The organism is Stenotrophomonas sp. AC248, from assembly GCF_979258185.1.
Window position 1 is genome coordinate 2,608,108 of sequence record NZ_OZ409840.1, and the last position, 55,652, is coordinate 2,663,759.

The 55,652-nt window shown below is 64.9% G+C and carries 52 protein-coding genes, 1 tRNA gene and 1 pseudogene (2 of these 54 only partly in view); 26 read left to right on the top strand and 28 right to left on the bottom strand.

Annotated features, from left to right (window positions below; translation table 11 throughout):
• A protein-coding gene (locus ACZ0AE_RS11900) for a hypothetical protein (RefSeq protein WP_463601217.1) crosses the window boundary here: on the top strand, positions 1-481 show its 3' portion. It extends 347 nt beyond the left edge of the window; 481 of the gene's 828 nt are visible here — the last part of the coding sequence; the start codon falls outside the window, past its left edge; its stop codon occupies positions 479-481.
• Between the two features lie 53 nt (positions 482-534).
• On the opposite strand, the gene ACZ0AE_RS11905 is transcribed toward ACZ0AE_RS11900, so the two are convergent.
• The 5 genes from ACZ0AE_RS11905 to ACZ0AE_RS11925 form a co-directional block, all read right to left on the bottom strand.
• The gene (locus ACZ0AE_RS11905; protein ID WP_258317329.1) at positions 535-864 is read right to left on the bottom strand and encodes a helix-turn-helix domain-containing protein; all 330 of its coding nucleotides are present in this window, start codon (positions 862-864) and stop codon (positions 535-537) included.
• A 140-nt stretch (positions 865-1,004) separates the two neighbouring features.
• A complete protein-coding gene (locus ACZ0AE_RS11910) occupies positions 1,005-1,244 on the bottom strand; it encodes a hypothetical protein (RefSeq protein WP_428712567.1) in 240 nt (79 codons plus the stop codon).
• An 87-nt stretch (positions 1,245-1,331) separates the two neighbouring features.
• Complete coding sequence (locus tag ACZ0AE_RS11915; protein ID WP_463601218.1) at positions 1,332-1,631, bottom strand: SymE family type I addiction module toxin; 300 nt, start codon at positions 1,629-1,631, stop codon at positions 1,332-1,334.
• A 375-nt stretch (positions 1,632-2,006) separates the two neighbouring features.
• Entirely contained in the window at positions 2,007-2,366 is a 360-nt protein-coding gene (locus ACZ0AE_RS11920; RefSeq protein ID WP_038687770.1) for a helix-turn-helix domain-containing protein, read from the bottom strand.
• A gap of 1 nt (position 2,367) precedes the next feature.
• Positions 2,368-2,670, bottom strand: coding sequence for a type II toxin-antitoxin system HigB family toxin (locus ACZ0AE_RS11925; RefSeq protein WP_463601219.1), 303 nt, complete (start codon positions 2,668-2,670; stop codon positions 2,368-2,370).
• A 288-nt stretch (positions 2,671-2,958) separates the two neighbouring features.
• Between ACZ0AE_RS11925 and ACZ0AE_RS11930 the strand changes: the two genes are divergently transcribed.
• Genes ACZ0AE_RS11930 through ACZ0AE_RS11945 form a run of 4 tightly spaced genes read left to right on the top strand, consistent with a single transcriptional unit; the run spans position 2,959 to position 6,682 of the window.
• Entirely contained in the window at positions 2,959-5,004 is a 2,046-nt protein-coding gene (locus ACZ0AE_RS11930) for a TonB-dependent siderophore receptor (RefSeq protein ID WP_463601220.1), read from the top strand.
• Positions 5,005-5,012: 8 nt separating this feature from the next.
• Positions 5,013-6,143: a PepSY-associated TM helix domain-containing protein gene (locus tag ACZ0AE_RS11935; RefSeq protein WP_463601221.1), complete on the top strand. Its 1,131-nt coding sequence runs from the start codon at positions 5,013-5,015 to the stop codon at positions 6,141-6,143.
• Entirely contained in the window at positions 6,140-6,265 is a 126-nt protein-coding gene (locus ACZ0AE_RS11940; protein WP_256774474.1) for a hypothetical protein, read from the top strand. The genes ACZ0AE_RS11935 and ACZ0AE_RS11940 overlap by 4 nt, the downstream gene beginning before the upstream one ends.
• A gap of 54 nt (positions 6,266-6,319) precedes the next feature.
• Complete coding sequence (locus ACZ0AE_RS11945) at positions 6,320-6,682, top strand: hypothetical protein (RefSeq protein WP_463601222.1); 363 nt, start codon at positions 6,320-6,322, stop codon at positions 6,680-6,682.
• A 5-nt stretch (positions 6,683-6,687) separates the two neighbouring features.
• Here ACZ0AE_RS11945 and ACZ0AE_RS11950 read toward each other — a convergent pair whose 3' ends face one another.
• Positions 6,688-7,371: a thermonuclease family protein gene (locus ACZ0AE_RS11950; RefSeq protein ID WP_463602092.1), complete on the bottom strand. Its 684-nt coding sequence runs from the start codon at positions 7,369-7,371 to the stop codon at positions 6,688-6,690.
• Between the two features lie 156 nt (positions 7,372-7,527).
• Positions 7,528-8,772 carry an MFS transporter gene (locus ACZ0AE_RS11955; RefSeq protein WP_463601223.1) on the bottom strand — a complete coding sequence of 415 codons (1,245 nt, stop codon included), beginning with the start codon at positions 8,770-8,772 and terminating at the stop codon, positions 7,528-7,530.
• Positions 8,773-8,876: 104 nt separating this feature from the next.
• Here ACZ0AE_RS11955 and ACZ0AE_RS11960 point away from each other — a divergent pair, with 104 nt between their 5' ends.
• On the top strand, positions 8,877-9,842 hold the full coding sequence (locus ACZ0AE_RS11960) for an AraC family transcriptional regulator (RefSeq protein ID WP_463601224.1): 966 nt from the start codon (positions 8,877-8,879) through the stop codon (positions 9,840-9,842).
• Between the two features lie 21 nt (positions 9,843-9,863).
• Here ACZ0AE_RS11960 and ACZ0AE_RS11965 read toward each other — a convergent pair whose 3' ends face one another.
• Positions 9,864-10,076 (bottom strand): hypothetical protein, encoded by a 213-nt coding sequence (locus tag ACZ0AE_RS11965; protein WP_463601225.1) that lies wholly within the window; start codon positions 10,074-10,076, stop codon positions 9,864-9,866.
• Positions 10,077-10,268: 192 nt separating this feature from the next.
• On the opposite strand from ACZ0AE_RS11965, the gene ACZ0AE_RS11970 reads away from it, so the two are divergent.
• The 3 genes from ACZ0AE_RS11970 (at position 10,269) to ACZ0AE_RS11980 (ending at position 11,339) form a co-directional block, all read left to right on the top strand.
• Entirely contained in the window at positions 10,269-10,700 is a 432-nt protein-coding gene (locus tag ACZ0AE_RS11970; RefSeq protein ID WP_463601226.1) for a hypothetical protein, read from the top strand.
• 78 nt (positions 10,701-10,778) lie between these two features.
• Positions 10,779-10,973 carry a hypothetical protein gene (locus tag ACZ0AE_RS11975; protein WP_463601227.1) on the top strand — a complete coding sequence of 65 codons (195 nt, stop codon included), beginning with the start codon at positions 10,779-10,781 and terminating at the stop codon, positions 10,971-10,973.
• A gap of 18 nt (positions 10,974-10,991) precedes the next feature.
• Positions 10,992-11,339: a hypothetical protein gene (locus tag ACZ0AE_RS11980; protein ID WP_463601228.1), complete on the top strand. Its 348-nt coding sequence runs from the start codon at positions 10,992-10,994 to the stop codon at positions 11,337-11,339.
• A gap of 2,001 nt (positions 11,340-13,340) precedes the next feature.
• Here the strand turns inward: ACZ0AE_RS11980 and mobQ are convergent.
• Both mobQ and ACZ0AE_RS11990 read right to left on the bottom strand, forming a co-directional pair.
• Positions 13,341-14,627 (bottom strand): MobQ family relaxase, encoded by a 1,287-nt coding sequence (mobQ, locus tag ACZ0AE_RS11985; protein WP_463601229.1) that lies wholly within the window; start codon positions 14,625-14,627, stop codon positions 13,341-13,343.
• 848 nt (positions 14,628-15,475) lie between these two features.
• Positions 15,476-19,879 carry an RHS repeat domain-containing protein gene (locus tag ACZ0AE_RS11990; protein ID WP_463601230.1) on the bottom strand — a complete coding sequence of 1,468 codons (4,404 nt, stop codon included), beginning with the start codon at positions 19,877-19,879 and terminating at the stop codon, positions 15,476-15,478.
• A 508-nt stretch (positions 19,880-20,387) separates the two neighbouring features.
• On the opposite strand from ACZ0AE_RS11990, the gene ACZ0AE_RS11995 reads away from it, so the two are divergent.
• A complete protein-coding gene (locus ACZ0AE_RS11995) occupies positions 20,388-21,437 on the top strand; it encodes a hypothetical protein (RefSeq protein WP_463601231.1) in 1,050 nt (349 codons plus the stop codon).
• Positions 21,438-21,656: 219 nt separating this feature from the next.
• Positions 21,657-23,417 carry a wall associated protein gene (locus ACZ0AE_RS12000; protein WP_463601232.1) on the top strand — a complete coding sequence of 587 codons (1,761 nt, stop codon included), beginning with the start codon at positions 21,657-21,659 and terminating at the stop codon, positions 23,415-23,417.
• Positions 23,418-24,243: 826 nt separating this feature from the next.
• Here the strand turns inward: ACZ0AE_RS12000 and ACZ0AE_RS12005 are convergent.
• The 3 genes and pseudogenes from ACZ0AE_RS12005 to ACZ0AE_RS12015 all read right to left on the bottom strand — a co-directional run.
• Positions 24,244-24,634 (bottom strand): annotated as a pseudogene (locus ACZ0AE_RS12005) (DUF6538 domain-containing protein); the annotation flags it as partial.
• A gap of 84 nt (positions 24,635-24,718) precedes the next feature.
• A tRNA-Ser gene (locus ACZ0AE_RS12010) sits at positions 24,719-24,808 on the bottom strand.
• A gap of 155 nt (positions 24,809-24,963) precedes the next feature.
• On the bottom strand, positions 24,964-25,956 hold the full coding sequence (locus ACZ0AE_RS12015) for a LysR family transcriptional regulator (protein ID WP_038692047.1): 993 nt from the start codon (positions 25,954-25,956) through the stop codon (positions 24,964-24,966).
• 125 nt (positions 25,957-26,081) lie between these two features.
• Here ACZ0AE_RS12015 and ACZ0AE_RS12020 point away from each other — a divergent pair, with 125 nt between their 5' ends.
• Positions 26,082-26,663: an FMN-dependent NADH-azoreductase gene (locus ACZ0AE_RS12020; RefSeq protein ID WP_038687745.1), complete on the top strand. Its 582-nt coding sequence runs from the start codon at positions 26,082-26,084 to the stop codon at positions 26,661-26,663.
• Between the two features lie 196 nt (positions 26,664-26,859).
• On the top strand, positions 26,860-27,210 hold the full coding sequence (locus tag ACZ0AE_RS12025; protein WP_038687743.1) for an SH3 domain-containing protein: 351 nt from the start codon (positions 26,860-26,862) through the stop codon (positions 27,208-27,210).
• A gap of 116 nt (positions 27,211-27,326) precedes the next feature.
• Here ACZ0AE_RS12025 and serS read toward each other — a convergent pair whose 3' ends face one another.
• Positions 27,327-28,607, bottom strand: a complete 1,281-nt coding sequence (gene serS / locus ACZ0AE_RS12030; RefSeq protein ID WP_038687741.1) for a serine--tRNA ligase — start codon at positions 28,605-28,607, stop codon at positions 27,327-27,329.
• 133 nt (positions 28,608-28,740) lie between these two features.
• Here serS and ACZ0AE_RS12035 point away from each other — a divergent pair, with 133 nt between their 5' ends.
• Both ACZ0AE_RS12035 and ACZ0AE_RS12040 read left to right on the top strand, forming a co-directional pair.
• Positions 28,741-29,370: an energy transducer TonB gene (locus ACZ0AE_RS12035; protein WP_463601233.1), complete on the top strand. Its 630-nt coding sequence runs from the start codon at positions 28,741-28,743 to the stop codon at positions 29,368-29,370.
• Between the two features lie 157 nt (positions 29,371-29,527).
• Positions 29,528-30,106 carry an energy transducer TonB gene (locus ACZ0AE_RS12040; protein ID WP_463601234.1) on the top strand — a complete coding sequence of 193 codons (579 nt, stop codon included), beginning with the start codon at positions 29,528-29,530 and terminating at the stop codon, positions 30,104-30,106.
• A gap of 234 nt (positions 30,107-30,340) precedes the next feature.
• Here ACZ0AE_RS12040 and aroA read toward each other — a convergent pair whose 3' ends face one another.
• The 4 genes from aroA to ACZ0AE_RS12060 all read right to left on the bottom strand — a co-directional run bounded on the left by aroA (position 30,341) and on the right by ACZ0AE_RS12060 (position 35,173).
• Complete coding sequence (aroA, locus tag ACZ0AE_RS12045; protein WP_463601235.1) at positions 30,341-31,654, bottom strand: 3-phosphoshikimate 1-carboxyvinyltransferase; 1,314 nt, start codon at positions 31,652-31,654, stop codon at positions 30,341-30,343.
• Between the two features lie 113 nt (positions 31,655-31,767).
• Positions 31,768-32,961: a prephenate dehydratase gene (gene pheA / locus ACZ0AE_RS12050; protein WP_463601236.1), complete on the bottom strand. Its 1,194-nt coding sequence runs from the start codon at positions 32,959-32,961 to the stop codon at positions 31,768-31,770.
• Between the two features lie 51 nt (positions 32,962-33,012).
• The gene (gene serC, locus ACZ0AE_RS12055; protein ID WP_463601237.1) at positions 33,013-34,098 is read right to left on the bottom strand and encodes a 3-phosphoserine/phosphohydroxythreonine transaminase; all 1,086 of its coding nucleotides are present in this window, start codon (positions 34,096-34,098) and stop codon (positions 33,013-33,015) included.
• Between the two features lie 274 nt (positions 34,099-34,372).
• On the bottom strand, positions 34,373-35,173 hold the full coding sequence (locus tag ACZ0AE_RS12060; protein ID WP_038687729.1) for an FHA domain-containing protein: 801 nt from the start codon (positions 35,171-35,173) through the stop codon (positions 34,373-34,375).
• Between the two features lie 119 nt (positions 35,174-35,292).
• On the opposite strand from ACZ0AE_RS12060, the gene ACZ0AE_RS12065 reads away from it, so the two are divergent.
• The 3 genes from ACZ0AE_RS12065 to ACZ0AE_RS12075 all read left to right on the top strand — a co-directional run bounded on the left by ACZ0AE_RS12065 (position 35,293) and on the right by ACZ0AE_RS12075 (position 37,452).
• Positions 35,293-35,568 (top strand): polyhydroxyalkanoic acid system family protein, encoded by a 276-nt coding sequence (locus ACZ0AE_RS12065; RefSeq protein WP_038687727.1) that lies wholly within the window; start codon positions 35,293-35,295, stop codon positions 35,566-35,568.
• Positions 35,569-35,655: 87 nt separating this feature from the next.
• Positions 35,656-36,156 carry a phasin family protein gene (locus ACZ0AE_RS12070; protein WP_038687726.1) on the top strand — a complete coding sequence of 167 codons (501 nt, stop codon included), beginning with the start codon at positions 35,656-35,658 and terminating at the stop codon, positions 36,154-36,156.
• Positions 36,157-36,426: 270 nt separating this feature from the next.
• Positions 36,427-37,452 (top strand): restriction endonuclease, encoded by a 1,026-nt coding sequence (locus ACZ0AE_RS12075; RefSeq protein ID WP_463601238.1) that lies wholly within the window; start codon positions 36,427-36,429, stop codon positions 37,450-37,452.
• Between the two features lie 183 nt (positions 37,453-37,635).
• On the opposite strand, the gene hutC is transcribed toward ACZ0AE_RS12075, so the two are convergent.
• Together hutC and ACZ0AE_RS12085 are read right to left on the bottom strand one after the other, a co-directional pair.
• Positions 37,636-38,364 carry a histidine utilization repressor gene (gene hutC / locus ACZ0AE_RS12080; protein ID WP_038687723.1) on the bottom strand — a complete coding sequence of 243 codons (729 nt, stop codon included), beginning with the start codon at positions 38,362-38,364 and terminating at the stop codon, positions 37,636-37,638.
• A gap of 30 nt (positions 38,365-38,394) precedes the next feature.
• Entirely contained in the window at positions 38,395-39,774 is a 1,380-nt protein-coding gene (locus ACZ0AE_RS12085; protein WP_463601239.1) for a formimidoylglutamate deiminase, read from the bottom strand.
• Positions 39,775-39,837: 63 nt separating this feature from the next.
• Between ACZ0AE_RS12085 and hutI the strand changes: the two genes are divergently transcribed.
• The 4 genes from hutI to hutU are packed head-to-tail and all read left to right on the top strand — an operon-like array spanning position 39,838 to position 45,117.
• Positions 39,838-41,037, top strand: a complete 1,200-nt coding sequence (gene hutI / locus ACZ0AE_RS12090; protein WP_463601240.1) for an imidazolonepropionase — start codon at positions 39,838-39,840, stop codon at positions 41,035-41,037.
• 23 nt (positions 41,038-41,060) lie between these two features.
• On the top strand, positions 41,061-42,602 hold the full coding sequence (hutH, locus tag ACZ0AE_RS12095; protein ID WP_038687717.1) for a histidine ammonia-lyase: 1,542 nt from the start codon (positions 41,061-41,063) through the stop codon (positions 42,600-42,602).
• Positions 42,599-43,453, top strand: a complete 855-nt coding sequence (gene hutG, locus ACZ0AE_RS12100) for an N-formylglutamate deformylase (protein WP_463601241.1) — start codon at positions 42,599-42,601, stop codon at positions 43,451-43,453. Before hutH ends, hutG begins: the two co-directional genes overlap by 4 nt.
• Positions 43,450-45,117 (top strand): urocanate hydratase, encoded by a 1,668-nt coding sequence (gene hutU, locus ACZ0AE_RS12105; RefSeq protein WP_463601242.1) that lies wholly within the window; start codon positions 43,450-43,452, stop codon positions 45,115-45,117. The genes hutG and hutU overlap by 4 nt, the downstream gene beginning before the upstream one ends.
• A 115-nt stretch (positions 45,118-45,232) precedes the next feature.
• Here the strand turns inward: hutU and ACZ0AE_RS12110 are convergent, their stop codons facing one another.
• Positions 45,233-45,790: a hypothetical protein gene (locus ACZ0AE_RS12110; RefSeq protein WP_463601243.1), complete on the bottom strand. Its 558-nt coding sequence runs from the start codon at positions 45,788-45,790 to the stop codon at positions 45,233-45,235.
• 57 nt (positions 45,791-45,847) lie between these two features.
• Between ACZ0AE_RS12110 and ACZ0AE_RS12115 the strand changes: the two genes are divergently transcribed.
• Entirely contained in the window at positions 45,848-46,648 is an 801-nt protein-coding gene (locus tag ACZ0AE_RS12115) for a restriction endonuclease (RefSeq protein WP_463601244.1), read from the top strand.
• A 181-nt stretch (positions 46,649-46,829) separates the two neighbouring features.
• Complete coding sequence (locus ACZ0AE_RS12120; RefSeq protein WP_463601245.1) at positions 46,830-48,938, top strand: TonB-dependent receptor family protein; 2,109 nt, start codon at positions 46,830-46,832, stop codon at positions 48,936-48,938.
• A gap of 49 nt (positions 48,939-48,987) precedes the next feature.
• Here the strand turns inward: ACZ0AE_RS12120 and ACZ0AE_RS12125 are convergent, their stop codons facing one another.
• From ACZ0AE_RS12125 to ACZ0AE_RS12135, 3 genes are read right to left on the bottom strand one after another with little or no spacing between them, the layout of a single operon-like run.
• Positions 48,988-49,359 carry a hypothetical protein gene (locus ACZ0AE_RS12125; protein WP_447594513.1) on the bottom strand — a complete coding sequence of 124 codons (372 nt, stop codon included), beginning with the start codon at positions 49,357-49,359 and terminating at the stop codon, positions 48,988-48,990.
• Positions 49,356-50,156 carry a hypothetical protein gene (locus ACZ0AE_RS12130; RefSeq protein ID WP_463601246.1) on the bottom strand — a complete coding sequence of 267 codons (801 nt, stop codon included), beginning with the start codon at positions 50,154-50,156 and terminating at the stop codon, positions 49,356-49,358. Before ACZ0AE_RS12130 ends, ACZ0AE_RS12125 begins: the two co-directional genes overlap by 4 nt.
• Positions 50,153-50,533 (bottom strand): VOC family protein, encoded by a 381-nt coding sequence (locus tag ACZ0AE_RS12135; RefSeq protein WP_463601247.1) that lies wholly within the window; start codon positions 50,531-50,533, stop codon positions 50,153-50,155. Before ACZ0AE_RS12135 ends, ACZ0AE_RS12130 begins: the two co-directional genes overlap by 4 nt.
• Positions 50,534-50,672: 139 nt before the next feature.
• Between ACZ0AE_RS12135 and ACZ0AE_RS12140 the strand changes: the two genes are divergently transcribed.
• Complete coding sequence (locus tag ACZ0AE_RS12140; protein ID WP_463601248.1) at positions 50,673-51,209, top strand: hypothetical protein; 537 nt, start codon at positions 50,673-50,675, stop codon at positions 51,207-51,209.
• Here the strand turns inward: ACZ0AE_RS12140 and ACZ0AE_RS12145 are convergent.
• Complete coding sequence (locus tag ACZ0AE_RS12145) at positions 51,185-51,946, bottom strand: cyclic nucleotide-binding domain-containing protein (RefSeq protein ID WP_463601249.1); 762 nt, start codon at positions 51,944-51,946, stop codon at positions 51,185-51,187. The two genes, ACZ0AE_RS12140 and ACZ0AE_RS12145, sit on opposite strands and share 25 nt — an antisense overlap.
• 401 nt (positions 51,947-52,347) lie before the next feature.
• Here ACZ0AE_RS12145 and ACZ0AE_RS12150 point away from each other — a divergent pair, with 401 nt between their 5' ends.
• On the top strand, positions 52,348-52,638 hold the full coding sequence (locus ACZ0AE_RS12150) for a hypothetical protein (protein ID WP_463601250.1): 291 nt from the start codon (positions 52,348-52,350) through the stop codon (positions 52,636-52,638).
• 63 nt (positions 52,639-52,701) lie between these two features.
• Here the strand turns inward: ACZ0AE_RS12150 and ACZ0AE_RS12155 are convergent, their stop codons facing one another.
• The 3 genes in view from ACZ0AE_RS12155 to ACZ0AE_RS12165 are tightly spaced (at most 1 nt apart) and all read right to left on the bottom strand, a layout consistent with a single transcriptional unit that may run on beyond the window.
• Entirely contained in the window at positions 52,702-53,319 is a 618-nt protein-coding gene (locus ACZ0AE_RS12155) for an SCO family protein (RefSeq protein WP_463601251.1), read from the bottom strand.
• Between the two features lies 1 nt (position 53,320).
• On the bottom strand, positions 53,321-54,466 hold the full coding sequence (locus ACZ0AE_RS12160; RefSeq protein ID WP_448133969.1) for a hypothetical protein: 1,146 nt from the start codon (positions 54,464-54,466) through the stop codon (positions 53,321-53,323).
• Positions 54,466-55,652: the 3' portion of a multicopper oxidase family protein gene (locus ACZ0AE_RS12165; protein ID WP_463601252.1), read on the bottom strand. The gene runs 403 nt beyond the window's last position; only the last 1,187 of its 1,590 coding nucleotides appear in the window; its start codon lies beyond the right edge, outside the window; its stop codon occupies positions 54,466-54,468. Before ACZ0AE_RS12165 ends, ACZ0AE_RS12160 begins: the two co-directional genes overlap by 1 nt.

Genomic DNA, 55,652 nt, shown 5'->3' on the forward strand with positions numbered 1-55,652 from the left:
TTGCTTCGTGACCAATCTGGGATTGGAACCGGTGTATCTGCTTGACGTGGTCATCGACCTGATTGAGCCGGATGGCAAGGTCGTTCGCGCGGTCATACCCGAACGCACCGAGCGCTGGAGCCAGGATGTTCCTGGCGACGACGACGATGTCCGCCGTGCGACCAACGTCGGCTCGCTCACCAGTGGCGGCGAACGAGACCTGGGCCGGTTCCGCACCCTTATCGAGCGCGCCAGCAAGGAGAATCCGGAGATCGCCTCTGATGCAGACTTCACCAGTCTGGAGGTGACCGTGGTGACGGTCACTGCGAGCCAGGCAGAGCTGTGCGGGGCGTCGCGCTGCTACCGGATCGACCACCGTACCGATGGCCGCCCTCGACTGAGGGCAACGACCATCAAGGCCAGGCAACTGCAGGGATATTTCGCGCGACGCAGCCTGACGCGCCTGCTGACCGCCCAGCTCCGATCAACGGGTATGGGTTGATCAATGCAGTTGTGGGCGCGGGGGCAGCGATGCCAGATCTGGGCAGGCGCGCGCTATCTGGTCGCCTTGCGCCGCACTTCCAGAAGCAACGCGTCCTGCGCCTTTCCGGACAGCTTGCCGAACTCATCAATGAGCTCGGCAAGCTGGTCCGTTTCCGCAAACAGATAGGCAACGGAAACGCCCAAGGCACGCGCAATCTTCTGCGCTGTCTCGATATCGCAACTGTGCACGGCCCGCTCGTACCGGTTGATGCGAACGCCCGCAACATCTTCTGGCAATCCCACAAGCACCCCCAACGCGCGTTGAGTCAGGCCCTGCTCAAGCCGACACGCGCGAAGGCGGCGGGCAAACACAGAGCGGATGGACGTAGGTGTGCGGGTCATGCAAACAAGCATGACCCAGCGCTACGCTGAACGTAAATTACGTTCAGCGTACGCGGAACAGCAAGGCCAGATGCGTCACATAAGCCAGCGCATTGCCTCGTAATTCCCCTGCCCCCGACACCTTTGCGACGGTGCCGCGTTCACCCCGTGCCAAACGGACAGCAGTGCCACCCCTGCTGCCGGTGCGCCATCTCGTCCAGATCCTGGTCTGCGCCCGCAGCGTCCAGCGCCTCCCCTGCCCCCGAATGACGCGCCACATACTCCCGCATCAACGCTTGCAGCACCTGTGTCGCCGGGCGACGCTCGCGTGCGGCCGCCTGCTGGAAGCTGGCGCGTAAGCCGGCGTCCATCGTTACCTGCATGAAGACACTCTCGTTCATGAGTTCCTCCTACTGCTGGATAGTGAAATAGGATGCAATCCGCACGGCAGTGCCGTGCTGTGCCCGCCTGCTGGCGGCACGTCCCGATCAGCCGGCGGTGCGCTGCAGCTTCCTGGGGATCTTCTTGGGCACCACCACGGGGCGCTCCACCACCGTGAGGGTGATGCAGCCGGGGCTGGTGTCAATCTTCAGGCGTGCGCCCACGTCGAAGCCGAGCTTGTCGAGCCAGCGGCCGCGAAGGCGCACGTAGGGAATGACCTCATCGCTGCCGTACTCCTCGCGAGTTGGGTAGTGCTGCGCGCCCACTTTGCAGGTGGGGGCTGGTCGGGCGTAAGGCCTGCGCTTGGGCGGGACGAATTCGGGCGGGCTCACCCAGGACCTGTGCATGTTGGGCCTCCTGTAAGGATCGCCCTCGCCGGGATGGCGAGGGTGTCGGGAGGCTAGAAACCGCACACAGACGGCGGGCGTATTCCCACGAGGGTGTTGTATTAGCCACCCTCCCGACGTAGGAGTGCACATGCTTGATCTGTGTGGGGAGTTTCTAGTCTCCGGTACACACCATGCGCGTTGATGCAGAGGATAGGAAATTGCTTGTTTCTTTTGAACCGTGAAATTTGGTTCATTGCCTCTACGCCGACTGGAGAATGAGCATGCACACGCTCCGGCGCAAAGACAGTCCAAAAGGCACCGTTGGTCCAACGAGCCTCCACGCCAATGCGCGATGAACCTGAAGAAAACCCCGCCGAAGCGGGGTTTAGCGTATCAGGCACCAATCAAACTCTCTGCGGGAATCCCAAGGTTCTTGTGCAGGTTGCGAATCATCTCTATGGACAAGCCGCGCTTTCCGTTAAGGACTTCATACACGCGGTTTGGCTTGCCAATCGATGCTGCAAGATCTTTCGGCTCAAGCCCGGCTTGCTCCATCCTGAACTTGATGGCCTGGATCGGATCCGGCGCATCTATGGGGAACTGCTTGGCTTCATACGCCTGGATGAGCGTGGCCATCACGTCCAGGTACTCGCCTTCCGGGCTATCAGGCGCGGGGTCAGCCTCCACAAGCTTGGAGATCGACTTCAGTGCAGCCTTGTAATCAGCAGGGGTGCGAATGGGGGAGATGTTCATCTCAGTCAACCTCTATGGTTGCGGCATCTATCTGATCGTATTCGGCGTGCGTGCCGATAAACTTCACGTAGACAATGCCTACTCGGTAAGCGACCGCCACGATCAGACGGTGGTCGTTGCCCTTGATGTTGAACACCACTCGGTTATTGGCAACGAAGCTTGCATTCCGGTAGGCGTTCTTGATGTCCTGCGGCGACTTCCACGTGGCCGCCTTCGCCTCGTCATGCCACGCCTTCAAGGGCTGCTCGGCCGGCGGGTTCGCCTCCCAATAGTCCCTGAGCTTGGCAACGGCGATGACCCTCATGCCGCAATCATAGTCCCATTTTGGGACTTGTCAAGACGATCGACCACTGCGCAAGGCGGGTTATGGCGCCAGCTCAGCCGAGAGGCGGCAGGACGGTTGGTGCGAAGCAGGCCGGATCTCAGACCCATCCGCCAACACCCAACCACCCTACATGTTAACCTTTCTCATTCGCACCTACCCCCCCTCCCCGCCCCCGATGACCCGCCCGTCGCTTCGCCGCTCTGCCCTGGGCCTGTCCCTGACCCTGGGCTGCCTTTCGGCCCACGCCGCTCCCCCTCCTCCCCCGATGTGCAGCAGCTCGACGCAGTGCAGGTGCTCGGGCGCGCCCAGACCCTCTACCGGGTGGACGACGCCACGGTGGGCACGCGGACGGACACGCCGCTGGCGCTGGTGCCGCAGTCCATCCAGGTGGTGCCGCGTGAGTTGATTGAAGACCAGGCGGCCCGCCAGATCACCGACCTGTACCGCAGCATCAGCGGCATCAGTTTCTTCAGCTATGCCGGCGTGACCCTGCGCGGCTTCCGCCAGGAGAACGTGCTGTATGACGGCCTGCGCGGCGACCCCTATGCCGGCTTTTCGGTGCCGCAGCTGTTCAACATCGAGCGCGTGGAAGTGCTGAAGGGACCGGCCGGCGCCCTGTATGGCGGCGGTGATGCCGGGGGCGTCATCAACTACGTGACGCGCAAGCCCAAAGCCACACCCGAGCGCCGCATCGAACTGCAGGCCGGCAACAACGATTTCCGGGCGGCGTCGATCGAGGCCACCGGGCCGCTGAACACCGCGGGCAGCGTGCGCTACCGCGCCGGGCTGTATGGCGACACCGAACAGGGCGTGCGCTGGAACGCGGACAGCGAAAGCGTGATCGGTGATGCGTCGCTGGCCTTCGACGTGGGCGACACCGGCGAGTTGACCCTGCAGTTCACCGACATCACCCAGAACCTGGGCGGCAACCGCCTGCGTGGCGTGCCGGTGGACGACAACGGCAGTTTTCTCACCGACCGTCGCTGGAACCACAACGAAGCCACCGACTTTCTCGACATGCGGGCCAAGGTTGCGCTGGCGCAATACCACTTCTCGCCCAGCACCAACCTGGACGTGGATGTGGGTGCACGCTGGTTCGAGAACAACGAGCATCAGATCTACCACGAGCCGATGGGGCTGATCGACCGCAACCGCGACGGCGTGCCGGAATGGATGACCCGCCAGCTGCGCAACCAGATCCGCGACAACGATGCATTCACCGCCAACGGCAACGCCGTGTGGCGCGTCAGCACCGGCAGCATCGCGCACAAGGTGCTGTTCGGCGCCGATGTGTACCAGCAGGATGCCGACTTCACCGCGCAGACGGCCAACAGCGCGGATCTGGCGCGGGGTGCCGGCCCGGTGCCGGGCATCGACCTGTTCAACCCGGTGTATGGCGCAAGTTCGTGGCGCGACTACAACCTGGCCGCCCTGCCCTGGCGTAGCACGAGCACGCGCAGCAAGCGCTATGGCGGCTACCTGCAGGACGAACTGACGTTGACCTCGCGCTGGCATGTGCTGGCCGGACTGCGCTGGGATGGCTTCAAGGACGATGACCGCATTGCCGGCACCAGCGTGGACGGCAACGACATCAGCTGGCGGCTGGGCAGCACGTATACCGTGCGGGAAGGCGTCAATGTCTACGCCAACATCGCCAGCGGCTTCATGCCCCAGAGCGCGGCCAACCAGAGCGCCGAGGCGGGCGGCCCGTTCGATGCCGAGCGCAGCAAACAATGGGAAGTCGGGTTGAAATCCCTGCTGGCCGAGCGCGTCACCCTGAACCTGGCCGCGTACCGGATCGACCGCAGCAATATCGTGCAGGCCACCGGCGAGATCGTGGACGGCGTCAACCAGCTCGCCGCCCTGGGCCTGGTGCGCAGTACGGGCATGGAGCTGGATCTGCTGGCCGATGTCACCGAACGCTGGGTGCTCAACCTGACCTACGCCTACAACGATGCGCGGGTGAAGGATGCCGGCAGCAACGGCATCACCAATGCCTCCGGCGACCGCTTCGCCAATGCGCCGCAGAACAAGCTCGGCCTGTGGACGCGCTACGACCTGCCGGCGATCAACTCCGCCATCGGCTTCGGCGCCGACTACGTGGATGAGCGCGTCAGCCTGGATGGCCAACGGGTCAAGCCGTACACCGTGTTCGACATGAGCTGGAAGACGCAGTGGCAGCAGTGGCAGTTCCAGGCCAACGTCAAAAACCTGTTCGACAAGGTCTATGCGGCCAGTGGCTTCACCGAGCGCACCGGCCACTTCCCGGGTGAGCCACGCCGCGTATACGTGCAAGCGGCGTACGCCTTCTGAGCCCGCCCATGCGCCAGCCTACGCCAGCGCCCCCCAACCGCCCTGCACGCAGCGCGAGTGGGCGCCGGCTGTGGTTCGACCTGCACAGTTGGCTGGGTCTGAAGCTCTGCCTGTTCATGGGCTTCGTCTGCCTCACCGGCACGCTGGCGGTGTTCTCGCAGGAGATCGACTGGCTGCTGCACGCCCCCATGCGCGTGGCCGATGGGGGTGAGCACGCCGGCTGGGGGCCGGTCATCCATGCCGCGCAGACGGCACATCCGGACTGGGAGCTGGAGGGCATCTCCGCCGGCCACACGCGCCTGTTCGCGGCGCGCGCGCAGATGCGCCTGCCCGATGGCAAGCGACGTTTTGTCTGGATCAACCCCTACACCGCACAGGTGACCGGCGACACGGGCTGGTTCAATACGCAGCGTCTGCTGCGCAACACCCACCGCCACCTGATGCTGCCGGTGGCCTGGGGCGTGCCCCTGGTGGCGGCGCTGTCCATCCCGTTGCTGCTGTCGCTGTTGAGCAGTCTGTACATCTACAAGAAGTGGTGGCGCGGTTTCTTCAAACGGCCCGACCCCTCACGACCGCGCCGCTTGTGGGGCGATGTCCATCGCTTGGCCGGGGTGTGGTCACTGTGGTTTCTGCTGCTGATCGGGGTGACCGGGGCGTGGTACCTGATCGAATCCCTCGGCGGCGATGCACCGGCCGCGCCGACCATGCGACTGGCCAAAGGCGATGACCGCGCTGCCGCCGTAGATCCGGCGGCTGTGGACGCCGCGGTGCAGACCGTTCGCCAGCACTGGCCCCGCCTCGACATCCTCGGCGCCATCCCCGCACGCGATGGCGGGAGCATCCTCTTCCTGGGGGAGGCCGACGCCTGGCTGGTGCGGGAGCGGGCCAACAACATCGCCGTGGATCTGCGCACCGGGCAGGTGATCGGCATGCACGACGGCCGTGCGCTGGGGGTCCATCAGCGCATCGCCGAAATGGCCGATCCCCTGCACTTCGGCAGCTTCGGCGGTTGGCCCATCCGACTGCTCTGGTTGCTGGCCGGCACGCTGCTGACCGGGCTGTGCTTCACCGGCGTGTATCTCTACGGACTTCGCACAGTGGATTCGCTGCGATCAGCGGCTAAAAGGCGGCAGACATGAGTCATGAAAAGCTACCCGGACCTTGGCGCGCGGCGTGGCACGGCATGGGTCGCTGGCGCTGGCTGTGGCTGGCCCTGCTGCTGGTGTGGGCGTCGCTGGTGCCGCTTGAGGCCATGAAGTAGCAGTACTCAGCCGTTGAACAATGGCATCCTGCATGTTCGTGCGGGAGAACAACGATGCAGGCGACGGGAAATCTTCTTGCAGCAAGTGCTGTCACGCTGAAGGTCGGCGTGGTGTTCTGGGTACTGGTGGCCTGGCGGACACCGGGGGGCGAGCCTTGGGATGCGCCTGTGTTCTGGACCGTCGTCTATCCCATCGCACTGGGCATCGCCGCCATTCTAGGCGCCTGTTTTCCCCGGCGGGCGTGGCTGTGGGGACTGTTGCTCATGGTGCTGCAGGTGCCGGTGGTGGCCGTGGTGTCGGGCTTTGGCCCGTTGCTGCTGGCCGGGCTGGTATATGCCCTGGTGCTGGCGTTGCCTGCGATGGCTGTCGCGGGAGCGGCGGGCGCGCTGCGTCGCCGCCTGAATGGGAAGGCTTGAAAAGCTCAGCGCTTCGCCGGCTGCCACCCTGCTCGCAGTGCATCCCCCGGGCTGCAGAACATGCGCTCGCCGCGGCTCAGGTCGATGCTCGTGCGCTCGTAGTCCCGCTGGCCGGGCACGTGGTAGATCTTCTTGCCCTGGCCGGAGATGTTGCCCTTGATGCGGCATCCGCCCGGCGCCGGCTGCGCGGCCACCGGGGCGTGTCGTACCGCCTGGTCACGCTTGCTGCGACGGAAGTCAGCCGGCATCTGAAACGGCCCCTGCCAGAGGTTCCGTTGGTGCTGGCGCGCGTCGGCTTCGTCTGCGATGAATGCCGTGGCGTACTGGCGGTACGCGACCGCCCAACCGGCGCGCACCATCCACCGATTGACCGACGTTCCTTGAACAAAGCACTCCGCCACCACCCTGCCGTAGCGGTCCGTGTCCTTGCGTTGGCAACGAACGGTCTGGTCCAGCAGATAGCCGTCCAGCGCGGCCGCGGACCGCCGGCCACAGGGCCAAGCGCGCCCATTGTTGGTGGTGCATTGCTGCGCGCTTTCCGGCGCATCTATGCCCCATAGGCGGATGCGCTGCTTGGCCACGGTGAGGGTGTCCCCATCCGTGACCGTCGCGCGGCCGACCAGCTCTGCTGCCACACCCGGAACCGAAGCAGAAACCAAAAGCAAAACCACCAGACCTTTCAACACCATCAACAACGACGTCCTCTATGCGCATGCTCGGGAGCGAGCGCCAGTTCAAAACATGGTCGAGCACTTTAGCGGAAGTCGAAAAAAGACGCCGACCACATCGAGAGTCCCTCCAGGGCGTGCTTGGCGATCGCCCGGCCACTCAAGGGCGGCGGTGGGCTAAATATGAAACGCCGGGCCTGCCGACAACGTCGCCGAGCTCACCCTGACCCGAAGCGCAATGAGCACGCTGGCCAGCAGCATCACCACCGCAGCAACGGTGAGGACGGCAACGATGCCCCCCAGCCCGAACACCAGGCCACCCAAGGCGGCCCCCGCGGCGATGGAGGACTGCACAGCAGCGACCACCATCCCACCGGCACTCTCGGCCTGATCGGGCACCGCACGTGCGACCCAACTCGACCAGGCAACGGGCACGCCGCCGAAGGCCAGGCCCCAGAGCGCGACCAGGATCGCCAGCCCGCCAACGCCCACCGGCAACAGGAGCATGCCGAGCGCGGCTACGCCCACCAGGGCCGGCATGATCACCAACGTGACTTTCAAACTGCGCTCCATGAGCCAGCCGGCCAGTAGTGTGCCAACGAAGTTCGCCACACCGAATCCGAGCAGAATCAGTGCCAGGCCATCGGCGCTCATCTGCCCCAGGCTTTCCAGCGTCGGGCGGATATAGGTGAAGAGCGCGTACTGACCGGTGTGCGCCAGAACGCAGCCCAGCATGCCCACCGCAACGCCTGGCCGGCGCAGGAGCCCCACCACCGACTCCGGGAGCGCCGCCTTGCGCGGGGCCATTCGGGGCAGCGTGAACCACTGGAACGCAAACGTGAGTCCACCTACCGCCGTCGCCGCCCAAAAGGCGCTGCGCCAGCCCAGCAGCCCGCCGAGGTAGCTCCCCAACGGAACGGACACCACCGTGCCGACCGCAATGCCGCTGAAGATGATGGACAGCGCGCGAGGCACGCGCTGTGGCGGCACCAACCGCATGGCCACGGCCGCTGCCATGCTCCAGAAACCGCCCAGCGCGACGCCCAGAAGGACGCGCATCACCAGCAGGACGCCCATGCTGGACGACAACGCCACGAAGGCGTTGGAGAGGATCATCAGACCCGTGAAACTCAACAGCACCAGGCGCCTGTCTATCGACCGGGTCAGCCGAGGCACCAGCAGGCCAGCGAACAGTGCCACAACCGCAGTGACCGTCACGGCTTGACCGGCCAGCGCCTCCGACACCCCCAGGTCCGCCGCCATCGGCGTCAACAGGCTGGCAGGCAGGTACTCGGCCGTGAGTAGCCCGAAGACACCCATGGCCAGCGAAAACACGGCCACCCATGCCGACGAAGACGGCTCCCCGCTCTCCCGGGTCACAGAATCAGGCGCGCCTACGGCATCCACTACGTTATTGCTCATCAAAGATCCCAGTGCATTCGTGCAGCCGAGAGTCTAGGGAGCCATGCCAGGATGATCTATGATTGTCCAACCTGTCTTTTTGATCGAAACCCCGGGTCGTCTCAATGAGCCACACTCCACCCCAGCCCACCGACCTGATCAGCGAGCTGCTGACCGGCATGCGGCTGCATGGCGTTCAATACCGACGCATTCAGACCGGGCCGACCTTTGGGCTTGGATTTCCGCCGAAGCCAGGGCATGCCTACTTCCATTACCTGGCCGTGGGCACCGCGATTCTTCGTGGCGCAGACGGCAGCCAACACCTTCTCTCCGCTGGGGACGTCGCGCTTCTTCCCCGCGGAGAAGGCCATGCGTTGGTGTCGGGCGAGGACCATCCCGTCCAGTGCCTGGAAACGATAGACGCCGCCCCACTGGGTGACACGGTGAGCGGGATAGACACATGCCCGAGCACGCATGCCGTGCCAAGCGCCGTGCTCTTCCACGGATGCATGGTGGTCGATCTGGGTGGCATGCAAGGGTTGAGCAAGGTGATGCCAGCGGTGATGTTGGCCGATGGCAACGGCACTCAGTTTCCTGGGCTGTTGCCGATGGTCGACGCGATGAAGCGCGAGGTGTGCTCCGGACGTATTGGCTTTGCAGGCATCCTCGCCCGGCTCGCGGATGCCGTTGCCGCCATGATCGTCCGTGACTGGGTGGAGCGCGGTTGCGACGGCGCATCCGGCTTGGTCATGGCCCTGCGCGACCCCCGTCTATCACTGTCGTTGCTTGCCCTGCACAGGGATCCTGGGCGTGACTGGACCGTCGAAGCGCTGGCTGCAGAATCCAACATCTCACGTTCTGTCTTTGCAGACCGGTTCCAGACCGTCATAGGAACCGCGCCCCTGCGGTACGTGACGGAGCTGCGCATGCAGTTGGCGAGTCAATGGCTGTCCCACCAAAGCCTGTCCATCGAGGTCGTGGCAGAGCGCCTGGGCTACGCGTCACAGGCAGCGTTCAGTCGCGCCTACAAGCGCGTGATGGGGCACTCTCCTGGGGCGACTCGGCGCGGGCGCGCCTTGGCTTCGCCATAGGGGCCGTTTGGGGGCAGTCGCTCAAGCCGCCTGAGCGTCGTCAACGGGCTGCAGCCGGTTGGCGATCCCATCGAAGCGCGCCGCCTCTGTTCGAAGGCGATCGGCGGCAGCGCGTCGACTCGCCCTCGCCCGCCAGTCGCCACCGCGCTGCAGGTCCAGTGCGTCGGCCTGCTGCCACAGCGAAGCCGCCCGTGCGCGCGCCCAGCGCGCCTTTCCGATGTCTGCTTTCGTCATGGGGTCCATGGTGAATACGGGGCGTCGCATGGCGCGATACGGAGGCAACGCCGGCTGACTATCGTCCTGTCGCCCGAGCAGAAACGGTTTGCCGATGCCCCGCAGCTTGCGGTCCAGTCGGTGAGGCCGCCTGACGTGATCGTCCAGCCATTTGGTATCTTGGGCGCCAGCTCTGCACAGATCCCGACCCCCATGCCCCGCAAGACCTCGAACAATCCCTCCGCGTCGCTGCTGGACCTCCCTGCCGGCGCGATCCCGTCGGGAACAGCAACGGACAAGGCACTTCTCAGTGCCGCGACCAAGGAAGCCTACAAGCGCGTCAATCTGCTCCTGAGCGCCTACTTCGAGGATTTCAGCCCAGCGCAGCAGCGCAGGATCCGCGAAGCGATCGGCGCGAGCGCCAATCCGAAGCCACCTAAACAGGCCAAGGTTCCCAAGGTTCCCAAGGCACCCAAGGCTCCAAAGGAAGACCTGCCGCCCCGGTTCTGGCTGCCCTTCAGTGGTGAGACGTGGTCGGGACGAGGACGCCCGCCAGCAGCCTTCCTCGCCTGGGAAGGCACCGTCGCCCATACCGAGTGGAAGAAGCGGCACCCCGGCGAGCGATTCCCGACCTACCCGGGCTGATTGCGGCTGCAAGGGCGCAGGCGTTCTGCAGCGCCAGCGTCTTCCTTCTCCGTCCAACCCTTTAAGCAGGAGCTGGAAATGACGCCTCTCGACAAAGCGATCCGTAGAGAACTACAGGTCGGCGACGACACGTACACACTGACGATCGACCCGAGCGGGCTCAAGCTCGTGCTGAAAGGGCGGAGGAAAGGGTTGGAGCTGCAGTGGACGGAGTTGGTCAACGGTGACGCCGCGTTGGCTGCAGCGCTTCAGGCATCACTTGGGGCCAAGTGAATCCAGGCTGGCGATCAGATGGCGCGATTCTCGATCTATAGCGGAATGATGTTGGTTGGCTACTCGTCGCTGGAGAGTGGCGATCCTCCCATGGGCGTTGCTTTCGGCCAGTTCGAGCCAACCCCTGGGTATCTCGCCATTCAAAACGAGTGCCGCACAAATCACGTCGACCAGTCCGGCTTGACCCTTTCAGTGAAAACCGAAGCAGGCTTGGTTGTTCCATCCATGGCAATCGCCATTCTGGACTTCACTGAAGACCTTCTGCCTGATTGCATCGAGATCAGCATCCTCGGCATTCCCACCGCTTTTTATGAAGCGTTGTTTCCTGACCATGTGATCAAGTACGCGCACCAATTCGTCAGGTGAGGCGCTCAGGAACTCAGCACAGGCTGCCTCAGACCAGGCTGGGCCGTATCTGAGCGTGAGGTGTAGGGTGGGAATTTTCGGATGGTGAGCGCTACGCGCTGGAGTCTGCGCAGAGTGGAGACCCGGATGTTTCTTCGACCATGGCCAGTCTTGGATGCCCAGAGCTGTGTTCGGCAGGCGCATTTCCTGGGCATCTTTCACCTCCTTCCTTGGGTGCAAAAAATCTACGCCCTGAAGAGTAGCTCAAAAAAAATCTGCCACCTTTCTCCTCTATCCCGACTAAATCAGTCCAGCATTGGGAGAACATACTTGGCTATGACCTTTCCATTCCGGATAACCACGTAGAAATAGGCGTGACCAGACGTACAGTAGAGCGAACGAAGTTCGTCGCCATGCTGCATGCCAGCGATCATGCTTGTCCACTTTGGATCTTCTTCGAGATTTGGATAAAGCTGCCAGCGACGCCCTATATCCAAGGCGTCACTTGGAAGCAGCGGAACAGATGCTCGACAGCTGGGCATGCCTAGCTGTCGAGTGAATGACCTCGGCTCCTTCTTTAGTGGGCTCGAGGAGCTGCACCCTGAGACGCACACAGCAAACGCAATGAGGAGAATAAGCCATCCTACGCGCAACGGAATGCTCCACGGGCATGCGCCATTTGATTGCATCGGAAGCATCATTGAAAGGTTCCTGATGCTGCATGTTATACGCGCCATTGGTCCAACCTCCATTTGGCACCCCAACTCTGGAGTATGTCGCGTGAAGAATTTCGTGACCAAAGATACGGCCCGCACTTCCTGATCCGCCGTCCGACAAAGCCCGACCAGTGACGAAGGGTTCGTTTGATCAGCCGGCAGTCGAGCACGGCCTGAAGGTCAGTAGGGACGCGCTGGAAAAACGACCAGCGACTGGCCGATGTGCGTCTCAGACGATGGGGGATGCGCATGCGAGTGTTCCCTCGACATTCCTCCTGCCTTCCAAACCATCCAACTCAGTTAATTTACTTTAAAAGCAATGATTTAGAAGAGTTTGGCAGAGAGAGTGGGATCGGATCACCACGGATCTAGCCAGTTCTTTCCGTTGCAGAAAGCCCGTTTGGCAGGTTTCCTTTGGATGTTTCCTCGATCATAGCCAGTCCTGGGTACGGTTGGTACTGCTTCCCCGGGTGACCAGACCTCCCCCGATGGAGGAGCGGTCGGCTAGCAAACTAGCCAACTGAGGCCCCTGATGGCAGCGGGTGCGGAGATACATCTAAGGGCGAGATCTAAGGTCGAATTGGAAGTTCAGATATGTGAAATTTCTCTCATTTCTAATTTGGCGACTATGGGTATGGGTGCTTGGATGGGGCCGTCCACTAACGAAAAGGAAGGCTCTATGCACCACGACACACAGCTCCACATCGCCAGCCAATTGCTCAGCGCCCTCATGATTTACATCCCGAGTCGGGACATCGACGATCGCGACGTAGATGTTCGGCATGCTTTGGATGTCGCCGCCGAACTGATGAGGCAGTGGGGACCGACTACGCCCCCGGGGAGCTGCATTCCCCCACCCGCAGCCGGCAGATCGCAGAGAATGCCCGTTGACCGCTCACTCCCACCACCGGAAATGCCAGAATCAATGGAGCAATGGCGGAGCAGCAGGATCAACACACCCGTGCCCGGTCCGAAGCCAAAGCTGGGCAGACGACCTGGTCTGCACTGAGCAAGAAGTGGCCCCGCAACTGCGGGGCCACTCGCTTTATGGACTCGGCGGCGCCGACGGCCGCGATGCCAGACCAAGCCGAGGCACCTGCGGGACCCTGCGCACCGACGGCGACACGAATGCGGGCAACTCACCGCAAGACTGAGCCAACTCCGACGCTTGTTGAAGGATGTCTCTTTCGGCGGCGTCCAGCGCAGGCTGAGGCGCCCTCTCTTGGGCCTTAGCCAACTCGATTGACCGCATCTCGAGCACAGCCAGACGCCTCCCTCGGCGTTTGGCCCATTCCTTGGGCGACCACTAGCTACCTTCTCGTGGGTGGTCCGCGTTGAAGCCCTTCCATTGCTGCTGCGCCATGTGGTGAAGCCGCTCTGCTCGCCGGACCGCGCTCTCCCTTCGCCCCCTCCTCAGCAACGCCTGCTTGAGCGTGCGGATCTTGACCGCAACAGATGCGACCAACGGGCGTGCCTGGACGTTGTCACCAAAGCGGACCAAGTGACGGCGCACATCCGCAAGCCACTCCCGAACAACGCCCAAAGCCAAGTCTGCCCGGGTCTGGGTAATCTCCCAGAGGTCTCTCAGTGCAACATCAATCCACTGAAGGCAGTTCCACTGCCTCGCGGGGCGCTCTGGCCCCAACACCCCGTTCTCAATGGGAGGCAGCAGGATGCCCATCACTCCCTCAATTTTTAGATCGCCGACCACGAGAAAAGGCGCGGCAGACTTCTGCTTCGCCCGCCCAGCGAGTGCAGCCCGGTGCTCGTGCGTGGGAGGAAGTCCAATGGCCCGACCCTCTGCCACAGCGTCTTGGATCAGCGATTCGAACTCTTGGTCGTTTTCCTGCTGAATCGACAGGTTGGTCTCTTCGACGTGGGTGGCCTGACCTTTCCTGGCAAGCGCCGTCGCGACCTTTCCTTGGTGACGCGTAGGCTCCCTAGAGAGCAGCGTTGCCCGAAGTGGATCCCCCACCAACAATGCCATCTGAGACTGTTCTTCCAAGCTGCGGTGGTCCACGCGGGAACGGATGTCAGCCGCCTCCAGATGCGAGTTGATCGTGGACGCCACGGCCTCGCGAACCCACTCCACCTCGATACGCCCCGTCGGCCCACCATCCAGCTCTTTGGTCTTGTCACCATACCCTTCTCCAGTGATCCGCCGTGTGCTTGCCAGGATGTGGACGTGGTGGTTCACACCATCAGTGGTTGGCGGCGAATGGATGCTTGCTTGGACGACGAACCCATAGCGGACTACTAGCGCGTCAGCAATAGCCCAAGCAAGTTCACTGCGCTGTTCGGCATCGAGCTCGTGTGGCAGCGACACTTCGAACTCGCGTGCAATCGTGGCGTCTCTGCGACGCTCGGCTGCTTCGACCGCGGGCCAGAGTTCGCCTGGAATCAAGGCCCATGGTGGCGCCTCTGGAGGGCCCTGGCACGTGCTTGCGACGACACCACTGCGGCGCTGATAGTCGTGCACTTGTTCTGTCCGAAAGTCCTGAAGGCGCAGACCGCCGCGATAGGCGGCCGCCGCGACGGCGGACTGGCCTCGCGCACGGCTGAAGGTTTTGACGCTGGTGTGGTAAATAGCCATTGAGATCTCCGTGATTGGTCGGAGTCTTCATGCTTTTGTTTTTTCTCTTCGCAAGCGGGAAACCGCTTGGGGTTCAAGGGGCGAAGCCCTTTGCGCACGTGTAACAGAGTTACACCTAAGTGCGCTCTTGCATTGTTCCTTTAAGCATGTTTTTTGAGCGCTCATTGAGCGTTGCACGTTCGTACATTTTCAGATGCGAGCGATCTTGACGGCACCAACTTCTTTGGTTGACTGGTTTCAACCTCATGAAGGAATCCACCATGACCGCAACCAATCACTACCATGAGCGAAAGAAGCCACTCCATGGAAGGGTGGAGCGTTTGCTATTCACTATTATCGCTCCGAAACCGCATCGCTAATTTTCCCAATGATCTTTCTCCCCCGCTTCACCCAATGCCGGCCCCTCTGCACGTTCAACGCTGCATCACCCCGTGCTCGCCACTTGGTAAGGCACGCTGACGCCGCCACCCATCAAAGCGGAAGTACGATGCACACTTAACCGCGTGGGCAACAAGTGCGCAGCAGCGTCTGCGCTGACGAAGCACGATCGTCAGGTTGAGCATGGAGTAAAACCTAGATGATTTCACCCTCAACCAAGACGCGAGTCAGTTCAGCCTCGTGATTACTCGTGAGAGTCTTGATAAGCACTGTTCTTCCACTCTCGGCTGATCCAATTAGCACTTCAAAAGTGCCGTTCGGCCAGTAGCTGACTGTGCCAACAAAATCGCGGCCGTCTAGATCGAGCGTAGCGCGGCCTAGGTCATCTTCCGAGTATCTAAGCGTGTACCCCTTCCCCTCTAGCATCTCTGCGTTATTGGCCATCCAAATTTTGAGAGGTGAACTATTCACTATCGCGGCTCCCGAGTGTTTCCATCGAACTTAGGCATTTCGTAATCCTTCGGATCTCTCCCTCGCACACGGGCATCAAAGCTATTGGGGCCAGGAATTCGGCCGGTTCCCTCTGAATGTGGAAGAACCCTATGAGAAGGGACATCAAATTCCACATACATGTCGCCGGCTGGTGCTGCGCGATACGTATCAGCACTGGGCGGATCCGAAACACGCGTCTGACCACCTAGCCCCTCTTGCACACGTCCTGTTCTTCTCATCGCAGCGAGTTCGGCTGGGCTCATCCAGCGGCCCACAGTTTTCGTTTGAGCGGGCAGCCTTATTCCTGCCCCGGCCATCCTAGCAGGGGCTGCTATCCCCTCAGAGACGAGCAGAGCGCTACCAAATTTGTATCCGCCCTGACCAACTTGACTGCTAGGAGCACCAAACAACGGCGTCGTGTCCGTCGAGCGATACTGCGACATGTCGACTGTGCCGTAGACAGTCGGACCGGCATTTCTGCCAATACTGAAGACCCCATCGCCTGCAGCTCGAAGAACGCCTCCCCAGAACTGACAGAACGAGGTGTCACATCTTCCGTCCGGGTCAGAGTATGTATAGGGATTGTTAGCGGCGTACCTGTAGCGATTGAACATCCCAACATTGTTCTGGAAGGGGGTAACCGGATCTACAGATAGGAACCGACCAATCTGTGGGTCATAGTAGCGCTGCTGCATGTACACCAACCCAGACGAGGCATCTGAGACGTGCCCAGTGTAGCCAATGCCGTCTACCGCCTTGCCAATCGCCTGACCGTAGGGCTCGTACTGGGTGCGATCAGCAACCTGCCCAATGGCGTCGGTAGTCGCCACAGGACTCCCCAGCGAGTCCACGTGCTGGTAGCTGATGACACCGCCCTCCTGCTTAGCAAGCAGTCGAGAAGCGAGGTAGATGTACTCAATAGGACCGCTCAGTCGACGCCGCTCGAAGAGCAACCTCCCGCCTTGGCTATAGAATGAGCGCAACCTGTCGCCGCTTGAATCCGAGGTAACGACCCGTCGGCCTGCGCCATCGTATTGATAGCCTTCGAGATCCGGGATGGCGCGCAGACGGTTGCCCATGTCAAATTGGTGGACTCGACCGTTCTTGTTGAGCAGGTTCCCCTGTGAGTCGTAGCTCAACCCCATGACAGTCGCGCCATCTTGAGCGAGGATGTTTGTCAGGCGGTTGCGCGAGTCATACCAGTAGCGATGATCTTTTACCCCACCGAGTGAAGACGACAGAAGGTTATCTCGCGCGTCGTATGTGTAGCGGTGCCAATGATCACCTCCAAAGCTGGCCGATCCGGCAGCCAGGAGACGGTTACTTGAGTCGTATTGCATGACGCGGTCGTACGGGGCTCCCTGCTGGAGATCCGCGATGCTAGTAACATTTGCGTTGGCATCGTAACCGTAACGATAAGCCATGATGCCGGTGTCGACCTGCTCGGACGGTAGCTGGCGAGCGTTAAGCACGGTGCTATGAGTAATTCCATTGCCGTAGGTGAAGGACTGAACACTGCCGTTAGGGTGGTAGCGCACTCCAGAGGCCAATGACGTACCTGCGGCCGAAACGCTCAATGGCCGCCCCTGTGCACTGTTGCTGTAGGTTACCGTCAAGCCACTGGGGTAGATCACCGTTGCCAGCGCACCCATCGTGTCGTAGCCATAGCCTACGGACCAGGTAGGCCGTCCAGAGCTATTCGCGCCTTCACCAATCAGCAAATTTCGCTTGTTGTACTGGAACGTATTGACAGTGGTTTCGCTGCCATCCGCATTCCAAGTGGTTACTTCTCGCAACTGGCCACTGTTGCGGTACAGAAGGTCCTGGTCTCCATTGCGGTCCGGGAAGCGGACGCTGACCACGCGGTTGCGGGCATCGTAGCTCCGATCAACACGACGACCGGATGCAGCGGCTTCGGCCCTGCTACAAGTGCCAGTATCGTAAAGGTCAAGGCCGGATGCGGTCCAAGCCACGTTACCAGCGATGTCATATTCGACTACGGTCGCCCCGGTCTCCGGTTCGATAGTCTTGCACAACCTTTGGAACTGGTCATAGACATAGCTACGGGTCACTCCTGAAGGCGACTGTGCCTGAACTACAGTCACTGTGGCCGTACCGGACGTTGCAGCCGCGCCTCGTCGATCTGTGGCGACAGCATAGAACTGATAAATGCCTGGTGCCAAGCCGGTAATAGTGAACTCGTACGGGGCAGAGGTAAGCGTGGCGACCTGTTGGCTATCGCGATAGAAAGCCACCTGAGCCACCGAATCATCAGGATCACTCGCGCTTGCCACTAGGCGCACTTGGCCCGGGCTCTCCAGTTCAACATTGCCAGGAGATGTCAGCGAGACGGATGGCCCTGCATTGACCGGAACTGAAAAGGCGCCTGAATTGGATAGGAGGTTGTTGCCCCCACCCACCGGCGAGATGCCGTGAAGATAGATCTTCTTGCCGCCGTGATCGCGAACCATGGCGTCGGTGACTGGGATGCTGAAGCGGTATGCTGTTCCCTGCGTTTTGCACTGAGTATTGACTCCAGCTTCGCTGGCAAGATTGGCATTGAACGAACCGTAGGAGGCACCAGTCCCCGCGGCGCCGCCTAGGTACAGATGGACAGCAATAGAGCTTGAAACATAAGTGGAGCATGCCCATCCAAAGATCGCACCGTTGGACAAGCCGATATCACCGACTACCCGCGAGCCGTAGATCGTCTTGGCCGGGGCATATGTCGTCGCTCCATTAGTGTCCGTGGCGTAGACCTGCACAGCATGCACGCCCTCGGTGATGGGCCCATAGTTCCGCTGGTATGGCTCCCCACTGCTACCAAGCACATTGCCATCCGCCAGATAGGTCACCGAAGCTACGCCGTAGTCTGGATCTGATGCGTCGGCGCTCAGCAGAGTAGATGTTCCCTCACCAAATACCGAACCAGCCGCTGGAGCAGTAAAGGTAATTGATGGCGGCAAGTTGGCTGGAATGCGGAAGTTACCCGAACCAGCAATTGTCTTGTTCGGCTGACCAACTGGCGAGATCCCGTGAACGTATATTGCCTTGCCGGCATTTTGCTGGCGAAGGGGTTTGCTCATTTGGAGTGAGAAACGGTGATTTCCGCCTGCAGCGCATTGGGCATTTATGCCAGGCTCGCTCGCTTCATTTGCGGCTCCGGATAGACCGAATGTCCCGGTGCCGGCCGCGCCCCCGAGGTAGACATGTACATCAATGGATGCGTCGATACGGGTCGAACAGGCCCAGCCTCGGATCAGGCCACCGCCACTCACTTCGTCAATGTGCCCGATCACTTCCGAGGGCGGCCCGGTCACGACCACTTGAACGTCGGGCGTAGGATCGCCGAACCATTCAATGCCCTCCTCCAGCATGCGCCATTGGAGGCTGTACGTACCGGGGAGCGATGGGGCTACCACGTTGAACTCGAATAACGTTCCAACTCCGCCCGGCACTTGGTCCTTAACCGGAACCCGCGCCACTCCCCAGGTGCTGTTGTTGGCGGGGTTCCAGGAGCCAAGCGAATAGCCGGTTGCCGCCGACCACGTCGTGTTTCCACCGTTTCGGAATCGGAACTTCACCGCGTAGGACTGACCGGCCACCATGGTCGTGGGCACGCTCTGCTCATACGACATGGCGCTGTTGAACTTGCCGCCCACAATAACGGCTCCAACGCCACTGGTAGTTCCGAATCGTGTGCCGTTGCGGTTCATCTGCCACTGGAGCAGATACTCACCTATGGGCATCGGCGCAATGGCGGTAAAGGCAAACTCCGCAACACCTCCCGGTGGAACATCATAGGGCACAGCAATCTCACCAACGCCAAAGTGCCCACTGGAGTAGCCCTGCGCCTGTCCGAGACGGTAGCCATCTCCTGCTCGCCATGTCGTATTTCCAGCATTCCGGAACGTGACACTGCCCGAATAGGCCAATCCACGATCCATGTTGCGCGGATAGTTCGACGACACGAACTCCGCACCATCAAAGGGCACGGGGGGGGCATTAACCGTGATGCGAATGACTTGGGAGGTCAGGAATCGCGTGTACTCATCGCCATTGATGTACTTCACCGCGGTAGCTTTCAGCACGTAGTCGTAGGTACCGGCAGAAATGCCATTCTCTGCATGGGTTCCCACGGGCAACGTCGTCACCGTAACGTTGTTGCGCAACAGCCGCATATCCGTTAGGAACTCTGCCTTCGGACCGGTGCCAACGACGCCGCTATTGATTTGGAACTGATACGTTCCTGGCGCGTCGTAAGTGGTCTGTGCAGGCCCCTTTAGGTCTATCCAGCCCTGAGCCTTGGCGTCAGGCAACAAGTAGCTCGATATCAACACGAAGAACAACAAGAGCCGGGTAGTGAGTGTTCTGACAGTCACATTCGTCTTCCTTGAACGTCGAATCAGTTGAAAAGCTATAGATGGATTGTCGCTACCGAGACAGTTGGAGCAATTCCGCTCCAGGACCATGCTGTTGCTAGTAATTTTGCTCGTGCCGAATAACAGAGATGCCGCACCTCAAAGCCAGCGGATCTACGACCCATTCCCAGCCGCGCCGCCCAACGGGCGCCATCCGGCCTAACCCCGCCCTACTGACTCTGGACAAGTCTGTGCCCCTCCCCCTTTCCCCGGGCTAGGCTTCCATCGCTGTCGCTCTCGGTGTTGCCCAATGAGCCCCCTTGGACGGCTGTATATCACACGGCATCCGTCCCGTGCACCCACCACAGGGGTCCGTGGGTGGGCCTTCCGCACAACCTTTGCCTGTTGTAGGCTTCGGCAAAGTCCGAGGGGAACTCTTGTCAGATATCGCCGATACATATCCGGGCGGCGACCAGAGGCCGGGGGCATTTGAAGCACACGGGGACGAGGAGCGCGGCCAGGCGCGCGGATGCTATTTCACGAGGAAGTGGATATGCGTAAACGATCTATCCGGTGGGTACTCATCGCACTGGCGTCGGCCAGCGCTATCGCACCCGCAATGGCCCAGCAGTATTCTCGAAGCACGCGGATCACATACTACGATCACGCAGGTCAATGGGTGCTAGGTCAGATCTCTGACCGCACTGTCAATGGGGTCAGCGTGGAATCTACAACCTTCGACACTGTCACTGCCCTGCCGTTGACTCAATCATCATACGGAAAGCTGCAGAGCACGCTCGCCTACAACCCCGACGGCACACTATCCGCCAGTCGCGATGCCGCCGGCAACGCTACCCACTACGGCAACTGGAAGCGCGGCGTACCTCAAACAATCACGAATACTGACGGCACCACGCAATCAGCAGTGGTCAACGACCGGGGCTGGATTACGCAGGTAACAGACGAGAACGGTAGCGTTATGCAGTACGGCTACGACAGCATGGGCCGCATTAGCAGCATCACTCCGCCAACTGGCGACACCGTGAACTGGACTCCGACAACGCAAGTGTTCGAATCGGTCGGAAATGTGGAGCATGGAATCGCAGCGGGTCACTGGCGACAGACAATCACTACGGGCAACGCGGTAAAGGTGACCTACTTCGATGCTCTCTGGCGACCGTTGATCGTGTGGGAGTACGACGCAGCTCGGCTTTCGGAGACTCAGAGCTTCCTGCGCTTTGCCTATGACAGCGCGGGAAGAGCGGTTTTCGCTTCCTATCCGTCCGCATCCTCTAGTCCCACATCGGGAATTTGGACTGAATTTGACGCGCTGGGCCGCACGATCGCGAGCAGCCAAGATAGTGAGCAAGGATTGCTGATCACGACGACCACCTACGGTGCGGATGCGACAGGGCCGTACACCGTTGTGACTGAGCCGAGTGGTGCTCAGACCCGTAGTTGGTACCAGGTATTCTCGACGCCGTCCTACGATGTGCCCATCAGGGTTCAGCGACCCAACGGGGCAGTGACGACGATCGCACGCGATATTTTTGGAAAGCCGCAGTCAATCATTCGTTAGGTCGGCTGCGTCAATGCCTGGCCTATCGCACAGCCATTGCTTCCATCAATCTTGCTGTTTGAGGTCCGAAGCTGGAGCACTTAGCGAACGCACTTTTCAATCTTCTCGCCCGCCTTGCTACGTGCGCAGCTAGGAGGCAGGTCTGCTGGGCGATCAGCACCAGAGTCGCCACTGCGTTTCCAGTTTTTCAACTAGCGCACAAAGCTAAAGGAGTAGCCCGTGGGACGTGTGAAAGATGCAATAGCAACTGGGAAGTTCATGCTGCTTCTGGGTTGCTGCTTTGACGCCAGCGCTGCCTCGTCCGTCACTGTGGCCGAGGACTACCCGGCTAGGCTTCGTGCAAGTTCCACGGTGCAGGGCTTATCGGCGGATGACGTGTTCGGCGATAAGGTGGGCTTGTATACCGGCGCGTTGGAGTTCCTTCAAACAGATCTTGTCTTGCCCGGTGTCGGGGACCTCGATATCGCGGTGAGTCGCAAAATGACAGCAGGCGCCCAGGGCGGGACAAGATTGTTCTCCGACTGGGACCTTGCCTTGCCTTCAGTCCATGGCGTCTTTTCCGAGGCCAATGGATGGAACTCTGGACTGGGGGGCAAGAACTTCAACCGTTGCTCAAAGTACGCATGGCCAGCGGACGAAATGGTTGAAGGAACCCATCCCAGCCCAGTGAAGCCCGTGTACTACGTTCCTTCTGAGGAGTTTTGGCATGGCACTTTTCTCTACCTTCCCGGGGTTGGAGAGGAAGAGCTATTGAAAGTCACTGCGGACGGCCGCGCGCGACCCAACAATGGCCTAGACTACCCTCTCACAACAAAGTCTGGCGCTGCGATTCGATGCATTTCGATGAATGGCGGAGCGGAGGAGGGTTTTGAGGTATTGACGCCTCAAGGGATCACTTACCAGCTTGCATTCATGGTACGCCGCTTCGAGCTGCCGATTATCAATTATGGCCCGGCACCATCGCCAAGCGGCCCTATTCTTACCCCAACGCCTTTCGTGCTCCGCAGGCTAGATCACCGTCTCTATCCCATAAGTGCTAAGGATAGATTTGGCAACACCTTAAGCTACGACTGGGACGCATCGACCGGACATCTAAATCGCATATCCGCCAACGATGGGAGACTCGTTGAGTTCTCCTACAATGGTCATCGCATTTCCCAAGTACGAGCCGCGGGGCAGGTCTGGAATTACGACTATTCAACAGGCGTACTAACAACCGTTACGTTGCCAGACCAGTCCTACTGGTCCTTCACGCCCGGATTGAACCTTTCATTCGAAGCAGCAGGCAACGTCCCAGCAGTGCGCGCGCGCTGCAAATTCCCTGGAACTCCTACTTTCGAGACGACCGGTTCAATGCGGCATCCAAGTGGCGCAGTAGCCTCATTTACCATTAGTCCAACGCTTCATGGCCGCTCTTACGAGCATTACGGTTGCAGTGCTCAGCCCAACACAGCATGGGTCGATAAGACGGTGGAGACTTTTCCTTCAAGGTATTACGCATGGTCACTCACCAAAAAAGTTCTGAGCGGACCTGGCTTGAGCGAAGCATACAGTTGGACATACAACTACGGCCCTGATTACGCCTGTTACACTAGCGGCCTCCCTGCCAACGACCCTCTCACCTGCACCGCCTCATCACCCGCCGAGAAGCGCGTAGAAGTTACTGATCCGTCCGGCATAAAGACTTCATATGTGTTCAGCAATAGGGCCGACCACTCGGAGGGTTACCTCCTGCGAACAGAGCGCCCTGGACGCGTGGAGACGAATGTCTACGAGTTCGGCAACCCTAGCCAATTCTCTCTTTATGCTGGAACAAGCATTATGCCTGCTGCTGGCAGAGGCTGGTATCTGTCACGACTGGTGCCATTGCGCGAGCGTTCCATCCTGCAAGATGGCTACAGATACACTTGGCGGGTCAACGCATATGATGCCATGGCGCGCCCAATCAGCATTACTGAATCCAACGCCCCGGCCCCCTAAATACCGGCGAATGAGGCAGAGCGCAAGTTCGCTTGGAAGTGCGGCAGCCGACAATTGAGGAACACACTTCCCAACATGCACCTTATGAATCTGCAGCGCAGGGCCGCACCCTTTCTAGGTTTTCGCGCACCATCCGATGGGGCAAAACCCAGCACGCGCGCCGCAGACTTGCTGACGAAGCGATGCGCTTCGTTCCGCCTTGATCACCTCGCACCACGGGCAGCCCGCCACCATCGAATACAGAGAGTCAGCAAGGCCAAAGACAACGCCCGTCACTGACGTGAGCGCGCTGCTCCTGAGCTGTGGCCAGGGAGCAGTAGCGACGCACTTGATGAATGGCCATCCGCCCCCGTCGGGGCTGGCCGCAGGTGCGACAAACCGTCGCAATCACGCTGAAGCCGGGCACTTTCGCCACGGGGATTCCACAATATGGCCTAGAATCCCAAACAGGTGACCTGCGCCGCTGCCAGTAGCCGCGACGCCGCGGGGAATGCCACTGGGTTCGAGAACTGGAAGCGAGGAATCCCCCAAAGGATAGTCCACGCCGACGGCACCTCGATCAATGCAGCGGTCAATGACCAAGGACTGGTCACTCAGGTCACCGACGAGAATGGAAGCACTACAAGCTACGGCTACGACAGCATGGGGCGGGTGAGCAGCATCATTCCCCCTACCGTAGATACAGTGGCGTGGACGCCCACAAGCCAGGCATTCAACGTGATCGTCTCGATGGCCTGAGCCGGCGCCGCCCCAGGCGCGCGCGTCACCTGTGGCCAGATCTCGCGAATCGGCCCTCTGTGTGCAGCTTCAGGCTGCTGGAGCGTTGCCGCCATCGCTTCCAACTCCATGAGCTGCCGGTAGAGCTTCAAGCCCTTCGGGCTGTCGATCTGCCACTGCTCCGTGACCGTCCCGTCCGCTGCCCGGGTGCGGTTCAACGTGAGTTCGCGCAGGTTCTCAGCGCTCGTCAAACGATCAATCAGAAGGTCAGCATCCGTTTTGCTGAGGTTGGCCACGCGTTGATCCTTCAACTGTGCGAAGAGTCGAGCATAGCCTGCACCCAGCACGACCGCACGCACGTGCGCCTGGGCTAGATCTTTCGTTCGGAGGGTGCGTTTGATCAGCCGGCAGTCGAGCACGGCTTGAAGGTCGACGGGAACGCGCTGGACGAAAGACCAGCGACCGGTCTCGGACCGACTCAAATGGTGAGGGATGCGCATGCGATTGTCGCCTCTGCATGCTTTCCGCCTCCCAATCAGGACACATCAAAAATTCTATTTTAGAATCAGTGATTTATGCGTGATTGGCGGAGAGAGTGGGATTCGAACCCACGGAAGGTTTGACCCTTCGCCGGTTTTCAAGACCGGTGCCTTAAACCGCTCGGCCATCTCTCCGTATCGGTAGCGCTGTCCGCGCCCCGCGTACCCAGGTCATTGCAACCCGGGTATCCGGTCGGGGCAGCGCCCCGTCCGGCATGGCTCCCCGGCACTGGCCGGGGGTCGCATTCTCGCATTTCAGGTGAGGTTTGCCCACCCGGTGGGGGTCGGGCTCAGCCCGCATCCACCGCCAACGCACCCAGCGCGCTGGCCTTGATCTTCTCCTTGGCCCGCTCACACGCGCCATCACAATGCAGGCGCGAGGCCTCCAGTTGCGGCGGCAGGTGCTCGGCCAGGAAGTCGATGAACACGCGCACCGCCGGCAGCAGGCCGCGGCGCGAGGCGAACACGGCGTGGCAGATGCCCTGCGGCAGCGACCATTCCGGCAGCACCACTTCCAGCTCGCCGCTGCGGACGGCGTCGGCGCAGACGGTTTCGGGCAGCATGGTGATGCCGAACCCGTCCTTCACCATGCTCTGCAGCAGCGGGAAGTCGAAGCCGGCCACGCGCGGCTGCAGGTCCACGCGGCGCACCGCGCCTTCCGGGCCGTGCAGTTCCCAGCGCTGGCGGGCTTCGTCTTCACTGATGCTCAGGGTGACGTGGTTGGCCAGTTCGTCCGGGTCCTTGGGGCGGCCGGCGCGGTCGAGGTATTTCGGGCTGGCTACCAGCAGTTCCTGCACCTGGCCGAAGCTGCGCATGACCAGGCTGCCGTCGTCATCCAGCCGCGAGCGCACACGCAGGGCGACGTCGTAGCCTTCGTTGATGATGTCCACGCGGCGGTTGCTGATGTTCAGCTGCAGGCGCACCTTGGGGTACTGGGCCAGGAACTTGGGCAGCAGCTTGGGCAGCTGCATCTGCGCCAATGAGACCGGCACACTGGCGCGCACCAGGCCGCGTGGCTCGGCACTGAGCCGGTCCACCACCTCGCGTGCGGCCTGGGCCTCGGCCAGCATGGTCTGGGCGTGACGGTGCACGCTGGTGCCCACGTCGGTCACCGCGAAGCGGCGCGTGGAGCGCTGCAGCAGGCGCACGCCCAGGTCGGTTTCCAGCTGGCTGATGCGCCGGCTCAGGCGCGATTTGGGGATGCCCAGCGCGCGTTCGGCCGCGGCAAAACCGCCGTGGTCGACCACCATGGCGAAGTAATAGAGATCGTTTAGGTCGTGCATACCGAAGTTCCAGATATAGAACAATACGTGGTATTCAACCACCTTTATCCCAACCAAGCAACAACCTAACCTGTTCTCCGTCGGCGGCGCCTTGCCCGCCCCTCCCCAGATAACAGGTGATTGCCATGAAGCTTCTTCACATCGATGCCAGCGTCCTTGGCGACAACTCGGTTTCCCGCCAGCTCTCGGCCGCCGTGGTCCAGCAGTGGCGCGACCAGGTGCCGGGCCTGGAAGTGACCTACCGCGACCTGGACGCCCAGCCCGTTGCGCACCTGCGCAGCAGCTCGCTGGCCCAGACCGACGCGGCCGAAGTGGCCGACGCGGCGCTGGTGCTGGAACAGTTCCTTGCCGCCGACGTGGTGGTTATCGGCTCCCCAATGTACAACTTCAGCGTGGCCTCCACCCTCAAGGCGTGGATCGACCGCCTGGCGGTGGCCGGCAAGACCTTCAAGTACACCGACACCGGCCCGGTGGGCCTGGCGGGCGGCAAGCACGTGATCGTGGCCAGCAGCCGCGGCGGCCTGCACACCGGCGCCCCGACCGACTTCCAGGACCCGTACCTGCGTCAGGTGTTCGCGTTCTTCGGGATCGACGATGTGGAATTCGTGCGCGCCGAGGGCATTGCCTACTCGCCGCAGCACCGCACCGATGCCATCGCCCAGGCACTGGCCACCCTGCCGCAGCCGCGTGAGCTGGCTGCTGCCTAAGGTGTAACACCGCGCCGTTCCTCCTCGTCGTGGCGGCGTGGCGCGCACCACCGGTTCTCCCTCCCCCGCCGGTGTTGCGCCTGATGGCCCCTTTTGGGGCCATCTTCTTTTTCAATGGCGCAACTGCGATGCAGGTGCTGGGCAAGGTCGGTGGGCGTCATTACGCTGACCGCTCACTTGTTCAGGACAGGCCCGCATGCGCTATCTGGTCGTTGCTCCGCACCGGAGCGAATTCCCCCACCCCATCACGCTGGCGCGTGGCCAGGCGCTGCAGGTGGGTGAGCGTTATGAAGGCGCGGAAGGCTGGGACGACTGGTACCTGTGCGAAGCCGCCGACCAGGCACCGGGCTGGGTGCCGGCGCAGGTGATCGGGCGGGATGCGCAGGGCGATGCCTTTGCGAAGGAAGACTACTGCGCGCGCGAGCTGGACGTGGACCCGGACCAGGTGCTGGTGGGTGGGCGCGTGCTGAACGGTTGGGCGTGGTGCGCGCCGGTGGGCGGCGGTGTTGAAGGGTGGGTGCCGTTGCGGGTGTTGCGGGCCATGTAACCCCGGTGGGGGGTAGAGCCACCCCATGGGTGGCTGCACGCAATGCCCGAATCGCCCCGGCAGAGCCCCCGAGGTGCTGCACAAAAAAACCCGCCTTTCGGCGGGTTTTTTTGTGATCAGGCGATGGTGTCCAGGCCGCCCATGTAAGGCTTGAGGGCATCCGGCACGGTGATGCTGCCGTCGGCGTTCTGGTAGTTCTCCATCACCGCGATCATCGCGCGGCCCACGGCCACGCCGGAACCGTTGAGGGTGTGCAGCAGTTCGGGCTTGCCGGTTTCCGGGTTGCGCCAGCGGGCCTGCATGCGGCGGGCCTGGAAATCACCGCAGTTGGAGCACGAGGAGATCTCGCGGTAGGTGTCCTGCGAGGGCAGCCACACTTCCAGGTCGTAGGTCTTCACTGCGGCAAAGCCCATGTCGCCGGTGCACAGCAGCACCTTGCGATACGGCAGGCCCAGGGTTTCCAGCACCACTTCGGCGCAGCGCGTCATGCGCTGGTGTTCGTCTTCGCTCTGTGCGGCGGTGCACGCGGCCACCAGCTCCACCTTCTCGAACTGGTGCTGGCGGATCATGCCGCGCACGTCGCGGCCACCGCTGCCGGCTTCGGCACGGAAGCACAGCGAGTGCGCGGTCATGCGCAGCGGCAGCTGGTCGGCGTCGATGATCTCGTCGCGCACGATATTGGTCAGCGGCACTTCCGAGGTCGGGATCAGGTACCGGGTGGACTCGCCCACGGCGGTCTTGAACAGGTCGTCTTCGAACTTGGGCAGCTGGCTGGTGCCGCGCAGCGACTCGGCGTTGACCAGCGCCGGCACGTTGGTTTCCTGGTAGCCGTGGGTGTCGGTGTGCAGGTCCAGCATGAACTGGGCCAGCGCGCGGTGCAGGCGGGCCAGCGGGCCGCGCAGCACGGTGAAGCGCGAGCCGGACAGCTTGGCCGCGGTTTCCGCGTCCAGCCAACGGTTGCGGGCGCCCAGCTCCACGTGGTCCAGCACCGGGAAGTCGAAGCTGCGCGGGGTGCCCCAGCGCTTCTGCTCCACGTTCTCGGTTTCGTCCGCGCCGGCCGGCACGTCGTCGCCCGGCAGGTTGGGAATGCCCAGGGCAATGGCTTCGATCTTGTCGCGCAGTTCGTCCAGGGCCACTTCCGAGGCCTTCAGCTCGTCGGCGAACGCGGCCACTTCGGCCATGATCGCCGAGACGTCTTCGCCCTTGGCCTTGGCCTGGCCGATGGCCTTGGAGCGGCTGTTGCGCAGGCTCTGCAGTTCCTGGGTGCGCACCTGGATGCGCTTGCGGTCTGCTTCCAGCGACTCCAGCCCGGACACATCCAGCTCGAAACCGCGCGAGGAGCGCAGGCGTTCGGCAAGGTCGGCGGGGTGTTGGCGAAGCAGGGCTGGATCAAGCATGGCGTGTGCGATGGGGTTGGGACTGGAGGGGGATTATCGCCTGTTATGCGGATTTCTGCCGCCCGGGGGCCGCCATGTACCCCTCAGTCATTCCGGGCGTGGCAGAATCGGGGGGTTCACTACGGTATGGCTCATGTCCGCTTCCCGCTCCTCGTCTGGCAAGAACATCACCTTCCACCTGCCCCGGCGCAGCCTGATGATCGCCGGCATCGCCTTTGGCGTTGGCGTGCTGTTGTTCCTGGTGGTGTGGCTGAGCAGCCGCAACGACGACTTCTACAAGGCCGGCCCGGCGGCAACGCCGCAGCAGGTGGCCGATATCGAGCCGTTGCCCGAACCCCTGCCCGCCGCGGCCGGCTCCAGCGACATGCCCGACGCCAAGCCGCTGCCGCCTGGCGAAGAAGCCCCGCAGCTGGTGGAAACCGCACCCCCGCCGCCGCCGGCCGCAGCCGCCGCGCCGACCACCGAGGCCCCGGTGGCCGCCGCTGCCGGTGACCGCCCGCAGCCGATCACCGACCAGTCGCCGCCGCCCTCGTATCCGCCTGCCGCGCTGCGTCGTGGCGATGCCGGCACGGTGGTGGTGCGCGTGGATGTGGATGCCACCGGCTACCCGTCGAACGTAACGATCATCGAGCGGAGTGGTTCACGCGATCTTGATCGGGCCGCATCGGATGCGGTGCGCCGCTGGCGCTTCCAGCCGGCGCAGAGCAATGGCCAGCCGGTGCCGGGCAGCATCGAGGTCCCGTTCGACTTCAAGCCGCAGTAATGCGCGGCCGCCGGATCATCACGCACCGCTGATTCGGCAATGGCTCATCAAGCTGAACCTCGATGGCAATGCAGTCGCCGCGTTGACGGTGCGCTGACACATCCACAACCGGGTACGGGCAAGACTGCGGGTGTCAAAACGACATCAGGAGTTCGCCATGAGTGTTACCCATGCCCATGACATGCACGCGTCGCCGCAGCACCAGCGCGACGTGACCGATGAACCGGCCCGCCGCGGTACCTCGCCGTGGTTGTGGATGGCGCTGATCGTGGCGATGTTCGCCGCCGCGCTGGTCTGGCTGCGCTACGCCAACCCCAACGAAACCAGCACTGCACCGGTAGGCGAGCGCATGTTGCCGGCGACCGAGACGCCGGTGGCCACCACCGCACCGTCCCCGGCGACGCGCCAGGCCGCACCGGACAACACCCAGCGCAAGCCGGCCGTAGCCGCGCGTAACCGCGAGGCGCGCCCGCTGGCCAGCAATGCCAAGCCGACCTATCCGGCCAGCGCGCTGCGCAGTGGCGTGCAGGGGAGCGTGGTGGCCAGCCTGAGCGTGGACCCGCGTGGCCACGTGACCGATGCCAACATCGTGCAGCGCACCGGTTCGCGTGACCGCGACCTGGACCGCGCGGTGCTGACCACCGTGCGCAACTGGCAGTTCGAGCCGGCCATGAACAATGGTCGCGCCGTGGCCAGCGTGGTGCGCGTGCCGGTGGATTTCCGTACCGAGCGCTAAGTTGAGGCGCTGAGGCGGGAACGAAAAAGGGAGGCCACTGGCCTCCCTTTTTTGTGCGGCGTAGTGCCGGGCGCTGCCCGGCAACCAGGCACATCCCGACGCAACCGCAACCACGTAGTGCCGGGCGCTGCCCGGCAACCAGGCATATGCCGACGCAAACGGCAGCCGGGCAGAGCCCGGCTCTACGAGCAATCACGCACCATCGTAGTGCCGGGCTCTGCCCGGCAGCACGCCTCAGGCGCTGCGCAACCCGAAGCCCGCCCCCGTGGACAGGCCATCGAAATCCGGGAAGGAGGTGGCGACGTTGGCGATGTCGTTCACCCGCACTTCGCCACTGCTGAGCTGGCCGGCAATGGCGAAGGCCATGGCGATGCGGTGGTCGCCGTGGCTTTCGATGGTGCCGCTGCCCAGCGTGCTGCCGCCGTGGATGGTGGCGCCGTCGTCGGTTTCATCCACCTGCACGCCCAGCGTGCGCAAGCCGGTGGCCATGGCGGCCAGGCGGTCGGATTCCTTGACCCGCAGTTCGGCAGCGCCGCGCACCACCGTGTTGCCCTGCGCGGCAGCGGCAGCCACGAACAACGCAGGGAACTCGTCGATCATGTCCGGCACCAGCGCTTCGGGAATTTCCGCACCGTGCAGCGGGGCGTAACGCACCACCAGGTCGGCTACGGCTTCCCCGCCCTGCTCGGCATGGTTTTCTTCGGTGATGTCCGCGCCCATCAGCCGCAGTGCGGCCAGCAGGCCGGTGCGGCGCGGGTTCAGGCCCACCGCGCGCAGGCGCAGTTCGGAGCCGGGAATGATGCTGGCGGCCACCAGGAAGAACGCCGCGGAGGAGAAGTCGGCCGGCACCACGATGTCGGTGGCGCGCAGGCGCTGGCCGCCGCGCAGGCGGGCCTTGCCGGGCGAGAAGTCGATGTCCACGCCGAACGCGCGCAGCATGCGCTCGCTGTAGTCGCGGGTGGGGTGCGGTTCGCTCACCGTGGTCTCACCATCTGCATACAGGCCGGCCAGCAACACCGCGGATTTGACCTGCGCACTGGCCACCGGCGAGGCGAAGTCGATGCCCTTCAGCGTCTGGCCGCCATGCACGTGCAGCGGCGGGGTGCCGTCGCTTTCGGTGTCGATCTTGGCGCCCATCAGCGCCAACGGGCCGGTGACACGGCGCATCGGCCGGCGCGACAGCGATTCGTCGCCCACCATCACGCTGTCGAACGATTGTGCGGCCAGCAGGCCGGCCAGCAGGCGCATGCCGGTGCCGGCGTTGCCGCAGTCCAGCGGCGCGGTGGGGGCCCTCAGGCCGTCCACGCCCACGCCATGCACCACGCGCTGCGACGGCGACGGGGTGTCGATGCGCACGCCCATCTGGGCAAAGATGGCGGCGGTGGCGCGGGTGTCTTCGCCTTCCAGGAAGCCATCGATGTGCGACACGCCGTCGGCCAGCGCGGCGAACATCACCGAGCGGTGCGACACGGATTTGTCACCGGGAATGGTCAGGGTGCCCTGCAGGGGCTGGCCCTTGTGGGCAATCCAGTACGGCGTAGCGGTCATCGAAGGATCCTGTCAGGCAGCCGCGCGGGCGGCGATGCAGCGGTATGCGGGAAAGGCGGCGCGCCGGCATGGCGTCGCCACCGAAGGCGCAGCGCATGGCTGCGCCGAGACGGTCAGGGCACGGCCACCGGGTAGGAGCCCAGCACCTTGATCTGTGCCGAGTGCGCTTCCAGTTCGGCCAGCGCAGCCTGCATCGAGGCATCCTCGATGTGGCCGGCCAGGTCGATGAAGAAGCCGTACTCCCACTTGGCGTTGTGCGACGGCCGCGACTCGATGCGGTTCATGCTGATGCCGTGGCGCGCGAACGGGCTGAGCACGTCGAACAGCGCGCCGGGCTTGTCGTGGATGAACACCAGCACCGAGGTGCGGTCGTGGCCGGAGGTGGGGAAGATGTTGCGGCCCACCACCAGGAAGCGGGTGGTGTTGTCGGCATCGTTCTGGATGGGCTTGGTCACCACCTTCTTCAGGCCGTACACGTGCCCTGCACTCTCCCCGCCAATGGCAGCGGCGTCGTCGGCGTTGCGGGCGCGGCGGGCGCCTTCGGCATTGCTGGACACCGGGATCTTCTCGGCCTTGGGCAGGTTGGCGCGCAGCCACGAGGAGGTCTGCATGAACGACTGCGGGTGGCCATACACGCGCTCCACGTCGTCCAGCCGACCACTGCGCGACATCAGGTACTGCTGCACGCGCAGCTCCACTTCGCCGCAGATTTTCAGGTTGGAGGTCAGGAACATGTCCAGGGTGATCTGGATGGTGCCCTGCCCCGAGTTCTCCACCGGCACCACGCCAAAATCGGCGTTGCCCGCTTCCACTTCCTGGAACACTTCTTCAATGCTGGCCAGCGGCAGGCCCAGCGCCGAGCGGCCGAAGTGCTTGAGCACGGCCTGCTGGCTGAAGGTGCCTTCCGGACCCAGGTAGCCAATCTTCAGCGGCTCCTGCTGGGCCAGGCAGGCCGACATGATTTCGCGGAACACATGCACCAGCACTTCATCGCTGAGCGGGCCTTCGTTGCGGTCCACCACCATGCGCAGCACCTGCGCTTCGCGCTCGGGGCGGTAGTAGTCGACGGCGGCGGCGAGCTTGCCCTTGGCCTTGCCTACCTGGTGGGCGAAGTTGGCGCGCTCGGCGATGAGCGCCTGGATGCTGCGGTCGATGTGGTCGATCTTGGCGCGCACGTCCGACAGCACCGGTGCGGGCGTGCTGGCAACGGCAGCGGCCTTGCCGGGGGCGGCCTTCGCAGGTGCGGCGGCCTTGGGCTTGGACAGCGGCGCTTTGGCGGCCTTGGGCTTGGCGGGTTTGGTGGCCATCTGGGTTCCAGGTGCAGTGGGGCGTCACGCGCCCCGGGAAATACGAAAACGTCAGCCGTGGCGCTGCTGGAAGTCGGCCATGAAGGCGACCAGCGCCTGCGCGCCTTCCACCGGCATGGCGTTGTACAGCGAGGCACGGATACCGCCCACGGCGGCGTGGCCCTTCAGCGCGAGCAGGCCGGCGGCCTTGGACTCGCTGACAAAGCGCGCGTTGAGGCTGTCGTCGGGCAGGAAGAACGGGATGTTCATGCGCGAACGGGCGGCCGGCACCACCTCGTTGCGGTAGAAACCGCCGGAGGCATCGATGGCGCCATACACCAGCGCGGCTTTGGCGGCGTTGCGGCGGGCGAATTCCTCGACGCCGCCTTCGGCCAGCATCCATTCGAACACCAGCCCGGCCAGGTACCAGTTCCAGGTGGGCGGGGTGTTAAGCATGGAGTCGCGCGCCACGTGCGAGCGGTAGTTGAAGATGTCCGCGCGCGGCTGGCCGGCGCGTTCGAGCAGGTCGCGGCGTACGATCACCACCGACACGCCCACCGGGCCCAGGTTCTTCTGCGCGCCGGCGTAGATCAGGCCGTACTTGCTGACATCGAGCGGTTCGCTGGCGATGGACGAGCTGAAATCGGCGAACAGCGGCGCCTGGCCGACATCGGGGGTGTCACGGAACTCGACGCCGTGGATGGTCTCGTTGGCGGTGATGTGCACATAGGCCGCATCCGCCGAGAGCTGCCAGGTGTCGCGCGCGGGGATGTCGTGGAAGCCGTTGGCTTCGCTGCTGGCGGCCACGTTGACGTTGACGTAGGGCGTGACCTGCTTGATCGCGGTCTTGCCCCAGTGCCCGGTGAGCACGTAGTCCACGGTCTGGCCGGGCTGGGCGAAGTTGAGCGCCAGCAGGGCCTGCTGGGTAGTGGCGCCACCGGCCAGGAACAGCACGGCGTAGTCGTCGGGGATGCCGATCAGGCGGCGCAGGTCGGCGTCGGCCTTGGCCGCGACGGCCATGAATTCCGGGCCGCGGTGGCTCATTTCGACAATGGAGGCGCCAGCGCCGTTCCATTCCAACATCTCTTCCTGCGCCTTGCGCAGGACCGATTCCGGCAGGGTTGCAGGGCCGGCACTGAAGTTGAACGCGCGCGTCATGTCACACCTATGGGGCAAGACCCCTAGTATGCCGCAGCGCACCAGGCTTTAGGCCTTGCAGGACAAGGCGAATTTGGTTGCAAACGAATCTATCGAGACGAGCACCAATTTGGGCCCGGCGCCCCCCGGGTAGTGCCGGCCGCTGGCCGGCAACCTCATGGACCCAGCCCGGTGCACGTGGAGCCGGCCAGCGGCCGGCACTACCGGTTGCGCGGACCTGGCTGGGTGTACGTGGAGAGAAAATCATGGGGCGTCAGCGCGGATGCGATGACGTTTACCGCGCGCCGAACCAGAGGAGGCCACTGATCACTGCCGCCAGCAGCAGCGCGCTGGCCAGCAGCCACGGCCAGCGGCTCACGCGCGGCGGCTTGGCCGGCGCTGCGTCGTGGGTGGGCAGGTCCAGCAGGTCGTCCTCGTCTTCGCTGACGATCCGGGTGCGGGCATCGTGCGGCACTTCCAGCACGAACCGGTGCTGGGTGTCGAACACCAGCTGGTCGCCCGGCAGCAGCCAGCAATGCCGAACCGCCACGCCATTGACCCGGGTGGATTCGCCCGCGCCGAGGTCGCGCAGTAGCACGCGCTCGCCGTGCAGCTCCAGGCGGGCGTGCTGCTCGGCAAAGGCGGGGTCGTCGATGGCGATGTCGGCCTCGGCGCTGCGGCCGATCAGGCGCGGACGGTCCAGGGTGAAGCTGCGGCCGTGGTGCTGGCCGCCCAACCCGCGCAGCAGGCGCAGTTCGTCGCTGCCGGCGTCACTGCGCGGCGGCGCCTGGGCAAGCACCTCGCACTCGCCCTGGATCACCATCTCCACGCCATCCACATACACCGCATCGCCCGCGCGCAGCATGGCCATGCGCCGCACGGGGCGGCCATTGACGTGGATGCCGCGCGTGCCGGTGGCCACCTGCAGCCAGAGGCCGCGGTCGTCCAGGCAGAACTGTGCAAGCAGCAAGGTGCCGGCGGCGTCACCGCCCAGCCGGACAGTGCCCGAAGCGTGGCGCACGATGCGCTGCACCCCGGGCCGCAGTGGCTGGTCGGGGTGTTGGCGTTGGGTGAAGTGAACTAGCAGGTTCTGCACGCGGCGAAAGCCTAGCAGGTTGCATGTCATCGAAGAAGAAGTGTGATGCAGTCCTTGGAGTTGGGCGCAAGGATGCGCACAATGCACGCCCTTCCCGCTGCCGCCCGCCAGGAGCTCCCATGTCCAGCATTGATATCCGCCACGCCCACTCCCTGCCCGTCGATGGCGCCCGCAAGGCGATTGAAGACGTGGCCGCCAAGCTGTCCGAGCGCTTCGGCCTGCAGAGCAACTGGGTGGGCGACGTGTTGAACTTCAACGGCTCCGGCGTGGACGGTGCGATCGAACTGCAGCCCGGCCAGGTGCACGTGACCGCCAAGCTGGGCTTCCTGCTGTCGGCGATGAAGGGCATGGTCGAGGGCGAGATCCAGCGCGTGCTGAAGGAAAAGCTGGGCTGAATCCTGGTCCGTCCGCAGGCGCCGGCCATCACATGGCGCAAAGCTGGCGCTGATTAGCATCGGGGTGTCCATCCACAGGATCGCCCCATGACCGCACACGACGACTTCGACGACCGCGACACCCGCAGCCCCGACGACAAGCCCTCGCTGGGCGAACAGGCCGAGCGCTTTTCGCGCAAGCTCACCGGTTCGGCCCAGCAGGTATGGCTGGCCGGGCTGGGTGCCTTTGGCCGCGCCCAGGCCGAGGGCAGCCGCGTGTTCGACACCCTGGTGCGGGAAGGCGAAACCATCGAGGCACGCAACCGCGAACAGAGCGGCGACACCCCGCGCTGGCGCGACAACGTGGAAGAACAGCTGGGCGAGGCCCGCGAAAAAGCCGCCGGCACCTGGGACAAGGTGGAAAAGGCCTTCGATGACCGGGTGCAGGGCGTGCTCAAGCGCCTGAACATCCCCACGGCCGAGGACGTGGCGGCCCTGAACGCGCGTATTGATGCTCTCAATGCCAGGGTCAACCGCGCCGAGGCCCGCAACGCCTCACCCAACGCCGACCCGTCCCCGGGAACGCATCAGGGACCGGGCGGCGCCTGAGCCCGGCCCGGGGCCCATCGGTGCCGGATGTTGCAAAGCAGCACGGCATTGATGACAATCGAAACCGACCCGCCAATCGCTTCTTCGCCGTTTGTTCCCTCCCCTCACGGCTACGGATTGGCGGGTTTTCTGTGTCTGCTGCTCGAAAGTGAGACGCCGGTCACTGGCTGCGGCTCGGACTTCCGGGGGTTCGTATTGAAGAGCCCCCGCAGACGCCTGCGAGCGCATATAAACTGTCAATCGCACATCCGTGTTCATCTCTAGCGCCCCATGTTCTCCTGGATTCTGGCTTTACTGTTGGCCCTCATTGTCTGGACGCTTGCCGCCGCCTGGTTCTGGCTGGTGAAGCGCCGCCGCAAGGAGACCCGGCTTGGGCTCAATGCCTTGGCTGGCATGCATTGGCGTGACTTTTCCGAGATCGTCCGGCGCGCCATGCGCGAGCAGCGCGGCCTGCAGGACGTGCCCGGCGAGGTGGACGACAGCCGCGAGCCGCGCAGCGATTTCCTCATGCAGGACGCCCAGCACCGCTGGCTGCTGTCGTGCAAGCATGGCCGCGCGTACCGCATTGGCACCGCGGCGGTGAACGAACTGGGCGCCGCCGCACGGCTGGCCGGGGCCCGGGGCGGCATCCTGATCACCGAGGGCATGGTCGAACGCGATGGCCGCGTGGCCGCCGAGAAGCAAGGCGTGGAGGTGCTCGACGGGCACCTGCTGTGGCCGCTGTTGCAGCCGTACCTGCCCGGCGACATGGAAGCTCAGGTCAAGAACGCGGCCCGCCGCGAGGCGATCCGACGGATCTCGATTGCCGCGCTGGGGTCGCTGACCCTGGGGCTGCTGGTGGGCATGGGCTACCTGACCTCGCGGCTGGACCAACAGGCCGCCCCAGTGGCGGTGACCACGCCGGCCGCGACACCGGTTCAAGCTGCTGCTGCGCCTGCAGACGGCCCGGTGGCCGGCGAGACGCCAGCCGCCGACACGCCCACCGCTGCCAAGCCGACCGCGCCTGCTGCCGCGCCGGGGATTCTGGGCGATGTGGCCGACCCGGACCCGGCCACGCTGGCGCGCTACCAGAAAGAGCTGGCCCGCACCCTGGCTACCCAGCCGGGCGTGTTGAGTGCGTTCTGGCTTACCCGGCAGACGTTGGCGGTGAACCGGAGTGACGAGATCGACGTGATCTGGCCGTTGGTCTGTACCGAGGTGAAGCGCTACCCGGCGCTGCGTACCGTGCGTATCCAGTTGAATCCGCGTTTGGGCGTGGACGAGCCGGTGCGTTGGCGGCAGTGCGCTACGCTTTGATGTTGATCGGTATTTAGGAGCAGCCGGGCAGAGCCCGGCTCTACGACCTTGCAATAGCGATAAATTCCGTGCGCATGGCGATGCGTTCGTCGTAACGGCGCCCGCCGGTCATGGGGCGCGGCAGAGCCCGGCTCTACGCTTTGACGGGCGGGTTTTTTAAGGGCAGCCGGCCAGCGGCCGGCTCTACCGGGCGCCGGGGGCGAATTTTGCGACGAGGTCCCAGGCGTCGCCGAGGAACATCTGGCGCACGCAGGTGATGGGCTGGTCGCCGCGCCAGGTGAGGCGGTCGATGACCAGGCAGGCAGTGCCGGGCTTGACCTCCAGCAACGCCGCGGCGGCGTCATCGGCGCCCCAGGCGCTGATGCGGTGCTGGGCGCGGGTCCAGGACACGTTCTGCAGCAGCCAGCTGCCCGGCGCGGTGGTGTCGAAATCCACGTCCAGCACTTCAGGCACGCCCACCGGGCTGATCAGGCGGTGTTCCAGCGCAAACGGACGGCCATCGGCGCGGTGCAGGCAGCGGATGGCCAGCAGCTTGTCGCTGCCCGACAGCGCCACCTCTTCGGCGGCCTGCGGGCGCGGCGGCCGGTAGGCCCGCTCCAGCAACTGGTAGCCGTAGACGTGGCCGCGTGCGCCCACGGCCATGGCGATATCCGGAATTTCCAGCGCCACCTGCTCCAGGTGCGGCGGTTGCCGGGCCACGAACGAACCGGCGCGGCGGCGGCGCTCGATCATGCCGCTTTCAGCCAGCGCGGTCAGCACCTTGTTCACGGTCATCCGCGAGCAGCCGTACTGCTCCATCAGTTCGTGCTCATAGGGAATGCGGAACCCCGGCTCCCACTGCCCACTGAGGATGCGGCTTTCCAGATCGGCGCGGATGCGCTGGTTGAGGGTTTCAGCTTTCTTGCCCGTCACTCGGGAGTCCTGGATGGGTGCGACCGGCACTCAGCCGGCCGACAACAACGTCTGCAATGCGCGGGCGAAACGGGCGGCCACGGCATCACGCTGCAGGTGACGGCCCTGATGGACCAGCTGGCGACCCTGGCGCCACACCGAACGCACGGCACCATTACGTGCGGCGAACACCCAGCTGTCAAGCAAGGCGTCGCCGTCGCGGGCGATCAGGGCCGGGTGCGTCGGGTCCAGTTCGACCACGTCGGCCGGGGCGCCCACCTGCAGCCCGGTGGCCACGCCCAGCGCCTGCCCGGCGCCGTGCAGCGACTGCTCGAACAGCCAACGGCCGCTGGACTGGCCGTCGCCCGGCGCCAGCACATTGCGCCCGCGCAGCTGCAGGCGCTGGCCGTACTCGAGCAGGCGCAGTTCTTCAGCCGCGTCGATCAGCACGTTGGAATCCGAGCCGACGCCGAAGCGCCCACCCGCGCGCGCGAACGCCTGCATCGGGAACAGCCCGTCGCCCAGGTTGGCCTCGGTGATCGGGCACAGCCCCACCACCGCGCGGCTGGCCAGCATGCGCTGCACCTCGTCGTCGTCCACGTGGGTGGCGTGCACCAGGCACCAGCGTTCGTCCACGGCGGCGTGTTCGTACAGCCAGCGCACCGGGCGCAGGCCGCTCCATGCCACGCAGGCGTCCACCTCGCGGGTCTGCTCGGCGATATGGATGTGCACCGGGCCAGGGGTAAGCGGCAGCAGTGCGTTGAGTTCCTCGCCGGTCACCGCCCGCAGACTGTGCGGGGCGATGCCCAGCACGGCGTCATCCAGGCCCTGCAGCGCCTGGGTGCAGCCCAGCAGCAGCGCGGCGAACCCGTCCACGTCGTGGATCAACCGGCGCTGCGCCGGGTTGGGTGCGGCACCGCCGAAATCGGCATGCGCGTAGAACACCGGCAGCAGGGTGAGGCCGATGCCACTGCCCTGCGCGGCGGCGGCGATGCGTTCGGCCATCTCGGCGCGGTTGGCGTACGGGGTGCCATCGGCGGCATGGTGCAGGTAGTGGAACTCGCCCACGCGGGTGAAGCCGGATTCGAGCATTTCCACGTAGGCCTGCTCGGCGATGGCCTGCACCGCCTCGGGCTGCAGGTGCGCCAGGAAGCGGTACATCAGCTCGCGCCAGCTCCAGAAGCTGTCACCGCTCTGGCCGCCGATCTCGGTCAGCCCGGCCATGCCGCGCTGGAAAGCGTGACTGTGCAGGTTGCCCAGCCCCGGCAGCGCGATGGCCAGCGCGGTGTCGCCCGGCTGGGCCGGCACGCCGGCACGCACCTCGGTCAGGCGGCCGCCGGCGCACACAATGCGCACATCGCGGGCCCAGCCCTGCGGCAGCAGTGCGTGGGTGGCATGGAAAACAAGGGTCGCGGCGGGGGTGGCTGGCATCACTGGACATCCCGGAAGTGGCGCCTATATTGTATAGACATATAAGCCGATGTGGTTGCTGCCATGCACTGTGACACCCTCTGGTACCACGCCCACCTGATCACCGTCGATGGCCCGGGCCTGGGCGTGATCGAAAACGGGGTGATCGCCGCCACCGACGGCCGCATCGTGCACGTGGGCGCGGCCGGTACCGAGGCGCACCTGCAGCCGGCGCAGCGTATCGATTGCGGCGGCCGCTGGATCAGCCCCGGGCTGGTCGACTGCCACACCCACCTGGTCTATGCCGGCAACCGCGCCGGCGAATTCGAGCAGCGCCTGCAAGGCGTGAGCTATGCCGACATCGCCCGTGCCGGCGGCGGCATCGTCTCCACCGTGCGCGCCACCCGCGCCGCCAGCGAGGCCGAGCTGATCGCCGCCAGCCTGCCGCGCCTGGACGCGATGCTGGCCGAAGGCATCACCACGCTGGAAATCAAATCCGGCTACGGGCTGACCTTGGACGATGAAACCAAGCAGCTGCGCGTGGCCCGCGAACTGGGCCGCCTGCGCGCGGTGGAGATCGTGCCGACCTTCCTGGGCGCGCATGCGATTCCGCCCGGCCGCGATGCGCAGGACTACATCGACGAAGTGTGCAACGTGATGATTCCGGCAGTGGCCGCGCAGGAACTGGCCGAAGCGGTGGATGTGTTCTGCGAGAACATCGCCTTCAGCGCCGCGCAGGCCGAGCAGGTGTTCGTGGCCGCCCGCCAGCACGGGCTGGCGATCAAGATCCACGCCGAACAGCTCAGCAACCAGCATGGCGCAGCGCTGGCTGCACGCCACGGCGCCTTGTCGGCCGACCATATCGAACACCTGGATGCCGAGGGCATCGCGGCGATGGCGGCGGCCGGCACCGTGGCGGTGCTGCTGCCGGGCGCGTTCTATTTCACCCGCGACACCACCCTGCCCCCGATCCCGGCGCTGCGCGCAGCCGGCGTGCCGTTGGCATTGGCCACCGATTCCAACCCCGGCACCTCGCCACTGACCAGCCCGCTGCTGGCCATGAACATGGCCGCCACGCTGTTCCGCATGACCGTGGACGAGTGCATCGCCGGCTTCACCCGTGAAGCAGCGCGCGCACTGGGCCGCGCTGATCGCGTGGGCCGGCTGGCGGTCGGCCTGGACTGCAACCTGGCCCTGTGGGACATCGAGGCACCTGCCGACCTAGTGTACCGCATGGGCTTCAACCCCCTGCACGCGCGCGTGATGCGCGGCGTATCCGTCTGATTCTTGTGATGTCTGGAGATTCCATGAGCACTACCCTGACCCTGCAGCCCGGCGCGGTGACGCTGGCGCAATGGCGCGCGATCTTCGATGGCGCGCGCGTGCGCCTGGACCCGGCCTCCGCCGCGGCGGTGCTGCGCAGCGCGCAGACCGTGGCCGATATCGTGGCCAAGGGCGCGCCGGTGTACGGCATCAATACCGGCTTCGGCAAGCTGGCCAGTGTGCGCATCGAGCGCGAAGACCTGGCCACCCTGCAGCGCAATATCGTGCTGTCGCACGCCGCCGGCGTGGGTGAGCCGATGCCGGCGCCGGTGGTGCGGCTGATGATGGCGCTGAAGCTGACCAGCCTGGCCCAGGGCGCGTCGGGCATCCGCCCGGAAACGCTGGCGCTGCTGGAAGCCTTCCTGCAGCACGACATCGTGCCGGTGATTCCGTGCCAAGGCTCGGTGGGCGCGTCGGGTGACCTGGCCCCGCTCTCGCACCTGGCGAGCGTGATGATCGGCGTGGGCGAAGCGTTCGTGGGTGGCGAGCGGCTGCCGGCCGCCGACGCGCTGGCCCGGCACGGCCTTGCGCCGCTGGTACTGGGTGCGAAGGAGGGCCTGGCCCTGCTCAACGGCACCCAGTACTCCACCGCCTACGCACTGGCCGGTCTGTTTGCGATCACCACCGTGTTCCAGGCCGCGCTGGTCACTGGTGCGCTGTCGGTGGAAGCGGCCAAAGGCTCGGACACGCCTTTCGACCCGCGCATCCACAGCATCCGCGGCCAGCGCGGGCAGATCACCACCGCCGCCACGCTGCGCACGCTGATGCAGGGTTCGGCCATCCGCGAATCGCACCGCGACAACGACGTGCGCGTGCAGGACCCGTACTGCCTGCGTTGCCAGCCGCAGGTGATGGGCGCGGCGTTCGACGTCATGCGCCAGGCGGCCACCACGCTGGCGATCGAAGCCAACGGCGTGTCCGACAATCCGCTGGTGTTCACCGACACCAATGAAGCGCTGAGCGGTGGCAACTTCCACGCCGAGCCGGTGGCCTTCGCCGCCGACATGCTGGCCATGGCCATCTGCGAAATCGGCTCGATCAGCGAACGCCGTACCGCGATGCTGGTGGACCCGGCGCTGTCCGGCCTGCCCGCCTTCCTCACCCCGAAGCCCGGCTTGAATTCGGGCTTCATGATTCCGCAGGTGACCGCCGCGGCGCTGGTCTCGGAAAACAAGCAGCGCGCCTACCCGGCCAGCGTCGATTCGATTCCGACCTCGGCCAACCAGGAAGACCATGTGTCGATGGCCGCGCACGGTGCCCGCCGGTTGCTGGCGATGGCCGAGAACGCGGCCAACGTGGTTGGCATCGAGCTGCTGGCCGCGGCGCAGGGCTGCGACTTCCATGCCCCGCTGCGCTCCAGCGATGCGCTGGAAGGCGTGCGTGCGCGTCTGCGCGCGCAGGTGCCCACCCTGCAGGACGACCGCTACTTCCATCCGGACATGGTGGCCGCCACCGCGCTGGTGCGCAGCGGCGCGCTGGCCGAGGGCCTGGCCGACGTGCTGCCGCAGGTGGAGCCGCTGGCATGACCGCCCACCCGGACTGGCTGCAGGTGCACGAGGGCGATGCGCCGCTGATCGTCAGCTTCCCGCATACGGGCAGCGAACTGCCGCACGACCTGATCGATGGCTACCACTCGCCATGGCTGGCGCGCCGCGATGCCGACTGGTGGGTGCATGAGCTGTACGACTTCGCCCGCGGCATGGGGGCCACGACCGTGCGCTCGGCGATCTCTCGCTCAGTGATCGACCTCAACCGCGACCCCAGCGGCGTGTCGCTGTACCCGGGCCAGAACACCACCGGCCTGTGCCCGCTGACCACCTTCGACAACCAGCCGCTGTACGACCCCGGCAGCGAGCCGGACGAGGCCGAGATCGCGCGCCGCCGCGACACGTTTTTCGCGCCGTACCACGACGCGCTGGCCGCGCAGATCGCACGGCTGCGCCAGCACCATGGCACCGTGGTGGTGTATGACGCGCACTCGATCCGCTCGCATATTCCGCACCTGTTCGACGGCGAGCTGCCGCAGTTCAACCTGGGTACGGCAGGTCCCTCGGGCGCGGTCGATACGTCCTGCGACAACACGCTCAGCGACGTGGTGGAGAACCTGCTGAAGATCAGCGGCCTGTCCCACGTGCGCAACGGCCGCTTCAAGGGCGGCTGGATCACCCGCCACTACAGCAACATTCCCGGTGGCGTGCACAGCCTGCAGATGGAACTGGCCTGCCGTGGCTACATGCACGAGCCGGCACCGGACCAGGTGGACGAACACAGCTGGCCCACCCCGCTCGACCCCGACCACGCCGCACCGCTGCGCCACACCCTGGCGCAGGTGCTCAACGCCTGCCTTGCATTCGCTACGAACCGGAGCGCCGCATGACCCGCAACGACCCGTCCCGCACCATCATCGCGCCTACCGGCACCACGCTCACCGCCAAGAGCTGGCTGACCGAAGCGCCGCTGCGCATGCTGATGAACAACCTGCACCCCGATGTGGCCGAGCGGCCGCAGGAACTGGTGGTGTACGGCGGCATCGGCCGCGCCGCGCGCGATTGGGAGAGCTTCGATGCGATCGTGGAAACGCTCACCCGCCTGGACGACGACCAGACCCTGCTGGTGCAGTCGGGCAAGCCGGTCGGCGTGTTCCGCACCCATGTGGATGCGCCGCGCGTGCTGATCGCCAACTCCAACCTGGTGCCGCGCTGGGCCAACTGGGACCACTTCAACGAGCTGGATAAGAAAGGCCTGGCGATGTACGGCCAGATGACGGCCGGCAGCTGGATCTACATCGGCGCGCAGGGCATCGTGCAGGGCACCTACGAAACCTTCGTGGAGATGGGCCGCCAGCACTACAACGGCAGCCTGGCCGGCAAGTGGCTGTTCACCGGTGGGCTGGGCGGCATGGGCGGCGCGCAGCCGCTGGCTGCGGTGATGGCCGGTGCCTCGTGCCTGGCGGTGGAATGCCGCAAGAGCAGCATCGAGATGCGCCTGCGCACCGGCTACCTGGACACCTGGACCGACAACCTGGATGAGGCGCTGCGCCTGATCGAGGAATCGTGCACGGCCAAGAAGCCGCTGTCGGTGGGCCTGCTCGGCAACGTCGCCGACGTGCTGGACGAACTGCTGCTGCGCGGGGTCAAGCCGGACCTGCTGACCGACCAGACCTCCGCGCACGACCCGGTCAACGGCTACCTGCCGCAGGGCTGGACGGTGGAGGAATGGGACGACAAGCGCGTGACCGCGCCGAAGGTGGTGGAGAAAGCCGCACGTGCCTCGATGGCCACCCACATCCGCGCCATGCTCGCCTTCCACGCGCTCGGCGTGCCGACCGTGGACTACGGCAACAACCTGCGCCAGATGGCGCTGGAAGAAGGCGTGGAAGACGCGTTCGATTTCCCCGGTTTCGTGCCCGCCTACATCCGCCCGCTGTTCTGCCGCGGCATCGGCCCGTTCCGCTGGGCCGCGCTGAGCGGTGACCCGGAAGACATCGCCAGGACAGATGCCAAGGTAAAGGAGCTGATCCCGGACAACCCGCACCTGCACCGCTGGCTGGACATGGCCGCCGAGAAGATCAAGTTCCAGGGCCTGCCGGCGCGCATCTGCTGGGTGGGCCTGGGCGACCGTGACCGCCTCGGTCTGGCCTTCAACGAGATGGTCGCCAACGGCGAGCTCAAGGCCCCGGTGGTGATCGGCCGCGATCATCTGGACAGCGGCAGCGTGGCCTCGCCGAACCGCGAAACCGAGGCGATGGCCGACGGTTCCGATGCGGTGTCCGACTGGCCGCTGCTCAACGCCCTGCTCAACACCGCCAGCGGCGCCACGTGGGTGTCGCTGCACCACGGCGGCGGCGTCGGCATGGGCTTCTCGCAGCATGCCGGCATGGTGATCGTCTGCGACGGCACCGAAGCGGCCGCCAAGCGCATCGCGCGCGTGCTGTGGAACGACCCGGCCACGGGCGTGATGCGGCATGCCGATGCCGGGTATGAGATCGCGTTGGAATGTGCGAAGGAGAAGGGGCTGGATCTGCCGGGGATTCTGGGCTGAACCAGATACGTCCCGACCAACGGTCGGGACCTACCGCGTCTGATGTGTCCCGACCAACGGTCGGGACCTACCGCGGGCCGCGTAGAGCCGGGCTCTGCCCGGCTGCCCCTGTTGCCTAATCGTCCAACGGCACGTCACCGTCCCAATTGAACGACGGCATCCACTTCGCCACATCCTCCACCGGCTGCGGCAGCCGACCTTCCAGCCAACCCAGCAGATCGTCCGGCGAGAATCCCGGGCCGCTGGATTGAATCCGCCATGACAGAAACTCGCTGGCCGGACCATTGAGGTATGGCGGCGGCGCGACGGGCATGAACGTCGTCGGCAGCGCTTCGGTCACCGACAACCCGTTGACCACATACGCAAGCTCCTGCACGGCACTCCAGGCCAGCGGATGCGCAAGATCCAGCGCGAACCCCACGTACCAGGTGCTGTCCTCGCCCCTGCCCCAGTGCATCGGCGACGCCGACATGGCCGGAATCTTCTGCAGATACTCCAGCAGTTTCTTGAATTCGCCTTGCTTGGCCAAGTGGTTCTCCTGTGGCGTGACGTCGTCTGACAGTATCGCGGAAACCTCCCCCGGCATCCCGCTGATCCGAGTCTGAAATCGACGCGAACGCGGCGGCTGGTTCAGCGCGGGGATGTCCGCCCGCAACCCTGCCTTGTACCCCACCTGCTGGCGTCGTGCCGGCCCGGCCTACAATGTCCATGCACACAGGAGGAGGTACGCATGGAACGCAGGCGCACGCATCTTATCGACGTCATGGCCACATGGCCGTGGTACGTCAATGTTGGCGCAGGCGCGCTCGGCTTCGCCGCATTGCGCATGCTCGCTCCGCAGTGGCACGAGCGCACCACTGGCACCCCGACCGCGTTGATTGCCGGCATAGCAGCACAGGCGGCGGTTGCATGGCTTTGGCTGGGGCTCTGCCTGGTGGCGGCGGTGGTGTCATGGGCTGGCGCGCGTCGACGGCGCCGGTTGCTGGACACGCGCACCGGGCTGGAGAGTCTTTCCAGCAACGGATGGCGTGACTTCGAACGGCTGGTCGGCGAAGCCTACCGGCGACAGGGCTATACCGTCGAGGAAACCGGCTTGGGCGGTGCCGACGGCGGCATCGACCTGGTCCTGCGCCGCGATGGCAAACGCACGCTGGTGCAATGCAAACAATGGCGGCGCCAGCAGGTGGGCGTGTCGGTGGTGCGCGAAATGTATGGCCTGCTGGCGCACCACCGCGCAGACGCCGTGCTGATTGTCAGCAGCGGGAGCTTCACCCGCGACGCGCAGACCTTCATTGTCGGAAAGCCCATCACGCTGGTTGCGGGTGAGGACCTCTTGGGAATGATTCAGAAGGTGCAGGCACGTGGGACGGCGATGCCTGCCGCAAGGATCGAGCCGGTGCTGACAGACTCGGCACCTGCCTCGGAGGTATTGACCTGCAAACGCTGCAGCGCCCCGATGGTGGAACGTCGTAATCGCAGAACCGGTGACGTATTCATGGGCTGCAGTCGCTTTCCCGCTTGTCGCGGCTGAAAGCGGCAATCTCTAGTCGATCGCATGCGGGTTCACGGGCGGAACGGAGAGCAGCCGACCAACGGTCGGCTCTACCCGTGCCGGAGCAGCCGCCCCTTGCGGCCGTACGGCACGGACGGGTGACGCGCTGCGCCATACCTGTTAACTTGCGCGCCATCTTTTTGGTTTACAGCCCTTACGCATGTCGCTTTCGCCGTACCGCCCCTGCCCGACCCTGCTGTTCCTGGCCGTCGCCCTCGGCCTTTCCGCTGCCGCCCACGCCGCCCCGCAGGCCACCACCCTCGACGCGGTCAATGTCACCGCCGCCAGCGAGGCCGAGCAGGCCCGCGCCACGCTCAAGCGCGTTCCCGGCGCCAGCAACGTGGTGGACCTGACCATGGCCGACGGCCGGCTGTCCACCACTGCCGATGTGCTGGCCTACCAGCCCGGTATCAGTGCGCAGTCGCCGGGCAACGAAGGCGCCAAGGTGTCCATCCGTGGCTCGGGCATCAACCGGGGCCCGGGCGCGCATGCGTCGGGCGTTGCGGTGTCGCTGGATGGGCTGCCGTTGAGCGGCCCCGGTGGCACGCCGTATGAGCTGCTTGAACCGCTGTGGTTGAGCCGGGCCGAGGTGCTGCGCGGTGCCAACGGGTTCGAGCGCGGTGCGTTGGCGCTGGGCGGTGCGATCAACTACGTGAGCCGCAGCGGACGCGATTCGGCCGGGCTGGAGCTGCAGTACGAAGCAGGCAGCCGCGGGTACCAGAAGCGCAGCGTCGGCTATGGCGGCGTGAGCGGCGATGTCGACTACTACCTGGCCTATACCGATACCGAATCGGACGGCTACCAGCGCCACGCCGCCAGTGACGGCAAGGGCGCGATGGCCAACCTGGGCTGGAAGATCACCCCGACCCTGGAAACGCGCTTCTTCGTCCGTTACCGCGAGACCAATCACGAAACGCCCGGGCGCCTGACCCGCGACCAGATCCGCAACGACCCGCGTGCGGCCAACCCGGCCAACCTGGCCATCGATGCACGCCGCCCGCAGCCGGGCAGCACCTGGATCGGCAACACGACCACCTGGCAGATCGACGAAGCCTCGTCGCTGCAGGCCGGGCTGGTGTACCACAAGTACCCGATGGACTTGAACGAAAGCCTGTACCGGCAGCAGCTGGATTACAGCAACCTCAACGCCACCGTGGACTACCGCCACCGCCACCTGCTGTTGGGCCGCGCCAGCGTGACCACGCTGGGCCTGCGCGTCACCCACGACCTGGACGCGGACGTGCGCGAGACGCTGCGCTTTGCCAGCAACGGCTACGCCGCCGGTACCCACACGCGCGACTTTTCGCACCACGGCACCGACAGCACGCTGCACATCGGCAACGACCTGGCCCTAACCGATGCGCTGCATCTGCAGACCGGGCTGGCGCTGATCAATACCCGCCGCGATGTGCAGGTGACCTGGCCGGCCACGCCCGAGCGCCTGCGCGAGCACCAGTGGGACTATGCGCCGCGGCTGGGCTTCACCTGGCAGCAGACGCCACAGACACAGTGGTTCGGCAACCTGAGCCGGTCGGTGGAGCCGGCGCACCCGTGGTCGATGATCTGGGGTTCGAACCAGTACTTCGCGGCAGGCAATGGGGCATCCACCGGTCGCCAGCGCGCGCCGGTGCAGCTGGACAACCAGACCGCCACCACGCTGGAACTGGGCGCGCGAGGCGACAGCGCGATTGGCCGCTGGGAGCTGACCGGCTACTACGCGCGCGTGCTGCATGAACTGCTCACCGTGGAAGTACTGCCGGTACCGAACCTGTTCGTGGCCGAGAACAACGCCAGCCCCACCGTGCACCGCGGTCTGGAAGCCGGGCTGGACAGCACCTTGTGGCAGGGGCGCGATGGCCGTCTGTCGTTGCGCCAGGCCTACACCTTCAGCGATTTCCGCTACCGCGATGACGCGCAGTTCGGCAGCAATCGCCTGCCCGGCCTGCCCCGCCACTACTACCAGGCCGAGCTGCGTTACGACCACCCGACCGGCTTCTACGCCGCGCTCAACACCGAATACGCTTCGGCAATGTTCGTGGACTACGCCAACAGCGTCCGCGCCGACAGCCATGCCATCGTCGGCAGCCGGGTCGGGTTCGATGCCCCCAGCGGGCGCTGGCAGGCGTGGGCGGAGATGCGCAATATCGGCGACCGCCACTACGCAGCCACGGTGACGCCCGGCTATAACGATGCCGGCAAGGACGTGGCCCGCTCCACCCCGGGTGAAGGTCGCGGGGTGTATGCCGGCCTGCGCTGGCGGTTCGACTGAGCACACCGGCCAGCAGCGGCAGCGTTGCTGGCCCTTGCCGAGCGGAGTTTCAGATCGCAGCCGCCTGCGAAAACAGCGACAGGTACATCGCCACCACCGCGAAGCTGCCCCATAGCAGCATGCTGGCCACACCCACCACGCCGGCCATCCAGTAACGCAACCCGCGACCGAACACCGCCACCAGCCCCACCAGCACCGGGCCGGCCCAGACCCACGGGTAGGCGCTGGCGAATGCCGCGGAGAGTGCAGGCGGTGCCATGCCCGCCTCCAGCAAGGGCGCCAACAGGCGCGGCAGCAGCGCCGCGCCCATCGCTGTCACCAGCACTGCGGTCACGCCGCTGCAGACCAGCCCCAGCACCAGTGCGCCCAGCCCTACCGCGCCGCCGGTGGCGCCTTTCAGCATGCGCTGCAGCAGGCTCATCGGCTGCGCACCGTCTGCAGCACATCAGCCAGGGTGTCGGCGCGGGGCGCGATTTCCTGCGCTACCCAGCCCAACCCGGCGGAAAATACCAGCACGCCGATCAGCGGCCAGAAGGTATGGGCCAGGCACAGCCGCCACCAACCCTGCGCGCGCATGCCCTGCATGCGCCGGTACAGCCCGCCTGCAATGGCCGCATCGACCAGCAGTTCGGCCATCAATACCGGCGCCGACCAGATCACCCAGCTGGCCGCCACCAGCGTGCCGGCGGCGATGGCCAACACCGCGCCAATGGCCAGAACCGGCAGGCCGGCCTCGCCGTCGGCGAGGTCCAGTAGCGAACCGTCGCTGCTGGTGGTGCGGGCACTGGAACTGGCACTGGAACCGGACGCCGACGTCCACGACGCCGATGCACCGCCGCCACCGGACTGACCCCCGCCACCAACCCAGTTCGGCCCGCCGCCCGGCGCGGAACCGCTCCCGCCCTCGCCGACGGCATCGGGCAGCGCGTCCACCACGCTGTCCCCGCGCCAGCGCAGCCAGGCCCACATCAACAACAGGAACACCAGGTAGGCCAGCAGCACCGCCAGCGGATACCGCAGCAGCATCGTATCCAGGCCACCCAGACGCAGCAGGTGTGCAGCCAGCAGGCCCGCCACGGCAGTGACCATCACGATCACGGCCATCTGCAGCCGCGGCCAGCCGCCACGCTGCAGCTGCTGGCGGGCACGGGCAGTTTCGCTGCCGCGGGTCAGCGGCAGCAGCAGCGGCCTGGGCGGTCGCACCACCCGCCGGTTCATGGCTGCACCTGCTTGGTGACCGCCTCGATGCGATGGCCATCGGGGTCGATCACGAACGCCGCGTAGTAACGGTCACCGTAATCCGGTCGCAGTCCGGCGGGGCCATTGTCATGCCCGCCGGCCTGCAGCGCGGCGCGATGGAAGTCCTGCACCGCGGAGCGCGTGGGGGCGCTGAAGGCCAGGTGGAAGCCGGGCCCGGGCGCGGCGGCAACGTCGCGCAGTTTCAGGCACAGCATGTCTTCGTCGTCGACCAGCCCGTAGCCGATCGCGGTGTCATCCTCGAACACGCGGCGGTACCCCAGCGCACCGAGTGCGGCGTCGTAGAACGCGCCGGCCGCAGCCAGGTCGCGGACCCCAAGGGACAAGTGATGCAGCATGCGGACGTCCTTGCCGTGGAATGCGGAATGCACGGCCGCATTGTAGGCCCAGCCGCTGCTGGCGTGGGTGCGGCTTGACCTGGGTCAACCGCTGGCGCGCGCCACTGCCTACGCTGGACATCCGCACCGGAACTGCGCCATGAACATCCTGCTCGGGTTGCTGCCCTTCCTTGTTTTCGCGCTGTTGGAACGGACCGCCGGCCTTTCCGCCGGGTTGTCGGCAGCGGCCCTGACGGCGCTGGCATTGTGCCTGCGCGACTGGACCGGGCCGCGCCAACATTGCGGCCTGATCGAGCTGCTGTCGCTGCTGCTGTTCGGCACGCTGGCCGTTTACGCGGGTGTGTATGCCCCGCGCTGGTCGGTGATGGGCGTGCGCATCGCGGTCGACGCGGTACTGCTGATGGTGATGCTGGTGTCGATGCTGATCGGACGCCCTTTTACCTTGGGCTACACCCGGCCCGATGCCGATCCGGCCTTGTGGTTGTCGCCACGTTTCATCCGCAGCCACTACGTGGTGTCCGGCATGTGGACGGCCGCGCTGGCCGTGGTGGTGCTGGTCGATGCACTGATCCTGGTCTGGCCGGGCACGGCGCTGGCCGGCGCGGGGGCGATGGTGCTGGCGCTGCTGGCGGCCAGCCGATTCACGCGTCGCTACGCGGCTTCACTGCGCGCCTGAGCAGCGCACGCCGTCGCCGCAGGTTCGACGGCCGCCAACGCCTGCAGCCGCTCACGCCCGCGCACTTCCACCTCGCGCCCGTCCACGCTGACCAGGCCCTCGGCCTGGAAGCGGCGCAGCAGCCGGCTCAGGGTTTCCGGGGCCAGGCGCAGATAGTTGGCGATATCCATGCGCGACATGGTCAGCTGCCAGCGACTTGAAGAGTAGCCGCGCGCGGCCATGCGGTCGGCCATGCCGATCAGGAACGCGGCCAGCCGCTCGTCGGCGGTGTTGTTGCACGACAACCGGGTGGCGCGCGCGATGTCGCGGCTCATCAGCCGGAACAGCTTGGCCTGCAGCATCGGCATGCGCGCGGCCAGGTCGGCGGTGGCCCGGAACGGCAGCCGGCACAGGGTCGCCGTGTCCAGCGCGACCGCGTTGCAGGGATGGCGCCCGTCATCGATGGCGCTCAGGCCGATGAAGTCCCCCGGCATGTGGAAGCCGGTGGTCTGCTCGCGTCCTTCGCGATCGATGGCATAGGTCTTCACCGTGCCCAGCCGGATCACCGCGATGTGCTCGAAGGGGTCGCCCTGGCGGAACAGGAAGCTGCCGGCATGCGCGGGCGCGGTGTGTTCGATGAGCCCTTCCAGCTCGTGCAGGTTGGCCGCCGCCAGGGAGCCGGGGAAGCAGTCCGGACCCAGCGGGCAGGCACCGCACGCCCGACTGCGCGCCGGGGGCAAGCCAAAGGTGGTAGCCATGGTGGTGACGCTCCCGCGTGGTGCACCGCCCGGTACACGGGCTTGTCTGGCAGGTCTGGAATGCCTGCCGCCTTCCCCCCGCCGATCCTCACGCACATGCGCTGCTGCGATCGCCTTGCCGGTGCCTGCCGGGGGCCGTGCGGGTGCCGCACCGTTCCATAGTAGTGATGGCGTCACGCTGCGCAAGACGGAAAACACCAGTATTTCTACTGGTTCTGTGCCTTCGTTGCCGGGTTTGGATGGTGCCACCACGCACGCCAGCAACCGCAGCCGCAGCCGGCCGCTATCGCGTTGCGCTTGACCCAGGTCAAGAAGCCGCCACGGCGATCGCTCTACGGTGACGCTCCGGCCGCACCTGTTGCAGGCCACGGCCATCTCCCCTTTGCTTCGGAGCCGCTGCAATGAACCGCATTTCCCGCCTTGTCCCGTTCGCCTTGATCGGCGCCTTCACCCTTGCCGGCATTGCCCAGGCGCAGGCGCAGGCGCCGACCGTGAACATCGGGGAGCGCCACGGCAACCTGCGCGCCGCGCAGGAACATATCGTGCAGGCCTACCAGCTGGTGGGCGTGGCCCAACAGGACAACGACGCGCGTCTCGGCGGCCATGCAGGACGTGCACGCCAGCTGTTGATCCAGGCCGACCAGGAACTGCGCCAGGCCGCCAATGCGGCCAACAACAACGGCCGCCCATAACTGCACCACACCGCAGCCACACACCGACGCGGCCTGCCCGCGTCGGCGTTGCGTGCGGTCCACTCAGCGCGCGGCAGGGGGGTGGGCGCGGGGGTTCGGCGTGGCCGGCGCCAGTTCGGCACGGATGCGGGCCGCCACCTGCGCCTCGTCGGTGCTGCGCCCGAAGTGGTCAACGTAGTGCCCCTTCCCATCCAGCAGGAACAGGAAGGTGGAGTGGTCCATCATGTAGTCGCCCGGCCGTCGCAACGGCACCTTCTTGACGTATACGTGGTAGCGATCAGTAATGGTGGCGATCTGCGTCGGCGTGCCGGTCAGGCCGACCACGTCCGGCCCGAACAGGCCCACGTAGGCCTTCATTTTCGACGGGGTATCACGCACCGGATCGATGCTGACAAACACCGGCGTCAGGCGGGGGCCGCCCAGTTTCCGCACCCGCTGCGCGATGCGCGCCACGCGCGCCAGGTCGGTGGGACACACATCCGGACAGGACGTGAAGCCGAAGTACAGCAGCACCGGGGTGCCGTGGAAACTGCGCTCGGTGACCGCGCGGCCGTCCTGGTCGACCAGCGTGAACGCACCGCCGATCAGCGGTGGCGTCTGTGCGGCCAGCGACGGCATCGACAGCAGCCCCCACGCCAGCACCAGTGACCGTACCCCGGTTTGGCAGAGACGGCGCAGCATGTCAGTGCGCCCCGCTGTACGTCAGCGCGAACCCGACCAGGTTCGAGTCTTGCCCGCCCTGCGCCTGGCTGCCCACCGACAGCGCCACGGTCAGCTGGCCACTCAACCGATAGCCGCAGCTCAGTTCGTTGAGGTAGTCGTGCCGACCGGCGCCCGGTGCCCACGGGCGCCGTTTGTCGGTGCGGGTCGCGCCGAATACCCAGCGCCCGTAGTCGACGGTGAGCGAGGTGGTCAGGTAGCGCGTGTCGTTGCCGGCCACCGCGTTTTCGTTCTGCACGTGCGCGTATTCAACCAGCGGCACGATGTCCAGGTAGCGGCCCCGCAAGGTGGTATCCAGGTCCGCGCTGGACGCCGGTGCCCAGATGTAGCGCGCCGATACGATGGCGATCACCTCGTCATCGGCCGCACCGGTATCGGGCTGTGCCTCGCCTGCGCGGTTGCGCATGTAGCCGGCCTGCAGCTCCAGGAACGGCACGGCGGGAATGGAATCCCAGTTGACGGTGACCGCGTAGGAGTCGAGTCGCCCGGTGTTGGCCGGCCCGCCATCGGAACGTTGCGCACGCGCACCGCCGCGCAGGAATGGCCGGCTGAGTTCGGTGGTGTCGGCGGTGTAGAGGTTCACCCCGCCCTGCACCATGCCCATCTTCTGCCCGAACCAGCGGTAGGCATAGGTGGCACCGAGCATGCCGCCCAGGTCGTAGGTCGCCACGAAATCGTTGGTATACAGCCCTGGTGCGGCGTCCATCGCGCGGCCGAACGGCACCTGCAGCTTGCCCACCTGCAGCTGGGTATGTTGGGTGAGCTTGTAGTAGTTCAGCTCGTTGACCACCAGCCCAAGGTCGCCGAAGGTGCGCTTTTCGCCGTTGCCCGGCGGGTTGACCGGGTTGAACTCGGTGGACAGCCGCACCTGGTCATTGGGGCTGAAACGCACGTAGACGCTGCTCTGGATGTCGGGGTAGAAGTCGGTGGTGTTGCGCGGCGCGCTGGCGCCGTCGCCCTCGCTGCGGCTGAAGTCGTACTGCATGACTGCGCTGTAATCCATGCCGACGTTGGGGTAGTACCCCTTGTCGGCATGGGCAGGGCTGGACAGCAAGCCAAGCCCGGCGGCCACGCCCAGTGCCAGACTGGCTCTGCGGGGAATGCGCATCACGGGCCCTCCGCAGGCAGCTGCACGTCGGCCGGCAGCGTGAACGCGCGCCCGCTGTTGCGCAGGTAGGCGCAGGTCTGGTTGTCGCCATAGATGCCGCCCAGCGGGGCCAGCTTCACTGCCTGGGCATAGTCTTCCGGGCGCACCACCTGCACCACCTGCATCATGCCGCCGTCCTCGTGTTCGAGGATGTGGCAGTGGTAGACGAACTTGCCCAGCATCACCGGGTCACGGAACGGGATGCGCAGCGTGATCGAGCCCCGCGCCGGAATGAACACCGTATCGCGGTAGCCACTGAACGGAACGGGCTTGTCGTTGATCGCCACCACCTGGAAATCGGTCTGGTGGATATGGAACTGATGCAGCTCCTGGGACGGGTTGTACAGGCGCCATTCTTCGACGTCGCCCAGCTTGACCGTGGTGTTGACCCGGCGCGGATCGAAGCGTTCGCCATTGATCAGGAACGCGTCGCCATCGGTGGCCGAATCCTGGAAGGCGAACTGGCGCACGTGGGCGACCCTGACCGTGGCCAGGTCTTCGCTCACCGGATACGGGCTGGTGATGCGGCGGGTGGCCACCGGTGCGCCAGCCACCCGCGTCGTGGCAATGCATGCGCCCTTGTACTGGTCGCCAGCCGCACCGGTATTGCCGGCGGCCAGTTCAACCGCGTGATCGCCCGCCGCCGCGCCGACCACGAGAATGCTGAAACGCGCGGAGGGCCCGATCAGCAGTTCGTCGGCCATCACCGGCTTGGTCACCGTGTTGCCGTCGCGCGACAGGATCTGCACGTTCTGTCCGGTGATGCGGATGCGGAAGTACTGGTTGGCCGAGATGTTCATCAGGTGCCAGAGCTGGGTTTCACCGGGCTGGATGTCGATCACCGGATCGGCCTGGCCGTTGACCGTGCGGATCGACGGCGCACTGGTGACGATTTCGCTGGCCAGCTTGCCGGTGAAGGTCTTCTGGAAATTGCGCAGGACCAGCACGCGCTCCCGGATGCCCTTCAACTCCGGGAACGGATCGAGGATGCCGTCCACCAGGATCGGACCGGCGATGCCCGATTCCACCTGGCGTTGCGCGCCGCCGTGGAAATGGCTGTGGTACCAGTACGCGCCCGGGCTGTGGTCGGGGGGCAGCTTGAAGCGGTACAGCCCCTTTTCGTGCGGGCCTACCTCGCGGAAGATGC

Excerpts from the sequence above, each read along its gene's own strand:
- ACZ0AE_RS12160 (WP_448133969.1), bottom strand. The coding sequence starts at position 54,466 with ATGCGCATTCCCCGCAGAGCCAGTCTGGCACTGGGCGTGGCCGCCGGG.
- ACZ0AE_RS11970 (WP_463601226.1), top strand. The coding sequence starts at position 10,269 with ATGCCCCGCAAGACCTCGAACAATCCCTCCGCGTCGCTGCTGGACCTC.
- hutU (WP_463601242.1), top strand. The coding sequence starts at position 43,450 with ATGACCCGCAACGACCCGTCCCGCACCATCATCGCGCCTACCGGCACC.
- ACZ0AE_RS11925 (WP_463601219.1), bottom strand. The coding sequence starts at position 2,670 with ATGAGGGTCATCGCCGTTGCCAAGCTCAGGGACTATTGGGAGGCGAAC.
- mobQ (WP_463601229.1), bottom strand. The coding sequence starts at position 14,627 with ATGGCTATTTACCACACCAGCGTCAAAACCTTCAGCCGTGCGCGAGGC.
- ACZ0AE_RS11955 (WP_463601223.1), bottom strand. The coding sequence starts at position 8,772 with ATGAGCAATAACGTAGTGGATGCCGTAGGCGCGCCTGATTCTGTGACC.
- ACZ0AE_RS12020 (WP_038687745.1), top strand. The coding sequence starts at position 26,082 with ATGAAGCTTCTTCACATCGATGCCAGCGTCCTTGGCGACAACTCGGTT.
- ACZ0AE_RS12085 (WP_463601239.1), bottom strand. The coding sequence starts at position 39,774 with ATGCCAGCCACCCCCGCCGCGACCCTTGTTTTCCATGCCACCCACGCA.
- ACZ0AE_RS12040 (WP_463601234.1), top strand. The coding sequence starts at position 29,528 with ATGAGTGTTACCCATGCCCATGACATGCACGCGTCGCCGCAGCACCAG.
- aroA (WP_463601235.1), bottom strand. The coding sequence starts at position 31,654 with ATGACCGCTACGCCGTACTGGATTGCCCACAAGGGCCAGCCCCTGCAG.
- ACZ0AE_RS12140 (WP_463601248.1), top strand. The coding sequence starts at position 50,673 with ATGAACATCCTGCTCGGGTTGCTGCCCTTCCTTGTTTTCGCGCTGTTG.
- ACZ0AE_RS11920 (WP_038687770.1), bottom strand. The coding sequence starts at position 2,366 with ATGAACATCTCCCCCATTCGCACCCCTGCTGATTACAAGGCTGCACTG.
- hutI (WP_463601240.1), top strand. The coding sequence starts at position 39,838 with ATGCACTGTGACACCCTCTGGTACCACGCCCACCTGATCACCGTCGAT.
- ACZ0AE_RS11980 (WP_463601228.1), top strand. The coding sequence starts at position 10,992 with ATGGCGCGATTCTCGATCTATAGCGGAATGATGTTGGTTGGCTACTCG.
- ACZ0AE_RS11965 (WP_463601225.1), bottom strand. The coding sequence starts at position 10,076 with ATGACGAAAGCAGACATCGGAAAGGCGCGCTGGGCGCGCGCACGGGCG.
- hutH (WP_038687717.1), top strand. The coding sequence starts at position 41,061 with ATGAGCACTACCCTGACCCTGCAGCCCGGCGCGGTGACGCTGGCGCAA.
- ACZ0AE_RS12130 (WP_463601246.1), bottom strand. The coding sequence starts at position 50,156 with ATGAACCGGCGGGTGGTGCGACCGCCCAGGCCGCTGCTGCTGCCGCTG.
- ACZ0AE_RS12125 (WP_447594513.1), bottom strand. The coding sequence starts at position 49,359 with ATGAGCCTGCTGCAGCGCATGCTGAAAGGCGCCACCGGCGGCGCGGTA.
- serS (WP_038687741.1), bottom strand. The coding sequence starts at position 28,607 with ATGCTTGATCCAGCCCTGCTTCGCCAACACCCCGCCGACCTTGCCGAA.
- ACZ0AE_RS12145 (WP_463601249.1), bottom strand. The coding sequence starts at position 51,946 with ATGGCTACCACCTTTGGCTTGCCCCCGGCGCGCAGTCGGGCGTGCGGT.
- ACZ0AE_RS11940 (WP_256774474.1), top strand. The coding sequence starts at position 6,140 with ATGAGTCATGAAAAGCTACCCGGACCTTGGCGCGCGGCGTGGCACGGC.
- ACZ0AE_RS12155 (WP_463601251.1), bottom strand. The coding sequence starts at position 53,319 with ATGCTGCGCCGTCTCTGCCAAACCGGGGTACGGTCACTGGTGCTGGCG.
- ACZ0AE_RS11905 (WP_258317329.1), bottom strand. The coding sequence starts at position 864 with ATGACCCGCACACCTACGTCCATCCGCTCTGTGTTTGCCCGCCGCCTT.
- hutG (WP_463601241.1), top strand. The coding sequence starts at position 42,599 with ATGACCGCCCACCCGGACTGGCTGCAGGTGCACGAGGGCGATGCGCCG.
- ACZ0AE_RS11975 (WP_463601227.1), top strand. The coding sequence starts at position 10,779 with ATGACGCCTCTCGACAAAGCGATCCGTAGAGAACTACAGGTCGGCGAC.
- ACZ0AE_RS12065 (WP_038687727.1), top strand. The coding sequence starts at position 35,293 with ATGTCCAGCATTGATATCCGCCACGCCCACTCCCTGCCCGTCGATGGC.
- ACZ0AE_RS11995 (WP_463601231.1), top strand. The coding sequence starts at position 20,388 with ATGCTATTTCACGAGGAAGTGGATATGCGTAAACGATCTATCCGGTGG.
- ACZ0AE_RS11935 (WP_463601221.1), top strand. The coding sequence starts at position 5,013 with ATGCGCCAGCCTACGCCAGCGCCCCCCAACCGCCCTGCACGCAGCGCG.
- ACZ0AE_RS12025 (WP_038687743.1), top strand. The coding sequence starts at position 26,860 with ATGCGCTATCTGGTCGTTGCTCCGCACCGGAGCGAATTCCCCCACCCC.
- ACZ0AE_RS11945 (WP_463601222.1), top strand. The coding sequence starts at position 6,320 with ATGCAGGCGACGGGAAATCTTCTTGCAGCAAGTGCTGTCACGCTGAAG.
- ACZ0AE_RS12035 (WP_463601233.1), top strand. The coding sequence starts at position 28,741 with ATGTCCGCTTCCCGCTCCTCGTCTGGCAAGAACATCACCTTCCACCTG.
- pheA (WP_463601236.1), bottom strand. The coding sequence starts at position 32,961 with ATGGCCACCAAACCCGCCAAGCCCAAGGCCGCCAAAGCGCCGCTGTCC.
- ACZ0AE_RS12070 (WP_038687726.1), top strand. The coding sequence starts at position 35,656 with ATGACCGCACACGACGACTTCGACGACCGCGACACCCGCAGCCCCGAC.
- ACZ0AE_RS12115 (WP_463601244.1), top strand. The coding sequence starts at position 45,848 with ATGGAACGCAGGCGCACGCATCTTATCGACGTCATGGCCACATGGCCG.
- ACZ0AE_RS12120 (WP_463601245.1), top strand. The coding sequence starts at position 46,830 with ATGTCGCTTTCGCCGTACCGCCCCTGCCCGACCCTGCTGTTCCTGGCC.
- ACZ0AE_RS12150 (WP_463601250.1), top strand. The coding sequence starts at position 52,348 with ATGAACCGCATTTCCCGCCTTGTCCCGTTCGCCTTGATCGGCGCCTTC.
- serC (WP_463601237.1), bottom strand. The coding sequence starts at position 34,098 with ATGACGCGCGCGTTCAACTTCAGTGCCGGCCCTGCAACCCTGCCGGAA.
- ACZ0AE_RS11960 (WP_463601224.1), top strand. The coding sequence starts at position 8,877 with ATGAGCCACACTCCACCCCAGCCCACCGACCTGATCAGCGAGCTGCTG.
- ACZ0AE_RS12075 (WP_463601238.1), top strand. The coding sequence starts at position 36,427 with ATGTTCTCCTGGATTCTGGCTTTACTGTTGGCCCTCATTGTCTGGACG.
- ACZ0AE_RS11950 (WP_463602092.1), bottom strand. The coding sequence starts at position 7,371 with ATGGTGTTGAAAGGTCTGGTGGTTTTGCTTTTGGTTTCTGCTTCGGTT.
- ACZ0AE_RS11910 (WP_428712567.1), bottom strand. The coding sequence starts at position 1,244 with ATGAACGAGAGTGTCTTCATGCAGGTAACGATGGACGCCGGCTTACGC.
- ACZ0AE_RS12135 (WP_463601247.1), bottom strand. The coding sequence starts at position 50,533 with ATGCTGCATCACTTGTCCCTTGGGGTCCGCGACCTGGCTGCGGCCGGC.
- ACZ0AE_RS12015 (WP_038692047.1), bottom strand. The coding sequence starts at position 25,956 with ATGCACGACCTAAACGATCTCTATTACTTCGCCATGGTGGTCGACCAC.
- ACZ0AE_RS11915 (WP_463601218.1), bottom strand. The coding sequence starts at position 1,631 with ATGCACAGGTCCTGGGTGAGCCCGCCCGAATTCGTCCCGCCCAAGCGC.